The sequence below is a fragment of the Pseudomonas syringae pv. cilantro genome (assembly GCF_001293775.1).
GTDB lineage: Bacteria > Pseudomonadota > Gammaproteobacteria > Pseudomonadales > Pseudomonadaceae > Aquipseudomonas > Aquipseudomonas syringae_P.
Genome location: NZ_LGLN01000077.1, coordinates 5107 through 62777 on the forward strand (window position 1 = coordinate 5107; position 57671 = coordinate 62777).

Annotated in this window: 48 protein-coding genes and 1 pseudogene (1 of these 49 running past the window's edge); 21 read left to right on the top strand and 28 right to left on the bottom strand. The window is 58.8% G+C overall.

Going from position 1 to position 57671, the window contains the following annotated elements:
• Positions 1-2288: pseudogene (locus ABJ99_RS20700) on the top strand (RHS repeat domain-containing protein); the annotation flags it as partial.
• A 105-nt stretch (positions 2289-2393) separates the two neighbouring features.
• Here ABJ99_RS20700 and ABJ99_RS20705 read toward each other — a convergent pair.
• The 13 genes from ABJ99_RS20705 to yaaA all read right to left on the bottom strand — a co-directional run bounded on the left by ABJ99_RS20705 (position 2394) and on the right by yaaA (position 20416).
• Positions 2394-3845, bottom strand: coding sequence for a mannose-1-phosphate guanylyltransferase/mannose-6-phosphate isomerase (locus tag ABJ99_RS20705; protein WP_054087396.1), 1452 nt, complete (start codon positions 3843-3845; stop codon positions 2394-2396).
• Between the two features lie 119 nt (positions 3846-3964).
• Entirely contained in the window at positions 3965-4633 is a 669-nt protein-coding gene (locus ABJ99_RS20710; protein WP_054087397.1) for an alginate O-acetyltransferase AlgF, read from the bottom strand.
• Positions 4634-4645: 12 nt separating this feature from the next.
• On the bottom strand, positions 4646-5821 hold the full coding sequence (locus ABJ99_RS20715) for an alginate O-acetyltransferase (RefSeq protein WP_054087398.1): 1176 nt from the start codon (positions 5819-5821) through the stop codon (positions 4646-4648).
• Positions 5822-5831: 10 nt separating this feature from the next.
• The gene (locus ABJ99_RS20720) at positions 5832-7388 is read right to left on the bottom strand and encodes an MBOAT family O-acyltransferase (protein ID WP_054087399.1); all 1557 of its coding nucleotides are present in this window, start codon (positions 7386-7388) and stop codon (positions 5832-5834) included.
• Between the two features lie 189 nt (positions 7389-7577).
• Positions 7578-8714 carry a mannuronate-specific alginate lyase gene (locus ABJ99_RS20725; RefSeq protein ID WP_054087400.1) on the bottom strand — a complete coding sequence of 379 codons (1137 nt, stop codon included), beginning with the start codon at positions 8712-8714 and terminating at the stop codon, positions 7578-7580.
• 8 nt (positions 8715-8722) lie between these two features.
• Positions 8723-10162 carry an alginate O-acetyltransferase AlgX-related protein gene (locus ABJ99_RS20730; RefSeq protein ID WP_054087401.1) on the bottom strand — a complete coding sequence of 480 codons (1440 nt, stop codon included), beginning with the start codon at positions 10160-10162 and terminating at the stop codon, positions 8723-8725.
• 14 nt (positions 10163-10176) lie between these two features.
• The gene (gene algG, locus ABJ99_RS20735; RefSeq protein WP_054087402.1) at positions 10177-11784 is read right to left on the bottom strand and encodes a mannuronan 5-epimerase AlgG; all 1608 of its coding nucleotides are present in this window, start codon (positions 11782-11784) and stop codon (positions 10177-10179) included.
• Between the two features lie 26 nt (positions 11785-11810).
• On the bottom strand, positions 11811-13292 hold the full coding sequence (locus ABJ99_RS20740) for an alginate export family protein (protein WP_054087403.1): 1482 nt from the start codon (positions 13290-13292) through the stop codon (positions 11811-11813).
• Positions 13289-14701, bottom strand: a complete 1413-nt coding sequence (gene algK / locus ABJ99_RS20745; protein WP_054087404.1) for an alginate biosynthesis TPR repeat lipoprotein AlgK — start codon at positions 14699-14701, stop codon at positions 13289-13291. Before algK ends, ABJ99_RS20740 begins: the two co-directional genes overlap by 4 nt.
• 2 nt (positions 14702-14703) lie before the next feature.
• Entirely contained in the window at positions 14704-15876 is a 1173-nt protein-coding gene (locus ABJ99_RS20750; protein WP_054087405.1) for an alginate biosynthesis protein Alg44, read from the bottom strand.
• Between the two features lie 40 nt (positions 15877-15916).
• Entirely contained in the window at positions 15917-17398 is a 1482-nt protein-coding gene (alg8, locus tag ABJ99_RS20755) for a mannuronan synthase (RefSeq protein WP_054087406.1), read from the bottom strand.
• A gap of 100 nt (positions 17399-17498) precedes the next feature.
• Positions 17499-18815, bottom strand: coding sequence for a nucleotide sugar dehydrogenase (locus tag ABJ99_RS20760; RefSeq protein ID WP_007252968.1), 1317 nt, complete (start codon positions 18813-18815; stop codon positions 17499-17501).
• A gap of 821 nt (positions 18816-19636) precedes the next feature.
• On the bottom strand, positions 19637-20416 hold the full coding sequence (yaaA, locus tag ABJ99_RS20765) for a peroxide stress protein YaaA (RefSeq protein ID WP_054087407.1): 780 nt from the start codon (positions 20414-20416) through the stop codon (positions 19637-19639).
• 202 nt (positions 20417-20618) lie between these two features.
• Here yaaA and ABJ99_RS20770 point away from each other — a divergent pair, with 202 nt between their 5' ends.
• The 8 genes from ABJ99_RS20770 (at position 20619) to ABJ99_RS20805 (ending at position 26958) form a co-directional block, all read left to right on the top strand.
• A complete protein-coding gene (locus ABJ99_RS20770) occupies positions 20619-21797 on the top strand; it encodes a polysaccharide deacetylase family protein (protein WP_054087408.1) in 1179 nt (392 codons plus the stop codon).
• Between the two features lie 294 nt (positions 21798-22091).
• Positions 22092-23486, top strand: a complete 1395-nt coding sequence (locus tag ABJ99_RS20775) for a PhoH family protein (protein ID WP_007252971.1) — start codon at positions 22092-22094, stop codon at positions 23484-23486.
• 336 nt (positions 23487-23822) lie between these two features.
• Entirely contained in the window at positions 23823-24308 is a 486-nt protein-coding gene (gene moaC / locus ABJ99_RS20780; RefSeq protein WP_054087409.1) for a cyclic pyranopterin monophosphate synthase MoaC, read from the top strand.
• Complete coding sequence (gene moaD / locus ABJ99_RS20785; protein WP_054087410.1) at positions 24305-24550, top strand: molybdopterin converting factor subunit 1; 246 nt, start codon at positions 24305-24307, stop codon at positions 24548-24550. Before moaC ends, moaD begins: the two co-directional genes overlap by 4 nt.
• Positions 24551-24552: 2 nt before the next feature.
• The gene (moaE, locus tag ABJ99_RS20790) at positions 24553-24999 is read left to right on the top strand and encodes a molybdopterin synthase catalytic subunit MoaE (RefSeq protein ID WP_054087411.1); all 447 of its coding nucleotides are present in this window, start codon (positions 24553-24555) and stop codon (positions 24997-24999) included.
• A 247-nt stretch (positions 25000-25246) separates the two neighbouring features.
• Entirely contained in the window at positions 25247-25897 is a 651-nt protein-coding gene (locus tag ABJ99_RS20795) for a CsgG/HfaB family protein (protein ID WP_007252975.1), read from the top strand.
• Between the two features lie 27 nt (positions 25898-25924).
• Positions 25925-26302: a DUF4810 domain-containing protein gene (locus ABJ99_RS20800; protein ID WP_054087523.1), complete on the top strand. Its 378-nt coding sequence runs from the start codon at positions 25925-25927 to the stop codon at positions 26300-26302.
• A complete protein-coding gene (locus ABJ99_RS20805) occupies positions 26299-26958 on the top strand; it encodes a DUF799 domain-containing protein (RefSeq protein WP_007252977.1) in 660 nt (219 codons plus the stop codon). The genes ABJ99_RS20800 and ABJ99_RS20805 overlap by 4 nt, the downstream gene beginning before the upstream one ends.
• 80 nt (positions 26959-27038) lie before the next feature.
• Here ABJ99_RS20805 and rhlB read toward each other — a convergent pair whose 3' ends face one another.
• Both rhlB and ABJ99_RS20815 read right to left on the bottom strand, forming a co-directional pair.
• On the bottom strand, positions 27039-28499 hold the full coding sequence (rhlB, locus tag ABJ99_RS20810; protein ID WP_054087412.1) for an ATP-dependent RNA helicase RhlB: 1461 nt from the start codon (positions 28497-28499) through the stop codon (positions 27039-27041).
• 115 nt (positions 28500-28614) lie between these two features.
• Positions 28615-29274: an alpha/beta hydrolase gene (locus tag ABJ99_RS20815; RefSeq protein ID WP_054087413.1), complete on the bottom strand. Its 660-nt coding sequence runs from the start codon at positions 29272-29274 to the stop codon at positions 28615-28617.
• A 483-nt stretch (positions 29275-29757) separates the two neighbouring features.
• On the opposite strand from ABJ99_RS20815, the gene ABJ99_RS20820 reads away from it, so the two are divergent.
• The 8 genes from ABJ99_RS20820 (at position 29758) to ABJ99_RS20855 (ending at position 37215) form a co-directional block, all read left to right on the top strand.
• The gene (locus tag ABJ99_RS20820) at positions 29758-30786 is read left to right on the top strand and encodes an amino acid ABC transporter substrate-binding protein (RefSeq protein ID WP_054087414.1); all 1029 of its coding nucleotides are present in this window, start codon (positions 29758-29760) and stop codon (positions 30784-30786) included.
• Between the two features lie 70 nt (positions 30787-30856).
• Complete coding sequence (locus tag ABJ99_RS20825; RefSeq protein WP_054087415.1) at positions 30857-32038, top strand: amino acid ABC transporter permease; 1182 nt, start codon at positions 30857-30859, stop codon at positions 32036-32038.
• Between the two features lie 10 nt (positions 32039-32048).
• The gene (locus tag ABJ99_RS20830; protein WP_054087416.1) at positions 32049-33146 is read left to right on the top strand and encodes an amino acid ABC transporter permease; all 1098 of its coding nucleotides are present in this window, start codon (positions 32049-32051) and stop codon (positions 33144-33146) included.
• 10 nt (positions 33147-33156) lie between these two features.
• A complete protein-coding gene (locus ABJ99_RS20835) occupies positions 33157-33921 on the top strand; it encodes an amino acid ABC transporter ATP-binding protein (protein WP_005891362.1) in 765 nt (254 codons plus the stop codon).
• A gap of 168 nt (positions 33922-34089) precedes the next feature.
• Positions 34090-35319, top strand: coding sequence for a CynX/NimT family MFS transporter (locus tag ABJ99_RS20840; RefSeq protein WP_054087524.1), 1230 nt, complete (start codon positions 34090-34092; stop codon positions 35317-35319).
• Between the two features lie 73 nt (positions 35320-35392).
• Positions 35393-35884: a nuclear transport factor 2 family protein gene (locus ABJ99_RS20845; RefSeq protein WP_054087417.1), complete on the top strand. Its 492-nt coding sequence runs from the start codon at positions 35393-35395 to the stop codon at positions 35882-35884.
• Positions 35877-36218: a GIY-YIG nuclease family protein gene (locus ABJ99_RS20850; protein ID WP_054087418.1), complete on the top strand. Its 342-nt coding sequence runs from the start codon at positions 35877-35879 to the stop codon at positions 36216-36218. Before ABJ99_RS20845 ends, ABJ99_RS20850 begins: the two co-directional genes overlap by 8 nt.
• A gap of 64 nt (positions 36219-36282) precedes the next feature.
• Positions 36283-37215: a glutathione S-transferase family protein gene (locus ABJ99_RS20855; protein WP_054087419.1), complete on the top strand. Its 933-nt coding sequence runs from the start codon at positions 36283-36285 to the stop codon at positions 37213-37215.
• A gap of 100 nt (positions 37216-37315) precedes the next feature.
• On the opposite strand, the gene ABJ99_RS20860 is transcribed toward ABJ99_RS20855, so the two are convergent.
• Positions 37316-37666 (bottom strand): glutaredoxin family protein, encoded by a 351-nt coding sequence (locus ABJ99_RS20860; protein WP_054087420.1) that lies wholly within the window; start codon positions 37664-37666, stop codon positions 37316-37318.
• Positions 37667-37671: 5 nt separating this feature from the next.
• Positions 37672-38673: a nucleoid-associated protein YejK gene (yejK, locus tag ABJ99_RS20865; RefSeq protein WP_054087421.1), complete on the bottom strand. Its 1002-nt coding sequence runs from the start codon at positions 38671-38673 to the stop codon at positions 37672-37674.
• Positions 38674-39066: 393 nt separating this feature from the next.
• Between yejK and ABJ99_RS20870 the strand changes: the two genes are divergently transcribed.
• A complete protein-coding gene (locus ABJ99_RS20870) occupies positions 39067-39348 on the top strand; it encodes an HU family DNA-binding protein (RefSeq protein ID WP_054087422.1) in 282 nt (93 codons plus the stop codon).
• Positions 39349-39488: 140 nt separating this feature from the next.
• Here ABJ99_RS20870 and rlmF read toward each other — a convergent pair whose 3' ends face one another.
• Entirely contained in the window at positions 39489-40475 is a 987-nt protein-coding gene (gene rlmF, locus ABJ99_RS20875) for a 23S rRNA (adenine(1618)-N(6))-methyltransferase RlmF (RefSeq protein ID WP_054087525.1), read from the bottom strand.
• A 102-nt stretch (positions 40476-40577) separates the two neighbouring features.
• The gene (locus ABJ99_RS20880) at positions 40578-43424 is read right to left on the bottom strand and encodes a valine--tRNA ligase (RefSeq protein WP_054087423.1); all 2847 of its coding nucleotides are present in this window, start codon (positions 43422-43424) and stop codon (positions 40578-40580) included.
• Between the two features lie 180 nt (positions 43425-43604).
• Here ABJ99_RS20880 and ABJ99_RS20885 point away from each other — a divergent pair, with 180 nt between their 5' ends.
• The gene (locus tag ABJ99_RS20885; RefSeq protein ID WP_054087526.1) at positions 43605-44738 is read left to right on the top strand and encodes an RHS repeat-associated core domain-containing protein; all 1134 of its coding nucleotides are present in this window, start codon (positions 43605-43607) and stop codon (positions 44736-44738) included.
• Positions 44739-44780: 42 nt separating this feature from the next.
• On the opposite strand, the gene ABJ99_RS20890 is transcribed toward ABJ99_RS20885, so the two are convergent.
• From ABJ99_RS20890 to ABJ99_RS20900, 3 genes are read right to left on the bottom strand one after another with little or no spacing between them, the layout of a single operon-like run.
• Positions 44781-45209 (bottom strand): hypothetical protein, encoded by a 429-nt coding sequence (locus ABJ99_RS20890; protein WP_054087424.1) that lies wholly within the window; start codon positions 45207-45209, stop codon positions 44781-44783.
• 7 nt (positions 45210-45216) lie between these two features.
• Positions 45217-45645, bottom strand: a complete 429-nt coding sequence (locus ABJ99_RS20895; protein WP_054087425.1) for a DNA polymerase III subunit chi — start codon at positions 45643-45645, stop codon at positions 45217-45219.
• Positions 45646-45704: 59 nt separating this feature from the next.
• Complete coding sequence (locus tag ABJ99_RS20900) at positions 45705-47195, bottom strand: leucyl aminopeptidase (protein ID WP_054087426.1); 1491 nt, start codon at positions 47193-47195, stop codon at positions 45705-45707.
• Positions 47196-47512: 317 nt separating this feature from the next.
• On the opposite strand from ABJ99_RS20900, the gene lptF reads away from it, so the two are divergent.
• Both lptF and lptG read left to right on the top strand, forming a co-directional pair.
• On the top strand, positions 47513-48640 hold the full coding sequence (lptF, locus tag ABJ99_RS20905; RefSeq protein WP_054087427.1) for an LPS export ABC transporter permease LptF: 1128 nt from the start codon (positions 47513-47515) through the stop codon (positions 48638-48640).
• Positions 48627-49688: an LPS export ABC transporter permease LptG gene (lptG, locus tag ABJ99_RS20910; RefSeq protein WP_007252999.1), complete on the top strand. Its 1062-nt coding sequence runs from the start codon at positions 48627-48629 to the stop codon at positions 49686-49688. Before lptF ends, lptG begins: the two co-directional genes overlap by 14 nt.
• A gap of 151 nt (positions 49689-49839) precedes the next feature.
• On the opposite strand, the gene ABJ99_RS20915 is transcribed toward lptG, so the two are convergent.
• The 6 genes from ABJ99_RS20915 to ABJ99_RS20940 form a co-directional block, all read right to left on the bottom strand.
• Positions 49840-50052: a cold-shock protein gene (locus ABJ99_RS20915; RefSeq protein ID WP_054087428.1), complete on the bottom strand. Its 213-nt coding sequence runs from the start codon at positions 50050-50052 to the stop codon at positions 49840-49842.
• Positions 50053-50452: 400 nt separating this feature from the next.
• Positions 50453-51577 (bottom strand): glycine cleavage system aminomethyltransferase GcvT, encoded by a 1125-nt coding sequence (gene gcvT, locus ABJ99_RS20920; RefSeq protein WP_054087429.1) that lies wholly within the window; start codon positions 51575-51577, stop codon positions 50453-50455.
• 68 nt (positions 51578-51645) lie between these two features.
• Positions 51646-54510: an aminomethyl-transferring glycine dehydrogenase gene (gene gcvP, locus ABJ99_RS20925; RefSeq protein ID WP_054087430.1), complete on the bottom strand. Its 2865-nt coding sequence runs from the start codon at positions 54508-54510 to the stop codon at positions 51646-51648.
• Positions 54511-54520: 10 nt separating this feature from the next.
• Entirely contained in the window at positions 54521-54904 is a 384-nt protein-coding gene (gcvH, locus tag ABJ99_RS20930; protein ID WP_054087431.1) for a glycine cleavage system protein GcvH, read from the bottom strand.
• 302 nt (positions 54905-55206) lie between these two features.
• Complete coding sequence (locus tag ABJ99_RS20935) at positions 55207-57324, bottom strand: putative bifunctional diguanylate cyclase/phosphodiesterase (protein ID WP_054087432.1); 2118 nt, start codon at positions 57322-57324, stop codon at positions 55207-55209.
• 9 nt (positions 57325-57333) lie between these two features.
• On the bottom strand, positions 57334-57671 hold the 3' portion of the coding sequence (locus tag ABJ99_RS20940; protein ID WP_054087433.1) for a response regulator. It continues 52 nt past the right edge of the window; only the last 338 of its 390 coding nucleotides appear in the window; the start codon falls outside the window, past its right edge; the stop codon is at positions 57334-57336.

Sequence of the window (57671 nt, forward strand, 5' to 3'; positions counted from 1 at the left end):
TATGGCGGCCCTGATTCGACCGCGTATAACCAGTGCGGTCAGTTGATTCGTCATGACGATCCGGCAGGTACGCGGCTTGACGATGAGTTCGGTCTTTCCGGAAGTGTGATCAGTCAAACGCGGCGCTTTCTGCAAAACCTCGACGAGCCTGACTGGCCCGAGTCACTGACCGGGCGCGATGCCTTGCTGGAGCTTGGCGAAGGGGCGACTACTCGCTGGCGCTACAACTCCGTGAACGAAACTCTCCGGCAGACTGATGCGCAGGGCAATGTTCAGTTTCTGGATTACACCGTCGCTGGGCTGTTGAAAGGCAGTCGTTTGCAAATGAATGGTCAAGCCGAACAGGTTCTGGTCAGTGCCATTCAATACGATGCACAGGAGCGGGTGGTGTCGGAAACGGCGGGCAACGGTGTGATGAGCACTGCGCGGTATGACACTGAAGACGGCCGTTTGCTGGCGTTGAATGCCACGCGTAGTAATGGGCAGTTGTTGCAGGATTTGCGTTACGGCTATGACCCGGTCGGTAATGTGATCCGTGTCGATGATCGTGCTCTGCCAGCCATCTCCAAAGGTCAGCGCATCGACTCGATTTCGACCTATCAATACGACACGCTTTATCAACTGATCGAAGCCTCGGGCAGGGAATGGGCAGTCGTTAATCACGGCCCGGTGCTGCCTGGTTTCCAGAGTCCTGCCGATCCTTCGACGCTGGCTGATTACACGCAGACGTATCGCTACGATGCCGGCGGCAACCTGCAGCAGCTTACCCATACAGGCACGCAATCCCATTCGCGCACGCTGGTCACCGCACGTTGCAGCAACCGCAGTCTGCCGGTGATCAATGGCCACATACCTGACGAAGCAGAAATTGCTGCTGCCTTCGATGCCAACGGTAATCTGCTTGCGCTGCAAGCCGGACAAAACCTGAGCTGGGACCGACGCAACCAGTTGCAGCACGTGCGCCCCGTTATTCGTGAAAATGGCATGGACGACAGCGAACGCTACAGCTACGACGCCAGNTGCCCGGTCTTGAAATCCGAACCGATACTGCCACTGGCGAAACCCTGCACGTTGTTGTGGCCCAGGCCGGGCGCAATAACGTGCGCGTGCTGCATTGGGCGTCTGGCAAGCCCGACGCGCTTGAAAATGATCAGACTCGCTACACATTGAACGACCACCTGGGATCCGGCACGCTGGAACTGGATGGACAGGCGCAGCGTATCAGCCAGGAAAGTTATTACCCGTTCGGCGGCACGTCATGGTGGGCGGGGCGCAATGCGATTGAGGTGAGCTACAAGACCGTGCGTTATTCGGGCAAGGAACGGGATGCGACAGGGCTTTATTATTACGGTTTGCGGTATTACGCACCTTGGTTACAGCGTTGGATCAATCCGGACCCGGCGGGGGCGGTGGATGGGTTGAACGTGTATCTGTTTGTCCGTAATGATCCTTGCGGAGGTAGTGACGATGGTGGACTGGTTTATCGAGGAATGAATGATCGTATTGATCGACATTATGATAAGACGCACACGATCAAATACCGAGGGGTCTCAGATATGCGGCGGGCCGACGAGCATAAACTGGTGTACACATTAGATCTCGCGCTAGAGGAAAGCGTAGCCGTTATGACGCGTGAAGTAGAGAAGCTGAAGGCGGGTGATACTAATGATCTTTATGCCTTTCTCGGTATGAAAAAAAACGATCAAAAGGGCTCATCCAGTCGGCTCGTAAAAACAGTTATAAACGGCTATGAAAAGCTCATTAAGTCTGTTGCTCGTTATCAGGACGGGGGAGATTTGCGCGACCAGCTAGTCTCTGTTGAAGGGCATCCGGAAACGCCGAATACGACAGCATTTGTTATAAAGAGCGATCCCCATAGGCGTTTGTTTTTTACTGACCATGCGAGAACATTAAATGTGGTGTCCAGTGTGCAGACTCTCATTCATGAAGTGTCTCATTTGGAGCTTGATACGAATGACGATTTCTACTACTCGGGCTTTGACCTGAAGGCCACGTTTTCCCCCGATTTTGCAGGAGGTCTTTTAAACTTTAGTGTCAAAGAAGCCGTTCTGAAGAATGTGGACTTAAGAGCGAGCTATAAGCCGTGGCGTCATGGGTTCAAAAAATTTGAAACATGGTTGTCTCAGGTGGCTGACTTTTGGGGAGGCTTCGCCGTCGCTCAGATCAGCCCAAAGAGAAGCCTGGCATTGCATAAACTGTCAATTGATCGCTTTGAGGCGAGAGGGGCTGGCCGCCATGCCTCAAACCATCAGCGTAAAAGCACATGAACGAATATAAGCAACTCTCACAGCAAAAGCCCCCGGCAATAATGTGCGCATGACACTACGCAAAGAATTACCGGGGGCTGTCTCACTTGCAGCTAAAAGCGTCTGTCAGCGCGCAATCGTCTGCGTCTTCACACCCGCTTCCAGCGCATTCGAACGACCGTAGATATCTTCGAAACGCTCGATATCGTCTTCGCCCAGGTAGCTACCCGATTGCACTTCGATGATTTCCAACGGGATTTTTCCCGGGTTTTTCAGGCGATGCACCGAGGCGATCGGGATGTAGGTGGACTGGTTTTCCGTGAGCAGGAACACGTTCTCGTCGCAGGTCACTTGCGCAGTGCCGGATACCACGATCCAGTGCTCGGCGCGGTGGTGGTGCATCTGCAGCGACAGACTGGCGCCAGGCTTGACCGAAATGCGTTTGACCTGGAAGCGGCCACCCATGTCGACCGAATCGTAAGAGCCCCACGGACGATACACTTCGAGGTGGTTCTGGGTTTCGCTGCGGCCACGTTCGTTCAGGGTAGCGACCATCTGCTTGACGCCCTGAACCTTGTCTTTGTGGGCAATCATCATGGCGTCTTTGGTTTCGACGACGACGATGTTGTCCAGACCGATCACCGACACCAGTTTGCCGTTGCCATGGATCATGCAGTTGCGGCTGTCCTGGATAACGACGTCACCCTTGGTGACGTTGCCGTTGGCGTCCTTGGCGTTGACTTCCCACAGCGACGACCAGCAGCCGACATCGCTCCAGCCAGCCGACAGCGGTACGACGCAGGCGCGTTGGGTTTTTTCCATGACCGCGTAGTCGATGGAGTTGTCCGGGCAGCAGGCGAAGGTAGAGGCGTCGATTTCAAGCGCGTCGCCGTCCTGCACGCTGCGCTCGAGGGTCAGCAGGCAGGTGTCGTAGATGTCCGGATCGTGCTTTTTCAGTTCTTCCAGGAAGCGGCTGGCGCGGAACAGGAACATGCCGCTGTTCCAGTAATAACCACCGGCTTCGACGAATTCCTGGGCGCGTTTTTCGTCAGGCTTCTCGACGAATTGCGACACGCGGCTGACGCCTTCCGGCAGCAGGGCGTCGGCGGTCGATTTGATGTAGCCATAGCCGGTTTCCGGCTTGTTGGCAGGCACACCGAACAGCACCATTTCGCCGCGCTCGGCCGCAACGGTGGCCAGCGCCAGTGCGCGTTGCAGGGCTTTCTGATCTTCGATGACGTGGTCGGCAGGCAGCACCAGCATCAGACCGTCGTTGCCCTCATTGACCAGCTTCATGGCGGTCAGGGCGACGGCTGGCGCGGTGTTGCGACCGAACGGTTCCAGCAGAATGGACTGGGTTTGCAGGTTCAGCGCGGCAAGTTGCTCGTTGACGATGAAACGGTGGTCTTTGTTGCAGACCACGATAGGCTCCTGCATGCCTTCGAACAGCAGGCGCTGCAGAGTTTGCTGGAACAACGTGTGTTCGCCGGTCAGTGCCAGGAACTGTTTCGGGAATTGTTTACGCGAAAGCGGCCAGAGTCGTGAACCACTACCGCCTGACAAGATAACTGGAATCATTTTGTTTCTCCAATAGCATTCAATTTGGGCTGTACGAGGTGTCTGTCGTTTCTGTCTTGTTCTTGTTCCGCGCGGGTCGGTTCAACGCTGAGGCCCTGAACCGACCGGCATAATCCGTATTAGCGGGTTGCGACCGGTGGCTTGACCCACACTGGCGAGAGGCTGCTGCCACTGCCGGTGATGTAGAGCACGGCGGCTTCGCCACGCTCCAGCGCCACGGGTTTCACATCGGTGACTTTCTTGTCGCCGTCGTACAGCGCCAGGCTGACCTTGACCGGGTTGATTTCACGCTCGCCGGTGCCTTTTGCCGCTACAGCCTTGACCACGTCGGTCTTGCCGTCAGCGGTTTTCAGGGTCAGGGACTTGTCGCTCAGGTTCTGAACGCGAACCAGGGATTTCTGCTTGTTCTTGAACGGTGGTTCTTCAACCAGCTGCGGCTTGCCGCTGGCGTTGTTGACCAGGGTGTAATAGTGGTCGCCGGCCAGTTTCACCGGCATGCTCTGGCTGCCCAGCTTGGCGGTGTAGTCGCCCTGTGGCATGAAGCTGAACGCAGTGCTGCCCAGTGGCGCCACTTCGTTGAGGTTGGTGTTGCCGACGCTGGCGCTGATTTCGCTGCTGCTGGCGTTGTAGACGCGAACGAACGTCGAGCCTTTGGGCGCAGTCGGGCCGTACAGGGCGGAGTCACCGGCGAATGCTTGCAGGGACATCAGGCCCAGACCGGCAGCCAGTGCGCAGGTTTTGAACAGGCGTTTGGCGGTCGAGCGGTTAGCAGTAGTGTTAAAAGTCATGAGTCAGTCCTCTCAGTTTTGCGCCCGGTTGGGCGACTCGGATGGTTTGGCGTTGAGTGCCACGTTTTCTTGTGTGTCACGCGATTTCTTCAGCTCGGCGATCCACTTCGGATCGAACTCGCCAAGATCGTTGTGGGCCGGCAGGTAGCGTTCCGGGAATTCCCAGATCACCACTTGCGGCGGAGTGTTTTTGAACGCGTCGGTCTGCAGGTACTTGAGCATCGGCAGAATCGGGCCATGGCCGTCTTCGGCGTAGTTGACGACGTCACTGCGCAGCGCCTGTTTCAAAGCACCGACGAAGTTCCAGTTAGGGTTGGCGCTGTAGCTGGTGCCCACCAGGCCGACCGGGATGTCGCTGTCTGCGAACAAGGCGTCATCGCCTGCCGCAGCGCCTTCAACCGGGTCGGTGCTGCGTTTCTGCAACTCGTCCGGCTTGGGCAGCAGGTTGCTGAACAGTGGGTCGAGTGGCAGGAAGGTGGTCAGGTCACCCTTGTACGCTTCAGTGCCCTTGGCCTGGGTGACGAACTGCTCGGGTTCACCTTCCAGTGGCGTTTTCTGGGCAATCGCGGCGCTCAGTTGCTGCGCAGCCACTTCTGCACCCATCGGCGTCCAGTGCGTGTCGGTACGCAGGAACACCTGGCCCTGTTGCTTGGCGGCTTGCAGTGGCGCGAGCAGGTCCGGCGCGAAGATCCCGGCCTTGGCGACCTGCTCGTGGAACTGCTGATACAGGTCCACATGCAGGCTGGCTGGCTTGGTTTCACCGATATGCTCCGGGTACAGACGGGTTTTCGCCGGCACTATGGCCAGTACCAGCTTGGTGCCCTGTTTCTCCAGTGCGTCGCGAACACCCTGAATCAGCGCCAGGTTGTCGGCTTCGTTCTGTTCGCCATTGGCGATGGCGTCGAACTCTTCGTCGGTGTACAGCCACTGGTCTTTGCCCAGCACCACGCCTGGACGGCCTTCATTGAAGAGTTTGAAGTCCAGCGCCGCCCAGAGGTTGGTGCCCAGACGCTTGATCGGGAACTCATCGTCGTAATGAGTTTCCGCCGCCTTGGTCCACTTGCCGTTAAGCACGGTGGTCTCTGCCGACGTCGAGAAGGTGCTGAAGCTGCGCAGCGACCAGATCCCGAGGACCAGCAGAATGCCCAGAAAGATGGCGATGTAGAGGATTCGTAATGAACGTGTCATGTCAGGCTCCTCAGAACTGGAAGTAAAGGAACGGCGAGAAGCTTTGCGCCGAGAGTTTGAGAATCGACGCCACGAACAGCAGCAGAATCAGTGCGCGCATGGCGTAGCGTGGCCAATCGGCTTCCCAGTAGGCCGGTTGCACCTGGGCTTCGCTGCCCACGGTGTAGCCAGGCATATGCAGGCTGCCAGGCACATCGCCGGGAACCGCTTTGATGGTGCCGGGTTGAGCCGTCGCAGGACCGTCAGCCTTGGCGCTCTTGCCGGTGTCTTGTTCGCGGTTCTGGTAGAAGTCACGCAGACCGAAGAACGCCAGCGTGAGGTAGGCCACCACCAGGGTTGCCACTTGCAGACCGGTCAGGCTGGCACGGTTGAGTTCCGACAGCTGCCACTCGCCGAAGCTGAACATGGCGCCGTACATGCGACCGGCCACGTGCAGGTTTTCAGCGCGGAAAATGACCCAGCCGATGACCACCAGCAGGAAGGTCAGCGCCCAGCGGATCACGTTGAAGCTGTAAGGCTTGGTGTTGATGCCGACCGCTTTTTCGATCGCCAGCCACATGCCGTGCCATGCACCCCAGATGATGTAAGTGACGTTGGCACCGTGCCACAGACCACCGAGCAGCATGGTCAGGAACAGGTTGCGATAGGTCGCGAACTTGCCGCCACGGTTGCCGCCCAGAGTGATGTACAGGTAGTCACGCAGCCAGGTGGACAGGCTGATGTGCCAGCGCCGCCAGAACTCGGTGATCGACTGGCTGATGTAAGGCTGTTTGAAGTTTTCCATGAAGCGGAAACCCATCATCAAGCCCAGACCGATGGCCATGTCGCTGTAACCGGAGAAGTCGAAGTACAGTTGCGCGGTGTAGGCCAGCGCGCCGAGCCAGGCGTCGCCGGTGGTCGGGTTCTGCAGGGCGAAGCAGTGGTCCGCGACGATGGCCAGGGTGTCGGCAATGAACACTTTCTTGATGAAGCCCTGCATGAATCGCGTGGCACCTTCGGAGAACTTGTCCAGCGTGTGGGTCCGGTTGTTGAACTGGTCCGCCAGATCGCGGAAACGCAGCACCGGCCCGGCAATCAGGTGCGGGAAGATCGCCACGAACGCCGCGAAATCGATCAGGTTGCGGGTGGCCGGGGTGTCGCCGCGGTACACGTCGATGATGTAGCTGATGGACTCGAAGACATAAAACGAGATACCGATCGGCAACAGCACGTGCGTCAGGATGAACGGTTCCAGACCCATGGAGGTCATGGCCGCGTTGATGCTGTCCACGCCGAAGTTGGCGTACTTGAAGTAACCCAGAATACACAGGTCCACGATCACGCCAAGCAGCAGCCATTTCTGCGCCGGTTTGGTTCTTACACCGGCCGCGCCTACCTTGAGCCCGATCCAGTAGTTCCACACCGTCACGCCGATGAACAATGCCAGGAAGTCGACACGCCACCAGGCATAGAAGATATAGCTGGCAATCAGCAGCAGCAGATTGCGATAGCGTTGCCCGCTCAGGTAGTACAAGCCGAGGAAGATCGGCAAGAACAGGAACAGGAACACGTTGGATGAGAAAACCATCCTTATCTCTCCGTTGGTCCAACATACAAGGGCTCAAAGCCCCCCCAAACCCCCCGTTGAAAAGGGGGGTAAAACACGTCGCTTTACGGCTTGTCGGTGAAGCTGCTCAGGCGAGGTCCGGTCTGACGGGTGTGTCGCTTGGGCGTGTGCTTTCGCGGACAAGTCCGCTCCCACAGAGTCAGCAGCGAATCAGGAGCCGTCGTGGCCGCCCTTGTCGCCTTTTTCATGTGTCGGGTCGTAGACCTTGGTCAGGTCGCCGCCCAGGCGGAAAGTTTTGAACGGCTGCTTTTCATGCTTTTCTTCCAGCACATCCGGGCTGCAGGTGTAGAGCGAGCAGTACGGTTCGAGCCAGGCGAATTTCGGGTCCTTTTTCAGGTCCGTCATGTCCTGTTTTTCACCGTTGTGCTGAGCGAAAACCGATGGGTCTTTAACCCCCGCGAGGACGCGATCACCCAGACGCTTCAGAGCGCCGTTGTTTTCCTGACGCAAATCCACACCGTTGGCCTGGGCAAAGCTGGCGATCATGGCCAGTGGCGGCAGGGCGTAGTTGTGATAGGACAGGGCGCGTTGGCGGCGCTTCATCTCGTTGGGCAGGAAACCGTCCTTGTCCACCTGATTGGCGGCGACCTTGAATTCCTTGACGGCCCAATCGAACAGGTCCTGACGGTTGGTCACGACGGCAGTCGCCATCACCGACCAGGCAGCCCAGTACGAGTGGTTGTTGATTTTTTCCAGCGGCAGATTGCTCCAGTCGCTGACCACCTGATCGGCCAGTTTGCTGAACCAGGCTTCAATGATCTGCGTGTCCTGCTGACGATTGGCCAGCGGATGCGATTCGGAGAACTTCAGGCGCAAGTAGGCGGAAGACATGCTGCCCAGTGCCCACTTGCGCATGGATTTGCCGGTGTGGTTGAACTCGCGGGACTCCAGCGCATCGGCCTTGGCCCAGGTGGTCATCATGTTCAGCGCGCAATCGAGCTGTTCAGGACGACCGTCGCGCATGTACTGCATGACGATTTTGCTGACGCCACGCTCAAGGTCGGTGATGTCCTTGGTTGCGTCGCGAAACGCTTCTTCGGAGACCGCGTTGAGCGTCGCGCGGGCTTTGTCCGAACCTTCGTACTTGCTGCGGAACACCAGCTTGTCGGTGTAAGGCTTGGGAATGGCTTCACAAGTAAAGTTGTGATCGCCCGTCTTCATTTTTTCGATTGGAGCGTCATAGCCCTTTGGTGGAACCAGCGCGGCGGACGCGCCCGTAGCCCAGGCCATCGATGACAGGATTGCCAGCGACAGCAGGGTAGGGCGGATCAGTTTAGGAGTCTGCATAATTCACCTCATAGTCCGGCTTGAGCGTTGTTTTTCGCGACGCCCGGGAACACGTTGCGTTTGCATACTTTGGCTTCGACTTTCTGTGGTGCAGTGCCTGCTTCCGGTCCCTGGATTTCCAGTGCCAGCAGTTGCTGGTTGGCCCAGTCCTCGTCTTCGCGCAATTCGAAAGAGAAACGCCCATCGGTATCGGACGTTTCAGGCTTCTCGATTTTCAGATCCTCGTGGCGACCGTTCATGTACCAGAGCCTGGCCTGAAGGGTTTTCACCGACGTGTCGTCAAATTTGATATCGATCTGGTTGCTGCCATTACGGATGTCTTTGATGCCGTTTTTGCCGTTGACCAGTACTTCGTTGTTGCCTGGCTTGAGGGTCGTGCTGGCGCTCATGACGGCAGGTTTGCCTTCGCAGCCGTTGTCCAGCAGCGACATCATCTGGCGATAGATGGTTTCCTGGTCCAGGCGGTACAGCGGCGAGAACTCCCAGATCAGAATTTTCGGCGGACGCTTCTGGAAGTCTTCGCTGCCCAGGTACTGCAACATCGCACCTTCCAGACCGCCACCGGGGAACGCCACGTTCAGCACGTCGGCACTGAGGTCTTCCTGCAGGAAGCCGCCGAAGTTGTAGTTCTTGCCGCTGTGGCTGGTGCCGACCAGGGTGATTTCCGGGTTGCCGGAATCGCCGAACAGGTCGCCGTCGGCGGCCTCACCCTTGGGCTCGGTGCTGAACTGGTCCATGTATTGCACCGCATAACTGGTGCCGCACAATTGACCGGCCATGTTATGCAGGGTGCCGTTCTTGCCCATGCGCCCGGAAATGTGGCTTTCGAACTCACGCTTCGGAATGCTGGCGTAGGACGGAATTTTCTTCACGGTTTCGGCGACGATTTTCGCTGTGCGCTGCGCGCCGTATGGCGTCCAGTGCTGGTCACCGCGGAAGTAGAAATCATGCGCCTGCTGCTCGTTGGTCAACGGCGACAGATCAGGCACCCAGTAGCCCAGCTTGCTGAAGCGACCGAGCATGGCCTGATAGTTGGTCAGCGCCTTGTTGTAGTCGAACTTGTCGCGATCAGCCGGAAACAGTTTGTTGCGATCAACCAGACCACGGGTCGGCTGATAAACCACGACCAGCTCGACGCCCTTGCTCTTGAACGCATCGTGCAGTTCTTTCAGACGGCGGTAGCCGGCGGGCGTGGTGTCGAACTCGGTGCGCAAGTCCTCCTGAGTACGGAACAGCCAGTCACCCTGCGCTTGAATCAGCGTGGTGAAATTCTGCTGATAGCGCGAAACGTAGTTTTTTGCGTCGTGCGCGGCCGGGCACAGGCTGCAGCATGGCTCGGCCTTGAAGGTCGGCGCTTGCAAGTCGTCCGCGCGAGCTGCACCGGCGGCGGCCATCAGCGCGGCGGTGAGGCTGGACAGACTCAACAGCTTGATCAAATGTGCGTGCATAGCAATACCCTTCCTCATTCCCGCAGCTCGGTCTGGCTTTCGACGGGGTCGATCAATACGGCTTTCTTCTGGCGTACCAACAGGTCGAGGATTTCGTCCTGGCGATCACCGAGGACGCCGTTGAGGCTTATGCCCACTTCTTTGGTCGGCATCAGCATCGAGACGCGATACAGCTCGACGCTCAATGGCGAGTCGATGGACAGCGGGCCAGAGCCGTTGCCGGCCAGTTCGCCACCCACCATGATCAGCGACACCTGAGCGTCGAACGGGTCGAGCTCGATGTCGCGGTCGGTGTCGCCCAGGTCTTTGATGTGGCCGTAGACGCCCATCAGGCCATTGGCTGTGGCGATGTTTTCGTACAGCTTGATGTTCACACTGTTGCGCACGCGGATACCGTGACGGCGGTTGGCAATCACGCGGTTGCCCCACAGCAGGTTGTTGCCGCTTTCGTACAGGGTGATGCCGTCGGTGTGGTTCTGATAGATCTCGTTGTAAGCGACGATGTTGCCGACGCTGTTACGGTCCAGAACCACGCCGGACAATCTGTTGTTGTGGCTCTTGTTGCGGAAGATGAAGCTGTTGTCCACTTCCCGGGAAATAATGATCCCGTGCTTTTTCTTGGTCCCGTACACGTCGTTCTCGGCGATGATCAGACCGTGTGAACGGTCGTGCGGGTCAATGCCGTAAACGATGTTGTCGCGGTAGGTGTTGCCCTTGACCACGAAGTCGCGGGTCTCATAGCAGTAGAAGCCGTACCACAGGTCCGAGAACTCGGAGTCGATGATCCAGCCGGTAGGCTCGGGACGCTTGAGGATCTTCGCGGTGTTCGGCGTGTACTGGGAAATACTGATGCCGTACGACTTGCTCTTGTCGTAGCCCATGCTCGCCATTTTGGTGTTGGCGATCCAGGTTTCCGAGCCGCCCCAGGTCAGCAGGAACGGGCGAAATTCGTCGGGCTTGCGATAAGCCGCCAGACCGTTGCGGGCTTCACTCCAGGCGTTGACCTGAGTGTGAGTGATCAGCATCTTGCCTTCGCTGACGATGAACGAACCCTTCTCCTGAGACAGACGCAGTTCCTTGGTTCTGCTGTCGATCTCGAAGATCCCGGTCTCTTTGACGAGGATCGGCAAGCGCGCCACGTAGACACCCGGCGACACTTCATCGAGAAACTGCCTGGGCACTTTCTTCGCCAGGTCCTGCAGGCTCACGTAGCCATCGGAAATCATGATGGCCTGAGGGATGCCCCGCTGACGGGTTACCCATTCGGCCATCTTGTTATCGCCGCCGATGAATTCCTTGAGGCCGGTTTCTTCCATCATCCGCGCGACAGTGACCTTGCCGGGCTTGTTGCGCACGATTTTTTTCAGCGCGGCCTCGGCGGTATAACCGCTGAGGTCAGGCAGTACTGGTTTGGCCATCTCCAGCGGTGCAGTCGGCGGGCTGGTGATGGTGTAGGTCTTGGCCTGTTGCAGTCCCTTGACCAGCTTCGGGGCCTCGGACACGACAGGCGCGTTGGCCAGCGCGACGCCGCTGGCCATCAGCAGGGCGCTGGTCAGCACTGCGCTTTCGAGCAGGACCTGTGACCAGTTGCGATTGCGCCCGTTGCTAGCTTGACTGTTCATCTCTCGCACTCCTATGGCGGTTCGCATCAGAAGCGCCAGATGACGTCGACGACAGCGCGGTGCATGTAGCTGTCCACGTTGCTCTGATAGGCGTCGCCGGGCTTGAAGACACCTGCGCGCAAGCGCACCAGTGCCGAAGGTTCATCGAACGACTGACTGAGCGAAGCGGGCAGCAGGCCTTGCTTGAAGTACTTGGTCACGACCAGATCCATTTCCTGACCCAGGTCCTTGCTTCCGTCTTCCAGTGGCAGCGAGCTGAACGTACCGTCGCGGTTGTCATTGACCGCGTTGATGCCCGAACCGCCGATGCCGGTGTTGCCATCGACACGACGGAACCTGTGGTAGATCAGCGAGGCGTCATATTCCTCGTTCATCTGCCAGGAGGCGAACAGTGAGCCGGTTTCCACGTTGGCCATTTCGCCCTGGAAGGCTTCGCCGAAGCGATGAATGCGCGAACGCGTGCCGGTCCAGTTGGAGCGGTTACTTTCCAGACCGTTCTGGACGTAATCCTTGCTGGCGCGCGAGTAGGCCGCGCCGACCTGCCACTGCGGGTCAAGACGCAGGCGCAGGCCCAGGTCGGTGGCCCAGCCGTTCATGTCGCGGCTGTTCTTGGGACCGGCGATAAACTGGTTATTGCCGGGCGAGGTCACGCCGATCTCGTCGCGCGTGCCGTCCAGCCAGGTCAGGCTGCCCCAGTAATTGAGCTGATTCATGTTGCTGCGATAGTTGTAAGCGTCGCTGTCCGCCTGCAGGCCTACCCAGGTCAGGTCGCCATTGGAGGTCTTGTCCAGATCGTCGAGCACCTGGCCCTGCGACTTGAGTTTGCCGTCGTCGGCGCTGTGATGCGCGCGGATGCCGGCCCAGTGGCCCGGTGTCCACTGATAGCTGACCGAGCCGAACAGGTGCTTGCGATCTTCGTCGTCTGGCGCGAGTTCGGTCAGGTCGGTGCGGTATTCGCTGAAGCGCTGGGCAGCACCCAGTTCAGCCCGCAACAGGGAGGTATCGAACGACCAGTTGATAGCCTCGATATTGGTATCGTGCCATTGACCGTCATCGTTGCGCAGGCGCTGGCGACCGACTTTCAGGATCTCGCCGGGGTAGGGCGTGAAACCGCTGTAGCCGATCCAGAATTCACGCAGGGCCGCGTAGGTTTTGTCGGCTTCACGCTCGCTGGCGGTGCCGCGTGAGGTTTGCGTGCCGCTGCCGTCGGCGTTGTTCTGCTCCAGCGGGTCGGTCTGAATGATGTCGGTGGCGGTGACTACCTGGCCCATGGCATAACCGCTCCAGTCGCCGCGCTCGCCGTACACCCAGGGACGCACGTCCAGGCCTGCACCGTTGACGTCGCCGCCCGAACGGGTGCCCAGATCGCGATCATCCTCGGCCTGTGCCGTGGCTTTGATTTCGATACCGAAATTCTGTTGTTCGGTCAGCGCTGCCAGTGTCGGGCAGGCCCACAACAGGGTGAAGCCAAGGCCCATGCCGGCGGCCATCAGGGGATTCAACTTCATAGTGCTTCCTCACCGTCTTTTTCTTCTTGCAGGGCCTGCATTGCCATCGTGTTCTGAGTGGCGGTAGCGCCCCGGACTTTTTGCTCGCGGGCCAACAAATCTTTTGCAGTGGCGAGCTTTTCAGGCGGCAGTTGGGTATTGAGGGCCTCGGCAAGCTCGGTGGCTTGCGGGGTCTGGCTGGCCAGCGCCAATTGGGCGAAGACCCAGGCATTGACCGGATCAGGCTGGGTGCCCTTGCCCTGCGAGAACAGCTGCGCGAGAGCGAAGTCAGCGCTGTTCTGGCCACCACGGGCGGCGGTCAGCAATTCGTCCACGGCTTTTTGTGGGTAGACCTGACCCAGGTAACCCCGACGATAGATCTGCCCCAGGTAGTAATGGGCGGAGATTTCCGTCGCTGTGGCTTTTTTCAGATGTTCTTCAGCTTTGAATGCGTCAGGGGTGACCCACTTGCCTTCGTAATACAGGCGGCCAAGCAGCAGTTCGGCGCGGGGCTGATCCGCTGCACGGCCGTTATCGAGGTATTCCATCATCTTGTTGACGTCGCCCAGTTCGGGGAAGTCGTAAAGCAGTTTGGCCAGCGTGACCCACGAGATCGGGTAGCCAGGCGCGATGCCTTCCAGCAATTGCTGAGCGGTTTTTTCGTCCGGCGTGCCGATGGTGGCGTCGCCCAATACCCGCGCAACGCTGTCGACTCGCTGAGCGTTGACGCGACCTGCCGCGTGTTCGCTCTTGAGTTTTTCGATCAACGCCGCCTGTTGCTCGGCCTGACCGCGGGTCTGGTAGACAGTGGCCAGTTCCACGTAGCAAATGTCAGTCGCCGCCAGTGCCTGCTTGCAGATGCTTTCGACTTCATCCAGATGCTGCGCGTAGGTGCCTTGAGTGCGGTACAGCAGCACTTGCGCCAGACCGGCTTCCGGATAACCGGCAGCACGCCATTCGCTGATTTTCTGCTGCGCGTTCACGTCCGGAAACGTATGCGGGTATTGCAGATACAGCATGGCCAGCGGGATCAGCGTGCCGGACTCACCATTGGCGAAAGCCTTTTTCAGCAGGCCTTCGGCTTCGCGGTGCTCGGCTTCAGTGGCGTCTGGCTTGGCTGCGAGCAGGCGGCCCAGGCGCGACTGCGCGCGAGGCGAAGTCTGCGCCGCGGCCCGATAAGTAGCCTCGGCCTGTTTGAGCAGGGCCGGGTCGCGGGTGCTCACCTGAATGTCGGCCAGGCCGACCTGTGCATCGCTGTAGCCCAGGTCCGCCAGCTGCCGATAGTTCTGCTCCGCCAATGCAGTGTCACCGTTTTTCAGGGCTTCATTGGCAAGGCGTTGATCAGGCAGGCCGGCACATCCGCTCAGGCCGAGCGCGACGGCGAGGCTCAGTAGCGTGGGGGTCGACAGGCGTCGTAGTGGGCTGCTCATGGTTACAGACCCGCAGCCATGGCTTTGTCGAGCAGCCAGTTCACGGACGGACCGCGATCGCTGACGACTTCGACAGGGCGACCGGCCAGTGAGCTGCTCAGGGTTTCGTCAGGCTGGATCTGCACGCGGATGTCGGTGGACAGATCGGTGTTGCTCAGGTTGGTGCTGCTGATGATCTTGCCGGTACGAAGCTGGTCTTCCCCGGCGATCTGGAAGCTGACACGGGTGCCTGGCTTGACGTCGTTGAACTGGCGATAGGTGAAGCGTGCTTCAACGGTAGCCGGTGCGTTGCGCGGCACCAGTTGGAAGATCACCTGGCCCTTGGACGCGAACTGACCGTCGGCTACAAGCTGACGACCGACAACGCAATCGCACGGGCTGGTGAGGGTGCCGCTCATTTGCTTGCCATACAGCTCTTCGATCTTGGCTGGCTGCAAGTCTTCACCGGTCAGGCTGCCCTTGAGCATTTCCAGCATGCTGGTGTTGAAGGTTGCCAATGGCGCGCCTTTGGTGGCTTCGCCGTTCGGACCCACCAGGCTCTGCACGGTGCCTTCGCGGGGCATGGTGACGTCCATGCTCGGAATCGACACCAGGCCGGCAGATGCGTGGCTGACGAAGTACAGGCCGTAGACGGTCTTGAAGATGAAACCGAAAGCCGCCAGACCGACAATGAAGATGCCCAGGCTGAAGGTCACAGCACGCAGACGCCCCAGAGCGCTCATGCCGCTGTCCTTGCCCTTGACCTTGCGAGCCTTGGTGAAGTTGTCGCGCTGCAGTGTAGCGAGTACTTCACCCAGGGTGACGACTTCGCCGGACAGGTGCGAGGTGATCAAGTGGCGCAGGGTAGCGATGTCCTGAGGTTCCAGGTTCTGGAACTGGCAGCCGATCCGGTGTGTGGAGTTGTCGATCGAGCGCACTTGCAGATCGACGTCCATGGCCAGGCCAAGGTTGTCGATGATGAACTGCAGACGGCCTTTGACGATTTGACCTTCGCTGAATTTCTGCCCTGACGGCGCAACAAAACTCAGACCACCGGCCGACAGGTCTTCGATCCGTACCAGCGGCGCGTTGGGTTGATCATTCAGCAGGCGCAGCTTGGCGGGAATCTTGATCCGGGCGTGTTGGCGCTGGGCTTCGGATTCATGTACGACGTTCGCATTCACGGCTGTATTCATGGCTATTTTTCCTACTTAAGCAATTAATCCGTTGGCCCGGTCAAACCATCGTCAACAGCACGGCGACGAAGATGGTGCCAGCCGAGAAAGTCATGGTTCGGGACGACCACGTGTTGAACCAGCCCTGGAAGCTGGCCATGTCGCGACTGAGTTTTGTGTCCTGGCGCGTCCAGGACTGGCGGTCCAGGCGGAAGAAGACGTAAATCTTCATCAGGGCGCCGACGATCTGGTTGTAATAGAGAATGATCGGGTAGGCAGGCCCGATCCTGTGTCCCGAGAGGGACAGCAGCAGGGTGAGGATCAGGCGAGTCATGCCGATCCACAGCAAGTACATCAGCAGGAACGCGCCGCCATATTTGAAGCTCGCGATGAGGGCGACGGTCAGGCCGAGGATGGAGGTCCACATCGACACTCGCTGGTCGAACAGCACGATGCTGGTGAAAATCCCCAGACGACGAACGCCCAGGCCCAGTGCGCGCGAGTTCTGACGCAGGTTGTTGCCGTACCAGCGATACATCAGCTTGCGGCTGGCTTTCAGGAAGCTCTTCTCGGGCGGGTGCTCTACGGTGTTGATCGCCGCATCCGGTACGTAGAACGTGTCGTAACCCAGACGCATCAGGCTGAACCAGCTGGACTTGTCGTCGCCGGTCAGAAACCTGAACGTGCCCAGGCGCCAGTGGTTCAGCGAATCGCTTTCCACGTCGGCGATGAACTCGGGGTCGGTTACCACGGTGGCGCGGAACACTGACATTCGTCCGGTCATGGTCAACACGCGCTTGGACAGGGCCATGGAGCACATGTTGATGTGACGCTGGGCGAAACGCAGTTTGTGCCATTCGCTCATGATGTAGCCGCCACGCACTTCGCAGAACTCGTTGGTGGTCAGGCCGCCAACGTTGTCGAACAGCTGGAACCAGGGCACGGTCTTGGCGACCACACCTTCGTTGAGCACGGTGTCACCATCGATGACCGCAACCACTGCACGGCTGTCGGGCAAGTGACGCGAAATAGCGCGGAAGCCATACGCCAGGCCATCGCGTTTGCCGGTGCCCGGAATACGTACGAAGTCGAGCTTGACGCGTTCCGGCGGGTTGAACTTGGCCCACATGCTCTTGACCAGCAGCTCATCGGACATTTCCACCAGCGAGCAGACGATGGTCGTCGGCAGGCCGCAATCGATCGCTTCGCGGATCACCGAGTTGTACACCTGGGCGGTGGTCAGTGCGTCGATGCGGAAGCTGGTCACCATCAGAAACACATGGGACGGATCTGCCGCGCTGCCCAGCTTGCGTACCTTGCGGCGCAAGTGCGGGTAGACGATGTACAGAAAAATCATCCCGCGCACAAAGTGCGTGATTCCCATCGAGTAGCGCCAGATACCCACAGCGCCAATCAGGAATATGAAGTTCTTCGACTGTGAGTCGAAGATACTGGTGGGCAATGCAGTCGCAAGGCCCATTAATAAACTCAGATAGAACAGCCAACCGGCGGCCTGAAGCAGGCCGTGCTTGAGCCTCTGCATAATCGTATCCCTAAGTCAGTTGCAAGCCTCAAGCCCCAGGCTGCAAGCAGTTGGCTTGAGCTTGTGGCCTGGAGCTTGGCGCTTGTGGCTTGCGGCTGATTTACCAGCAGATACCTTCGGCACGACCGTCTTCGGTGGTGGCATTGGCCATGAAGCCCACCAGGTCGATAACGCGCTTGCCTTCAGGGGTCTTGTTGGCGAGGGCGCGGAAACGCTCGTCGCGGTTACCCAGAATGATGATGTCGGAGTCGTTGATGACCTGGTCGAAGTCCGAATTCAGCAGCGACGAAACGTGCGGAATCTTCGATTCGATGTAGTCCTTGTTGGCGCCGTGAACGCGTGCATATTCAACGTTGCTGTCGAAGATGCTCAGGTCGAAACCTTTACCGATCAGCATTTCGGCCAGCTCTACCAGCGGGCTTTCACGCAGATCGTCAGTACCGGCCTTGAAGCTCAGACCCAGCAGTGCAACTTTGCGGGTGTCGTAGCTGGCAACCATGTCGAACGCGTTCTGAACCTGCGACGTGTTGCTGCGCATCAGGGAGTTGAGCAGAGGTGCTTCAACGTCCAGACTGCTGGCGCGATAGGTCAGGGCGCGAACGTCTTTCGGCAGGCAAGAGCCGCCAAACGCGAAGCCAGGGCGCATGTAGTACTGGGACAGGTTGAGCGCCTTGTCCTGGCAGACAACGTCCATCACTTCACGACCATCGACGCCGACTGCCTTGGCAATGTTGCCGATTTCGTTGGCGAAGGTCACTTTGGTGGCGTGCCACACGTTGCAGGTGTACTTGATCATTTCAGCGACAGCGATGTCCTTGCGGATGATCGGCGCATCGAGTTCTTCGTACAGCGATTGCAGAACGTCGCCCGACGCTTTATCGAACTCGCCGATGACCGTCATCGGTGGCAGGTCGTAGTCTTTGATCGCGGTGCTTTCACGCAGGAATTCAGGGTTTACCGCAACGCCGAAATCAACACCGGCTTTCTTGCCGGAGCAGTCTTCCAGGATGGGAATAACCACATTGGCCACAGTGCCCGGCAGAACAGTACTGCGAACAACGATCGTGTGGCGAGTGTCTTTATCGCGCAGGACATAACCGATTTCACGGCACACGGATTCAATGTAATCCAGTTCCAGGTCGCCGTTTTTCTTGCTGGGCGTACCGACACAGATCATCGACAGGTCAGTGGCGCGAATGGCCTCGGCGAAGTCGGTAGTGCCACGCAATTTGCCGGTAGCAAGGCCTTTTTGCAGCAGTTCTTCCAAGCCAGGTTCAACGATAGGCGACTTGCCGTTATTGATCAGGTCGATCTTGGTGCTGGAGATATCCACACCCACTACGTCGTGACCGCGTGCAGAAAGGCAACCGGCACACACGGCACCGACATAACCCAAACCAAATATGCTGATACGCATCGTATTCTCCTCGATTTTCACGCCATAAAGTGGCTGGATATTAATTTTGGCCAGCAGATGTCACGCGTCAGCAGTAACGGCTGATTAAGCCGACTAACTAACGCAGGCATATTTAATGAGTGAGTGCCCAAATAAAGAGGCGAACTCAAATGACACTAAGTGCAAGCGGCAGGTGACCTGTCCAGCGGGCAGGGCCCTGCTCTCCTTGGATGCAGTAAACCACTCCTGTCTGACGATCGATGGCGGACCTCGGTCGGAAAGCCACTGTTTAGAGCGGCGGCTGCCCTTGTCGAATCCTGCGCATCAAACCTCTCGGCATATCGCCCGTCTACCAACATCAACTAGTGATGTGATCGTGTTTCTGGTCACTGACACTGGCTCCTGGGGACCAGGCTTCCTTGTCAGTACTTCGCCAGTACTTCCCGTACGTCCAGCCAACCTGTAAGTGATCGCTTACACGTTAGCCCGGAATTGTTACGGGATGTAGGAGCGCATGAAATCATATTTAGTTCCGGGCCACTCGTCCTGATTTGCAGGTTTTGATGTGTCAAGGCTGTGACAAAGGACTGGGCGGAAGTGCATGACTTCTGATGAAGGCCTTATGAAACGGGGGTTACGTAAGGATTAATATGAAAGTGCTACTGCGCCAGGCAACCAAAAGGCCACTACTAAAAAAAATTGATTATTTTTCGAGGAAAAAATCGGCGGGAGCGAGAGGGCTTTATTTTGACGTTTCTCTGGCGTCATGATGTTGTCGTTAGTGACTATTAAGCGCGCGTTCAGGGTGTGTAACAGCGAGCTGTTACACAATTTTGACGCTCTTAGTGGTCGGCGGTATCGCGCAGAAACACCAACTTGTCAGGTGTCGACTGTTCGCTGTTATAACGATAGCCGTGCACGTCGAACTCTCTGAGTGCTGCTGGCGTATTGATACGCTCTTCTATAACAAAGCGACTCATCATGCCGCGCGCCTTCTTGGCATAGAAGCTGATGATCTTATACTGGCCGTTCTTCAGGTCCTTGAACTCGGTATCGATGATTCGTGCCTTGAGCGCTGAACGCTTGACCGCCGAGAAGTACTCGGTGGACGCCAGGTTCAGCAGCAGGTCATCGCCCTGTTCGGCGAGGGCTTCGTTCAGCCATTCACTGATCCGCGTGCCCCAGAACGCATAAAGGTCCTTGCCGCGAGCATTGGCCAGTCGAGTCCCCATCTCCAGCCGATAAGGCTGCATCAGGTCCAGTGGGCGCAACAGGCCATACAGGCCGGAGAGCATCCGCAAGTGACCCTGGGCGTAGTCGAGTTGCGCTTCAGTCAGCGTTTCGGCCTGCAGGCCAGTGTATACGTCGCCCTTGAAGGCCAGTAATGCCTGCTTGGCGTTGTCGAGCGTGAAAGCCGGGTCCCAGCTACCAAAGCGCGCCGCGTTCAGCCCGGAAAGTTTGTCTGACAGGTGCATCAGTTCACCGATCTGCGCCGGGGTCAGCGCTCGCAACTGCTCGATGAGTTCCTGCGAGTGGTCCAGGTACTGCGGTTGAGTGAAGCGGCCGGTTGTGGGCGGTGTTTCGAAATCGAGGGTTTTCGCTGGGGAAATCACCATCAGCATGAAGTCGTCTCCTTTGAACGTCACAGGATTCTAGGGGGTGAGGGCGCTTGACTCCAGCAATGCTGGCAATAGAGGCTGCGGTACAGAGAGCGGCGCACTTAAAGCGGCCGTTGTATGCGCGTCGGCATAAGAAGGCATGGCTATTTCAGCTATAGTGGCGCGCCGGTCATCGCGTTGAAGGCTGATCAAGAGGGCATCGGGTTTGCGTATTGTTTTAGCAGTGTGTGCGAGTCTGTTCTGGTTTCAGGCTCAGGCGGCAGCGCCAGCCGTTGCCACCATCGACCGCAGCGTGTGGCCCGAGCGTCTGGAGACGCCTGCGTTGTTCGACGTCGCTTCGCGTGCCGAGATTCTCTCGTTTGCCCACGAGCTTTACCTCAGCGAAAAACTCGACGAAGAAGGTTTGAAGCAGCGCCTGGGCCTGCGATTCGTCAACGTGTCTTCGCTGAATGTGGTCCGTCATCGCCTGTGGCTGCGCTTGCTGGAAAACTATCAGGCGGCACAGAAGAGCTGTGCAGAGGATGCCAACTTTTGTGTGCTGGTCGAAGACATGGATCAGCTGCGTCAGCGTGCCGAGGAATATCAGGTGGCGAACGACTCGTTCTATGCCGCCTGGGCCGCGCCGGGGGCGACGTTTCATCAGCGCTACCTGAACGAGCTGCTGTTCATGGCGGCGCTGTTCCCGCAGACCAGCAGCGAGATCGAGCGTTACAACTCCGATGAAATGAGCGGCGATGAAATGCCTGATCGCACGTTCATGCTCAATTTCGAAAGCGGTCCGAGCCCGGCGGACGGCGGGACCGACTGGCTGGCCGATTTCATGCGTCAGCAGAAGATGAACGCCACGTTCTTTGTATTGGGCAAGGGTCTGCAAGAGCGTCTGGACGCGACGTCGGCGGTCAGCCTGCAATCGCTCTATCGCCAGCAGTGCGTGGGTATTCAGGGTTGGGAATACCGTTCGCACAGTCAGTGGCTGGACTGGCAGGATTCGGTGCAACGCAGTGCCACCCTGGTGCAGCACGTTCTGCCGGATAACTTCGTGCCATTGTTTCGCCCGCCCTACGGCCACCGACGAGCCGACAGTGGCGACTTCTTCCGCGCCCAGCACTTGCGCGTGTCGTTGTGGAATATCGACGCTCAGGATGGCAGCGGCCGGCTCACGGCCGAGCAAGTCGGTGACCGGGTACTGACGCTGATGCTGCTGTGGCGCAAAGGGACGGTGGTGTTCCATGACGTGGCCAACAAGGCGCAGTCTGCACTGCCGTTGCTGCTGGCCAATACCGCGCAAAGCGAGTTGGTCTGGGATGACTGCCGGAATATCTCTGAAGCGCCCGTGGAACAAGGGCTGGGGAGCAGCGAAGAGGCTGCGCCTGACGGGGAATGAAGGCTGATTCGGCGCGGGCGGACTTCCGACTTTAAACGTGCCGGGTACGTCCGCCAAGTCCTATTCGTCATCCTGTGAAATAAACTTCAAAAAAGTGTCAAAGAGCTTTTTTCTGTCATCCCTTTTGCTGTATTACGAGTACAGACCGCCGAAACCTGCAACACAGGTGGCGTCTTCCAAGACCCACCTTGAGCGACATTTCTACCCTGCCTCAAGGGAAGAATCCGGCGGCCTTTTTGTGGCGCAGTACTGTCGTGGTTCTGCGTCACCTGGCTTCTAAAAAGGTGAGCGAGTATGGATGATCACGGACGCAGCCCTTCCACTAACCAGCCAATCCTTTACGTGCTCGATACCAACGTATTGATCCATGATCCAAACGCTTTGTTGAATTTCGAAGAACATCACGTCGCCATCCCCATGACGGTTCTGGAGGAACTGGACAAACTCAAGGCCGGTAAACACTCGGTGGCCGCCGAATGCCGTCAGGCCATTCGCCTGATCGACAAGACCCTCGGAGAAGCTAACCCGGAAGAAGTCGAAAAGGGTGTGCCCATTGATCGCGGCACCGGCGTGTTCAAGGGGTTTCTGTCCATTCTGATGAGCAAGCGTGAGGAACCCAACAGCCTGTTGCCCGAGCACCTCAACGACAACATCATCATCAACCAATTGATCGACCTGCACGCGCGCAACAAGGACTTGAGCGTCGTGCTGGTGACCAAAGACATCAACATGCGCCTCAAGGCGCGTGCCTGCGGCATTGCTGCCGAGGATTACAGCACTGACCAGTTGGTGGACGACGTTTCACTGCTGTCGCGTGGCTATCACGACATGACCGGCTCGTTCTGGGACCGCGTCAACAAGGTCGATACCCGTCAGGAGCGTGGTCGTACCTGGCACCGGGTACAACTCAATGAAATGCTCCCGGCCGTTCATATCAACGAGTTCATTGTCGACGAACAGGGTTTCGTGGGCTGGATCAAGGGCGTCAAGAACGACGAGTTGCTGATTCTCGACATGCATCAGGAGCCATTGCTGCACCAGGAAGCCTGGGGCCTGAAGCCGCGTGACATCTATCAGGGGCTGGCGCTGTTTGCGTTGCTCGACCCGGACATCCATCTGGTCAACCTGTCGGGTGCTGCCGGTTCGGGTAAAACCATCCTTGCCCTGGCGGCGGCCATTGAGCAGACCATGGTCACCAAGCGCTATCGCCGCATCATCGCGACCCGCAGCGTTCAGGGGCTGGATCAGGAAATCGGCTTCCTGCCCGGCACCGAGGCAGAAAAGATGGAGCCCTGGCTCGGCGCGATCACCGATAACCTCGAAGCCTTGCACATGGATGACGAAAACACCCATGGCAGCGTCGATTACATCCTCAGCAAAGTGCCCTTGCAGTTCAAATCGCTTAATTACATTCGAGGTCGCAGCTTCCAGCAAAGCCTGATTCTGATCGATGAATGCCAGAACCTGACCCCGCACCAGATGAAAACTATCATCACCCGTGCCGGTGCGGGTTCAAAAGTGGTCTGCCTGGGCAACCTGGCGCAGATCGACACCCCTTACCTGTCAGCCACCAGTTCTGGCCTGACTTACCTGACGGAGCGCTTCAAAGACTTCCCGAACGGCGTGCATATCACCTTGCAGGGTGTACCACGCTCGATACTGGCCGAATACGCGGAGAGTCATTTGTAGAGCGGCAGTTTTAAGCGGTAGCTGCAAGTGGGGGAACCCCGGTCTACGGGAGCCCCTCGCTTGCATGCGCCACGCTCATTGGCATACACAAACTCTGCTTCTGCCCGAAGGCCGCGAACTTATTCGCGAATAGGTCTGTACATTCACAAATACTTTATTGCCCGAGACATAGCCTTCGCGAACAAGCGAAGCGTCGCCCGGTTCGCTCCCACGCCCTTCGGGCAGAAGCCAGGTTTCTGCGCACTTCAAACCTATGTATAACGCCGGGCAGTTGCAGCTTGTAGCTTGTAACCGCCACTCCCTCTACACTTCTTGCTTCTGCCAAGGAGTAACGTTGTGCTCACTCATCTCGATTCCCAGGGTCGCGCCAATATGGTCGACGTCACCGATAAAGCCGTGACGTCCCGTGAGGCTGTGGCTGAGGCGTTGGTGCGCATGTTGCCCGCCACGCTGCAAATGATCGTCAGCGGTGGTCATCCCAAGGGCGATGTATTTGCGGTGGCGCGTATCGCCGGCATTCAGGCTGCCAAGAAAACCAGCGATCTGATTCCGCTGTGCCATCCGCTGATGCTGACCAGCATCAAAGTCCACCTCGCCGCCGAAGGCGATGATGCGGTGCGCATTACCGCGAGCTGCAAGCTGGCCGGGCAAACCGGTGTGGAGATGGAAGCGCTGACCGCCGCGAGTATTGCGGCACTGACTATTTACGACATGTGCAAGGCGGTGGATCGCGGTATGGTCATCGAGTCGGTTCGCCTGCTGGAAAAACTGGGCGGCAAGAGCGGCCATTTCATCGCCGACCCGGCGCAGGCAGCGCCATGAAGATTCAGGTGCAGTACTTTGCCCGTTATCGCGAAACGTTGGGTCTGGACAGCGAGTCTGTCGAAGGTGAATTCGCTATGTTGGATGCGCTGCGTCAGCATCTCTTGCAACGCGGCGGGGGCTGGCAGGTCCTGGCTGAGCAAAACCTGATGTGCGCACGCAATCAGGAACTGTGCAAGCTGACCGAGCTGTTGTCTGACGGCGATGAAGTCGCGTTTTTTCCGCCCGTGACCGGAGGCTGATCATGGCTATTCGCGTGCAGGCGGCAGCCTTCGATCCCGGCACTGAAGTCAACGCGCTGCATGCTGCCAATCTGGGCATTGGCGCAGTGGTCAGTTTTGTCGGCTACGTGCGTGACTTCAACGAAGGTCGCGAGGTGTCCGGCATGTTTCTCGAGCATTATCCGGGCATGACCGAAAAGGCCTTGGCAAAGATCGTCGAAGAGGCCGGGCAGCGCTGGCCGTTACTGAAGGTCGACGTCATTCATCGGACAGGCGCGCTGGAGCCGGGTGAGCCCATCGTGTTTGTCGGCGTTGCCAGCGCGCACCGGCAGGCCGCATTCGAAGCCTGTGACTTTGTCATGGACTACCTCAAGACCCGTGCGCCGTTCTGGAAGAAAGAAAACACCCCGCAAGGCCCGCAATGGGTTGAAGGTCGCGCAAGCGACCAAGCGGCAGCGGGGCGCTGGTAGTCGAACCTGCCAGTTGCCTGAACGTGTGACCTTGCGCTCATCCGCTCTTCTAACTGTATCTAATTAGTACAGTCGGATGGCTTCCGGCTATTATGCCGGCCACGGAAAGACGTCTGGCGCTGGCTTTGGCCCACTCTATTCAATAATTGTCCAAACGTGATTGCCCTTGCGGCTGCCACGTTGCGGGCAGGTTTTTTATCGCTCGGAGCAGAATGTGAAAAAACTTCAGCAGTTTTTGGTTTCAGGGATGACGACAGCGGCGTTAGTGCTGGTGGCTGGTTGTGCAACGGAAAGCTCGCGGGCGCTGCCTGTGACAAAGGTTGAAAGTGCCGGTGTTGCCTATGCCGGCAAGCGTTACCCGGTTGCCGTGGGCAAATTCGATAACCGCTCCAGTTATATGCGCGGGATCTTTTCCGACGGTGTCGATCGGCTCGGCGGTCAGGCCAAGACCATCCTGATCACTCACATGCAACAGACCAACCGGTTCAATGTGCTGGATCGCGACAACATGGAGGAGATCAAGCAAGAAGCCACGATCAAATCCACTGCTCAGCGTTTGAAAGGCGCGGACTATGTGGTGACTGGCGATGTGACCGAGTTTGGTCGCAAGGAAGTCGGCGATCAGCAACTGTTCGGTCTGCTGGGCCGCGGCAAATCGCAGATTGCTTATGCGAAAGTCGCACTGAACATCGTCAATATCAGCACTTCGGAAGTGGTGTATTCGACGCAGGGTGCGGGCGAATACGAGCTGTCCAACCGTGAAGTCATCGGCTTTGGCGGCACTGCCAGCTACGACTCGACACTTAACGGCAAGGTACTCGACCTGGCCATGCGCGAAGCCGTCAACAACATGGTGCGTGCGCTCGACAGCGGTGCCTGGAAACCGACGGCCAACTGATCTTTCAAAAGGGAATTTGTGGTGTTCATGAACAGCAGTAATGTTTCATTGCGCAGTGTCGCCCTGTTTTTAGTCGCAGGTGCCTTCGTGACAGGTTGTGCCGAACAACCGAAAACCTTGTACCAGTGGGGCAGTTACCAGCCTGAGGTGTACGAGTATTTCAAAGGCGAGGGCGAGTCCAAGGAGGCGCAGGTCGAAAAGCTCGAAGAAGACCTGCAGAAGATCCGTGCCGCCAACGCAACGCCACCACCGGGCTATCACGCCCAGTTGGGCATGTTGTACGGCAGCCTGGGCAAGGATGACCAGATGGTGCAAGAGTTGCGCACGGAAAAGACACTGTTTCCCGAGTCGGCCACGTACATGGACTTCTTGCTCAAGAACGCCCATGCAGGAGTCGCCAAATGAACCTGGGTCATCTGAAAATCGCGGTCAGCCTGTTTGCCGTTGCCCTGCTGTCGGGTTGCGTGACACCGCCGACGGTGGACTACTCGGCCTTCAAGGAAAGCAAACCGCGTTCGATTCTGGTGCTGCCGCCGGTCAACGAATCGCCTGACGTCAAGGCGACGTACAGCACCTTTTCGCAGGTCACCTATCCGCTGGCCGAGTCGGGCTACTACGTGCTGCCGGTGGCGCTGGTCGACGAGACGTTTCGCAATAACGGCCTGACCAACGCCAACGACATTCAGGCCACATCGCCCGCCAAGCTGCGCGAGATCTTCGGCGCCGATGCTGCGATGTACATCACGGTCAAGCAATACGGCACCAGTTACGTAGTCATCAGCAGCCAGACCGTCGTGACGGTCACCGCAAAGCTGGTTGATCTGCGTACCGGTACTGCGTTGTGGACCGGTACAGCGTCGGCTTCCAGTGAAGAGGGCGGCAACAATAGCGGTGGTGGTCTGGTGGGCATGCTGATTACCGCAGCGGTCAAGCAGATCATCAACAGTTCGACCGATGCCGGTCATCCCATTGCCGGGATCGCCAGCAACCGTCTGCTCTCTGCGGGGCGGCCTGCCGGCATGCTTTACGGTCCGCGCTCGCCGAAGTACGGCACTGACTGACCGTCACGCTGCTGACGTCTGACACAGGCACAAAAAAAGCGCAGCCTGCAAAGGCTGCGCTTTTTTGTTTACCGAAGCTGTCAGCTGGTTTGCCGCACCACGGGCCTCAGCAAATGAGTCGGTGGTGTCTCGCAGCTGATCTTGCGGCCCAGCTTCTCTTCGATGGCAGGCAACTGGTACGAGTCGTCTTCACCGGCAAAGCTGATCGAGACGCCGTCAGCCCCGGCACGGCCGGTACGCCCGATGCGGTGCACGTAATCGTCCGGCACTTCCGGCAGGGTGAAATTGATCACGTGGCTGATGCCGTCGATGTGAATTCCGCGACCGGCCACGTCGGTGGCGACCAGCACGCGAATCTTGCCTTCGCGAAAGCCTTCCAGCGTCTTGATGCGCTTATGCTGAGGCACATCGCCTGACAGCTGCGCCGCATTGACGCCATCGCGCACCAGGCGCTCTTCGATACGGCGGACTTCGTCTTTGCGGTTGGCGAAGACCATGACCCGTTCCCAGCCGTTGTCGGTGACCAGGTTGTAGAGCAATTTGTACTTGTCGGCACCGGCCACGGCATAGATATGCTGTTCGACGTTATCGCTGGCCACGTTCAGTGACTCGATTTCGACGATGGAGGGGTCGGTTGTCCATTGTTTGGCGAGGTTCATCACGTCTTCGGTGAAGGTCGCGGAGAACAGCAACGTCTGGCGTTCGCCCTTGTGCGGGGTCTGGCGAATGATCTGCCGTACCTGTGGGATGAAGCCCATGTCGAGCATGCGGTCGGCTTCGTCGAGCACCATCACCTCGACCATGTCCAGATGCACTTCGCCGCGCTGATTGAAGTCCAGCAGGCGGCCTGGCGTGGCGACCAGAATGTCGCAGTGGCGCGCTTCAAGCTGCTTGAGCTGCTTGTCGAAGTCCATGCCGCCGACGAACGTCATGACGTTCAGGTCGGTGTACTTGGTCAGGTCGGCGGCGTCCTTGGCGATCTGCACCACCAGCTCACGGGTGGGCGCGATGATCAAGGCACGCGGTTCACCCATGTAGCGCTCGGCCGGTGGCGGTGTCTGGGTCAACTGCTCGATGATCGAGATCAGGAACGCCGCCGTCTTGCCAGTGCCTGTCTGTGCGCGGCCGATTGCATCCTTGCCCTTGAGGGTGAAACCCAGTACACCCGCCTGAATGGGCGTGCAATACGGAAACCCCAGGTCCTGAATGGCATGCATCAGTTCGGGCGCCAGGTTGAAATCGTGAAAGCGGGTCTTGCCTTCCTGCGGCTCGACGACGAAATCTTCGAGTTTCCATTCCGGCGCAGGCGGCATGGTCACACGTTCCCGGCGCGGGCGTTCGGCCCTTGGCTTGTCGGTACGCGGCGTGCGTGTCCTGGCGGGTTCGTTGACAATGTCCAGAGCCTGAGCCTGGACAGCATGATCCTGTGAGTCGCCTTCGACAGGCGCGGGGGAGGCAGGGAGGGAGGCTGTCGGTATAGGCGCGCGTTGCTCTGCCTCGCTCTTACCGAACATCTTTTTTAGTGCTTTGAGCACGGTCATCTCGTCAATTGGTTAAGGAGTGTACGCCGGGCAGTGTAAAGCAAGAACCGTGCTCGGCGTAGTGCCATCCATGGCGAGCTACAGAAGAGGTCTGTTTCAGGGCTTTGCGGCGCTGTCAACGAAGCTTTTCAGCGAGCCAGACGCCAATGTCGTGGATTTCCTGCGGTAACACTTGGTGCTCCATTGGGTACTCCTGCCATTCAACGGTTACACCCTGAGTCTTGAGGCGCTCGTAAACAGCCCGACCCATCGGATAGGGAACCACGCCGTCATGTTTGCCGTGCAGACAAAGGGCCGGAATGCGCTGCTGGCTGGCGGAAAGGGTCATCTCATCGCTGAATGTCGGTGCATAAGTAGAGAGCGCGAGTACGCCACCGAGCGGACCCTGCCAGCGTTTATAGGCCGTATGGAGCACGACCGCACCGCCCTGGGAAAAGCCCGCCAGAAAGATTCGCGCCGGATCGATGCCGCTGTCGCGCTGTTGCTCGATCAGGTCCAGCACCTGCTGCGCCGAGGCTTCCATCTGATCGTGATCGATGGCGCGGGCCTCGCTGCTCATGGCCTTTATGTCATACCAGCTTGGCATTTCGTAGCCGCCATTGACGGTCACGGCGCGAGTCGGTGCCTGTGGCAGGACGAAACGGGTGCTGTGCAACGACGCTTGCAGCGCTTCGGCAACCGGCAGGAAATCGTAGCGGTCGGCGCCCAGGCCGTGCAGCCAGATAACGCAGGCGTCGACGGAAGTTGAAGGTTCGATGATCAAAGGCTCGCTCATGACTGCTCCATTTGTGTGCGCTGGCGCTTTTTTGGCGCATTAATAAGGTGCGCGGGTCGATTAAAAGTGAACGAAGATGTCGCAAGATTACAATTTTTTGTCTTGACCTGTCGTTAATTCGACATAGCTGGCGTACTGGTACGGGCTTTGCTACAGCAGGACTGGAGTCCAGGCGCGCTCATCGTTCGGTAACACTGCAAGACGCATACTTGTAGCGATCGAAAAGCGGCCCGGGAGTTCCTGCGTCAGGATTCGCGGCACGGTTCGACCCGTACTTCTCTGGTTCGGGAAATCATGAAGCTTCAGTCCACGGGGCCGATTCTGAATGAAGAAAAGCAGTGGCAGGTAGATCCTGTCAGCGACTCGATATTCAGGCTCGGTACCGCATGACCCAAAAATAAGCCAGCACGGGTCACAAGCGCCTCACAAAGGTGCGATGCGACTGAGGCTTCCACACAACAAAGAGCAAAATGGAGTTTTTGAATGAAGATGTTGAAATCCACCCTTGCTGTTGTCACGGCGCTAGCCGCATTCGGTGTGACCGGGGCTGCCAACGCAGGCGCTACCCTTGATGCTATCCAGAAGAAAGGCTTTGTGCAGTGCGGCGTCAGCGATGGCCTGCCAGGTTTTTCCGTTCCGGACTCCACCGGCAAGATCACCGGTATCGACGCTGACGTCTGCCGCGCAGTAGCCGCCGCAGTATTCGGCGACGCCACCAAGGTCAAGTTCAGTCAGTTGAACGCCAAAGAGCGTTTCACTGCCCTGCAATCGGGCGAGATCGACATCCTTTCGCGTAACACCACCTGGACAAGCTCCCGCGATGCGGGCATGGGCCTGGTCTTCACCGGCGTGACGTACTACGACGGCATCGGCTTTCTGGTGAACAAGAAGCTGGGCGTCAACAGTGCCAAAGAGCTGGACGGTGCAACCATCTGCATCCAGGCTGGTACCACCACCGAGCTGAACGTCTCCGACTACTTCCGCTCAAACGGCCTGAAATACACGCCGATCACCTTCGACACCTCCGACGAAAGCGCCAAGTCGCTGGAAGGCGGTCGTTGCGACGTGCTGACGTCCGACCAGTCGCAGCTCTACGCACAGCGCAGCAAGCTGGCCATGCCGGACGATTACGTCGTTCTGCCGGAAGTTATCTCCAAAGAGCCGCTGGGCCCTGTCGTGCGTAAAGGCGACGAAGAGTGGTTCTCGATCGTGCGCTGGACCCTGTTCGCCATGCTCAACGCCGAGGAAGCCAAAATCACTTCCAAGAACGTCGAAGCAGAAGCCAAGGCGACCAAGAACCCTGACGTTGCCCGCATGCTGGGTGCCGACGGTACCTACGGCAAGGACTTGAGACTGCCGAAAGACTGGGTCGTGCAGATCGTCAAGCAAGTCGGTAACTACGGCGAAGTGTTCGAACGCAACCTGGGCGAAGGCACCCCGCTGAAAATCAAGCGTGGCCAGAACGCTCTGTGGAATGCCGGCGGCATCCAGTACGCACCACCTATTCGTTGATTGACCCGGCGCCCGACAGGCTTCCCAGCCTGTCGGGCGTTGTTCTGTTGGATTTTTCCTGGGGCATTTCATGGAAAAGCAAATCGTCGCACCCAAGCAAAAGCTCTCTCTGAGCGATCCGAAAGTGCGCGCGTGGTTATTTCAGATCATCACTGTCGTGGCGGTGATCGCGTTTGGCTGGTTCATTTTCGACAACACCCAGACCAACCTGCAACACCGTGGTATCACCTCGGGTTTCGGTTTTCTTGAGAACAGTGCCGGTTTCGGTATTGCTCAGCACCTGATCGACTACAGCGAATCGGACACTTATGCTCGCGTGTTCGTCATCGGTTTGCTGAACACCTTGCTGGTGTCGGTTATCGGTATTGTCCTGGCGACCTTGCTGGGCTTTGTCATTGGTGTCGCTCGCCTGTCTCCGAACTGGATGATCAGCAAGCTGGCCACCGTTTATGTCGAGGTCTTCCGCAACATTCCGCCACTGCTGCAAATCCTGTTCTGGTACACCGCCGTATTCCTCACGCTGCCCGGTCCGCGTCAGGCTCATGGCTATCTGGACATGTTCTTCGTCAGCAGTCGCGGGCTCAACATGCCCCGCGCCCTGCCTGCCGAAGGTGCCTGGGCGTTCCTGATCAGCATCGTAATCGCGGTGATCGCGATCGTGATGATGGTGCGCTGGGCCAACAAGCGTTTTGAAGCTACCGGCCAGCCGTTCCACAAGTTCTGGGTCGGTCTGGCGTTGCTGCTGGTTATTCCCGGCCTGAGCGTGCTGATCTTCGGCAGCCCGGTGCGTTGGGAACTGCCGCAGCTCAAGGGCTTCAACTTCACTGGCGGCTGGGTGCTGATCCCCGAGTTGATCTCCCTGACGCTGGCGCTGACCATCTACACGGCCGCGTTCATCGCCGAAATCGTGCGCTCCGGCATCAAGTCGGTCAGCCACGGCCAGACCGAAGCCGCCCGGTCGCTGGGTCTGCGTCCCGGGCCGACGCTGCGCAAGGTCATCATCCCGCAGGCGCTGCGAGTGATCATCCCGCCGTTGACCAGTCAGTTCCTGAACCTGGCGAAAAACTCGTCGCTGGCAGCAGCCATCGGTTATCCGGAAATGGTTTCCCTGTTCGCCGGTACGGTGCTCAACCAGACCGGACAGGCCATTGAAGTCATTGCCATCACCATGAGCGTGTACCTGGCGATCAGTATCAGCATTTCCATGCTGATGAACTGGTACAACAAGCGCATTGCGCTGATCGAGCGGTGAGGAAACGCGCATGACAACCCATACTTTCAAACCTGATATGCCACCACCGGGCAAAGTGTTCGGCCCGGTCGCGTGGATGCGGCAGAACCTGTTCTCCAGCTGGATCAACACCCTGCTGACCCTGTTCTCGTTGTATCTGATCTACCTGATCGTTCCGCCTATTCTCAGTTGGGCCCTGCTGGACGCCAACTGGATCGGCACGACCAAGGCAGACTGCACCAAGGCGGGCGCCTGCTGGGTGTTCATCGAGCAGCGCTTCGGCCAGTTCATGTACGGCTACTTTCCCAATGAACTGCGCTGGAGGGTCGATCTGACCGCAATTCTGGCGATTGTCGGCGCTGCGCCGCTGTTCATTTCGAAGTTTCCGCGCAAGGCTGTGTACGGCATCTGCTTCCTGGTGATCTACCCGATTGTCGCGTTCTACCTGCTGCATGGCGGCGCGTTTGGTCTGACCAACGTACCGACCAGCCAGTGGGGCGGTCTGATGCTGACCCTGGTGATTGCCACCGTGGGTATCGTCGGTGCCTTGCCGTTGGGTATTCTGCTGGCGCTCGGTCGTCGTTCCAACATGCCCGCCGTGCGTGTGGTGTGCGTGACGTTCATCGAGTTCTGGCGCGGCGTGCCGTTGATCACTGTGCTGTTCATGTCTTCGGTCATGCTGCCGCTGTTCATGCCGGAAGGGATGAACTTCGACAAGCTACTGCGGGCGCTGATCGGCGTCATCCTGTTCCAGTCGGCGTACATTGCCGAAGTGGTGCGCGGTGGTATGCAGGCCATCCCTAAAGGTCAGTACGAAGCGGCCTCGGCGATGGGCCTGGGCTACTGGCGCAGCATGGGGCTGGTGATTCTGCCGCAGGCGTTGAAGATGGTCATTCCCGGCATCGTCAACACCTTTATTGCCTTGTTCAAAGACACCAGTCTGGTGATCATTATCGGCCTGTTCGACTTGCTCAACAGCGTCAAGCAAGCCACCGCCGACCCGGCCTGGCTGGGTATGGCCACCGAAGGCTACGTCTTCGCGGCCCTGGTGTTCTGGATCTTCTGTTTCGGTATGTCCCGCTATTCCATGCATTTGGAACGTAAGCTGGACACAGGCCACAAGCGTTAGGAGTTTTGTGATGAGTGAAGCTATCAATAAGCCCCTGGGCGCTGAAGGCATGATCCGCATGGAGGGCGTTCATAAATGGTACGGCCAGTTCCATGTACTCAAGGACATCAACCTGAATGTGCGTCAGGGCGAGCGTATCGTGCTGTGCGGCCCGTCGGGTTCGGGCAAGTCGACCACCATCCGCTGCCTCAACCGTCTGGAAGAGCATCAGCAGGGCCGCATCATCGTGGATGGCACCGAACTGACTTCCGACCTGAAGCAGATCGAAACCATCCGCCGTGAAGTCGGCATGGTGTTTCAGCACTTCAATCTGTTCCCGCACCTGACCATCCTGCAGAACTGCACGCTGGCACCGATGTGGGTCCGCAAGATGCCGAAGAAGAAGGCTGAAGAAATCGCCATGCACTACCTGGAGCGCGTGCGTATTCCGGAGCAGGCCCACAAGTTTCCGGGTCAGCTTTCCGGTGGTCAGCAGCAGCGTGTGGCGATTGCCCGCGCCTTGTGCATGAAGCCGAAAATCATGCTGTTCGATGAACCGACTTCGGCGCTCGATCCGGAAATGGTCAAGGAAGTACTCGACACCATGGTCGGCCTGGCGGAAGAGGGCATGACCATGCTCTGCGTGACCCACGAGATGGGCTTTGCCCGTACCGTGGCGAACCGGGTGATCTTCATGGACAAGGGCGAAATCGTCGAACAGGCTGCGCCTAACGACTTCTTCGATAATCCGCAGAGCGACCGTACCAAGCTGTTCCTCAGCCAGATCATTCACTGAGTCGGTAGCTGCTGCACAGAAGACCGGGTCCTGCGCCCGGTTTTTTTATGGCCGCTTTTTGCCGTCCTTCCTGTATGCAATTTCAGCTGAACCTTGTATTCAAGATGATTCTCCAACAGGATACCGCCCCCCTGAAACGGGTCGACATACCTGATGACCGAGAAACCGATGACTGCCAAGGCCCCACTCAGCCCCCAACCGACTGCTGCTCAACCCAATCCTGTTCTGCAAAGCCCCTGGCTTTTGCTGCTGGGCCTGGTGCTGGTCGCGCTCAATCTGCGTCCCGCATTGTCCAGCATTGCGCCGCTGCTCAACGATGTGTCGAAAAGCCTTGGCATGTCGGCTGCCGAAGCCGGTCTGCTGACCACCTTGCCGGTATTGTGTCTGGGTCTGTTCGCGCCACTGGCACCGATTCTGGCTCGCCGTTTCGGCAGCGAACGTGTGGTGCTGATGGTGTTGCTGACGCTGGCGGCAGGCCTGGCGCTGCGCAGCCTGTTTGGCGAAGTCGGGCTGTTTGGCGGCAGCCTGCTGGCGGGCGCGAGCATTGGCGTGATCGGCGTATTGCTGCCGGGCATCGTCAAACGCGACTTTCCGCAAAAGGCCGGTGCCATGACCGGTGTCTACACCATGGCATTGTGTCTGGGGGCTGCCATTGCCGCCGGGTCGACGGTACCGCTGAGTCATTACTTCGATGGAAGCTGGCAGATTGGCCTGGGGTTCTGGCTGATTCCGGCACTGATCGCGGCGCTGTTCTGGTTCCCGCAGACGCGTACAGTGCATGGCACGCATCGCGACGTCTATCGCGTGCGCGGCCTGCTGCGTGATCCGCTGGCCTGGCAGGTGACGCTGTACATGGGCCTGCAATCGTCGCTGTCGTATATCGTTTTTGGCTGGTTGCCATCAATCCTCATTGGTCGCGGCATGACGCCGACCGAGGCCGGTCTGTTGCTGTCCGGTTCGATCATCGCGCAGGTCGTCAGCTCATTGGCCGTGCCGTATCTGGCCACACGCGGCAAGGATCAGCGCTTGGCGATCATGCTGGTCATGTCGCTGACACTGATCGGCCTGTTCGGCTGCCTTTATGCACCACTGGGAGGGCTGTGGGGCTGGGCGATTCTGCTGGGGATCGGGCAGGGCGGCACCTTCAGCCTGGCGCTGGCCCTGATCGTGCTGCGCTCGCGGGATTCCCACGTGGCAGCCAACCTGTCGAGCATGGCGCAGGGTTTCGGTTACACCATTGCCTCGACCGGTCCGTTTGCGGTCGGCGTGGTCCACGACATGACCGGCAGCTGGAACGCGATTGGCTGGATCTTCGCTGTACTGGGCTTGGGCGCGATGATCGCCGGCCTGTGTGCGGGGCGGGCACTGCATGTGCAAGTGAGCAGCGAGAAGGTCTGAGGCCATCAAACCCTCGCCATTTTCTGCTGCGCCGCTTATCGTGCACGCATCTTTCGCCAAGGGATTTGCACGCATGGGCTACGAAGAACAAAGTCAGGCCAACAGTGCGCTGATCACCCGCTTCTATGAGGCATTCGCGCAGCTGGATGCCGAGGCGATGATCGCCTGTTACACCGACGACGTGGTGTTCAGCGATCCTGCATTTGGTGAACTGCGCGGGCCTCAGGTGGGCGACATGTGGCGAATGCTGACATCGAAGGCGAAGAACTTTTCGGTGGTCTTCGATCAGGTGCGCGCCGATGATCGGACGGGCAGCGCGCACTGGGTGGCGACTTATCTGTTCAGTCAGACCGGGCGCACGGTGGAGAACGACATTCAGGCCCGCTTCGTGTTTCGCGATGGCAAGATCTGCGAGCACCGCGATCAGTTCGATATGTGGCGCTGGTCGCGACAGGCGCTGGGTGCAAAAGGCCTGTTGCTTGGCTGGACACCGCTGGTGCGCAACGCCGTTCGTGCGCAGGCGCTCAAAGGTCTGAACGCCTTTACCGAGAACCGCCGTGCCTGACGTGCAAGTCTCAGTCGCAGCCCCTGCTGTGGAATCGGCCGTTGGCAAGCCTTGGTACGTTTATCTGGTGCGCGCCGCCAACGGCTCGTTGTACTGCGGCATCAGTGATGATCCGCAGCGACGATTTGCCGCGCATCAGAGCGGCAAGGGCGCGCGCTTTTTCTGTTCCAGCCCGGCGATGGCGCTGGTTTACATCGAACAGTGGCCCAGCAAGGGAGAAGCGTTGCGTCACGAGCGACTGATCAAAAAGCTGAGGAAAAGCGCCAAGGAAGCGCTGGCAGCCAGTTATGCCACATCGCCGATTCATCAGCGTGATGCCGCATCATCCGGTTGAGCCTGTGGGCGGGCAGGGTGCAGGAGGTTAAGCTGTCAGCTTCTCATGTGCGCAGAGGCTGAACATGTCCGAACTGATTCTTCACCATTACCCCACGTCGCTGTTTGCCGAAAAAGCCCGGCTGATGCTGGGTTTCAAAGGCCTCGCATGGCGTTCGGTGACCATCCCTTCGATCATGCCCAAGCCTGACCTGACAGCATTGACCGGTGGCTATCGCAGAACACCCGTGTTGCAGGCCGGTGCGGATATCTACTGTGACACGGCCCTGATGGCGCGGCGACTCGAGCAGGAAAAAGCCTCGCCGGCGTTCTTCCCGCAAGGTCAGGAGTTTGCAGTGGCCGGCCTGGCGGCGTGGGCCGACTCGGTGTTGTTCCTGCATGCCGTGAGCCTGGTGTTTCAGCCTGAATCAATGGTTGTGCGTTTCGCCAAAGTGCCGCCAGACGCCGCCAAGGCATTTATCGCCGACCGTTCGACGCTGTTCAACGGTGGCACGGCGTCCCGCCCGCCTGTCGAGCAGGTCAAGCATCAATGGCCGACACTCATGTCACGGCTGGAATTGCAGCTGTCGCATGGCGGCGAATTCCTGTTTGGCGCGCCTTCCATCGCCGACTTCTCGGTCGCCCACACGCTGTGGTTTCTCAAGCAAACGCCGGTGACTGCGTCCTTTGTCGATGATTATCCAAGTGTTCGCGCCTGGCTGGATCGCGTACTGGGCTTTGGCCACGGCACCTTCAGCGACCTGAGTTCGGCCGATGCCATTGAAATCGCCAGCAACGCCACGCCTGCGCCGCTGCCCGATGAAACCCTGGTTGACCCGAACGGTTTCAAGGCAGGCGATAGCGTCGCTATTGCGGCGGTCGACTATGGCGTCGAAGCGGTTGAAGGCGAGCTGGTGTTTACCGGGCGCGAAGAGCTGATCCTGCGTCGCGAGGACGATCGCGCCGGTGTGGTACATGTGCACTTTCCGCGACTGGGGTTTCGGGTGGAGAAACGCTGAAGTTACAGGGCTCAGCTGGAAAGTTCGCTGCACCCTGTGGGCGTGAGCTTGCTCGTGAAAGCACCTTGTCTGGCTTCGGCAAACGGCAGGCCAAGAGCCCTTACTTCAAAGCCGCCAATATCTCATCCGGGGCGAAACCCCGGATCAGGGTGCCGTTGACGTCGATCATCGGGATGCCTCTGCCTCCCAGCGCTTCATAGGCCTTGCGGCCTTCCTCGGATTTTTCGATGTCGAATTCCTGATACGCAATCCCTTTGCTGTCCAGAAAACGCCGGGTCTGTTTGCAGTAGCCGCACCAGTCGGTGGCGTACAGCACAACGTTTGCCTGGCTGTAACGCTGCGCGACCTCCGCTGGCGGAGGATTGACGAAGTTCTCGATCCGGCCCCAGTTCTGATAAACGACCACCACCAGCATGATCAGGGCAAACTTCTTGAGGGTGCGTATCAGCATACGGATTACCGGCGCTTCAACTGATCGGTCAGTTGAGTGGGCAGCCCCTTGATGATCAAGGTGCCTGCGGTTTCGTCGTACTCGATCTTGTCGCCCAGCAGGTGAGCTTCGAAGCTGATCGACAGGCCTTCCGCGCGGCCCGTAAAGCGGCGGAACTGGTTGAGGGTGCGTTTATCCGCCGGAATCTCGGGTGACAGGCCGTAGTCCTTGTTGCGGATGTGATCGTAGAACGCCCGTGGACGCTCTTCGTCGATCAGCACGGACAGCTCTTCAAGGCCCATCGGCTCGCCCATCTTGCTCTGGCTGCTGGCGTAGTCGACCAGCGTCTTGGTCTTTTCGCGCGCCGACTCTTCCGGCAGGTCTTCGCTTTCGACGAAATCGCTGAAGGCCTTCAGCAGGGTGCGGGTTTCGCCCGGACCGTCCACGCCTTCCTGGCAGCCGATGAAGTCGCGGAAGTATTCGGAGACCTTCTTGCCGTTCTTGCCTTTGATGAACGAGATGTACTGTTTGGACTGCTTGTTGTTCTGCCACTCGGAAATATTGATGCGCGCGGCAAGGTGCAACTGGCCCAGATCAAGGTGCCGGGACGGGGTCACGTCCAGCTCGGCATTCACGGCCACGCCTTCACTGTGGTGCAGCAGGGCGATGGCCAGGTAGTCGGTCATGCCTTGCTGGTAATGGGCGAACAGCACGTGGCCACCGACTGACAGATTGGACTCCTCCATGAGCTTTTGCAGGTGTTCGACTGCCACCCTCGAGAACGCGGTGAAGTCGCTGCCGCCGTCGATATATTCCTTCAGCCAGCCGCTGAAAGGGTGCGCGCCGGACTCGGGATGGAACAGGCCCCATGCCTTGCCCTGTTTGGCGTTATAACTTTCATTGAGGTCCGCCAGCATGTTCTCGATGGCCTGGGACTCGGCGAGTTCGGAGTCGCGGGCATGGAGAACAGCGGGCGTACCGTCAGGTTTTTTCTCGATCAGGTGGACGATGCAATGGCGGATCGGCATGGGCTTCTCGGCTGAAAAAAGTGAAGAGCGTGCAGCTCGTTGCAATGCGCCCAGTGTAACGCACGCATGTGCCTGCGGGCCTTGATGCAGCTGGTTTTCACGATTGAATGGCACTGGCTGAGCATTTTTTGTGCAATTGCCATCAAAACCTGACCAAAAGGATAGGTAGAAGCGGATATTTGCCCGGCTCTGTGCTAGTTTTGCGCGGTCTTGCGCACTTAGCGCGTCAAGCATGCAGATTGTGCACACGTAGGCCGAACCATTACCCGGTTTCAGTATCTACACTTTCGCGATTAATCGTGACTGTTAGCGGGTGGCAAGGTTCTTTGCCTGGCTACCGGCCGATGTTGCGCTCTGCAATCCAAATGAATTTGATCTGGAAGGAACACCACCATGGCTCTGACGAAAGACCAATTGGTTGCCGGTATTGCAGAAGCTATCGATGCGCCAAAAACCACCGCGCGTAAGGCTCTTGAGCAATTGGGACAGATCGTTGCCGACCAACTCGAAAGCGGTGCAGAAATCACTCTACCGGGCATCGGCAAACTGAAAGTTGCAGAGCGTCCAGCACGCACTGGCCGCAACCCTTCGACTGGTGCCGCCATCGAAATCGCTGCCAAGAAAGTTATCAAGTTCGTCCCGGCCAAAGTGCTGAACGACTCGATCAACAAGTAAGCATCCGCTTGCTGTAGAAAGCCGTGCACCGGATAACCGGGCGCGGCTTTTTTGTGGGCGGTTGATTAGGCAATTCTTCAGGGCGGACGCAGAGCGTCGCACGACAGTCGGGATGGGCTTGGGCACGAGAGTCCACTCGGTCAGCCCGTTATGCGCTGTGCCTTTTCAAGGAAGGTCCAGGCCACGAAGCGGCTCTGTTTCTGACCTTGGCCCATCTCCACGACTTTCACTTCAAGCGCGCCGGCTTTTTTCAGGGCGCTCTGGATCGGCGGCAGATTGCTCGCCTTGGATACCAGCGTACTGAACCACACCACCTGGCCAGGTAATTTGGCGCTTTCCTGGATCAGTTGCGTCACGAAACCGATTTCGCCGCCTTCGCACCACAATTCCTGAGACTGCCCGCCAAAGTTGAGCACCGGCAGCTTGCGCTTGGGATCAGCCTTGCCCAGTGCGCGCCATTTGCGCTGACTGCCGCGTTGCGCTTCGTCCAGCGAAGCATGGAAGGGCGGGTTGCAGAGGCTCACGTGGAAGCGTTCGCTGCTGTCGAGGAGCCCGAGCAGGATCTGTTTGCGATTGCCCTGCAGGCGCACGCTGACGGCCTTTTGCAAACCGTTCGCTTTGACGATGGTGGTCGCTGCCGCGATGGCTGTGCTGTCGATGTCCGAACCCACGAACTGCCAGCCATAATCGCTGTGCCCCAACAGCGGGTAGATGCAGTTGGCGCCGGTGCCGATATCCAGAGCCCTGACCGATGGCCCGCGCGGGATCACGCCCTCGTTGTCCTCAGCGAGCAAGTCGGCGAGAAAGTGCAGATAGTCTGCACGCCCCGGAATGGGCGGGCACAGATAATCGGCCGGAATGTCCCAGTGCGCGATGCCATAGAACGCCCTGAGCAATGCGCGGTTGAACACCCGCACCGCCTGTGGGTTGGCGAAGTCGATGCTTTCCTTGCCGTAGGGATTGAGAATCACGAATGCGGCCAGTTCAGGACTGGATTTGATCAGCTTCGGAAAATCGTAGTGCCCCTGATGACGATTGCGCGGGTGCAAGGTGGCTTTCTCACGCGGCGCTGCTGGCTTTGCCGGGCGTTGAGGCTTCTTGCGCGGAGGTTTCGGGGTATCGGTCATGGATTCGATTTCGGCTGCGAGTAGGTCAATACAGGACATTGGGATGACAAAGGCCAGATAACAAAAAGCCAGCCCACGTATGGGCTGGCTTCTCTGACCACCTTACAGGCTGGCGATGCGCGCGTGTTGCTCGGCCAGCTTGCCCAGCGCCTGTTCGGCCTCGGTCAGCTTGGCGCGCTCCTTGGCGATGACTTCAGGCGGTGCCTTGTCGACGAAGGCTGCGTTGGACAGCTTGCCGCCGACGCGTTGCACTTCGCCTTGCAGGCGCTGGATTTCTTTGTCGAGGCGCGCCAGTTCCGCGCCCTTGTCGATCAGCCCGGCCATCGGCACCAGCACTTCCATGTCGCCCACCAGTGCGGTGGCAGACAGTGGCGCTTCGGCGCCATCGGTGAGCACGGTCATGGATTCAAGCTTGGCCAGCTTCTTGAGCAGGTAATCGTTTTCGCTCAGACGACGCTGGTCTTCGGCACTGACGTTCTTGAGGAACAATTGCAGCGGCTTGCCCGGACCGATGTTCATTTCGCCGCGGATATTACGCACAGCGAGCATCAGACCCTTTAACCATTCGATGTCGTCTTCGGCAGCCTGATCGATGCGTGCTTCGTTGGTCACGGGCCAAGGTTGCAGCATGATGGTCTTGCCTTCCACACCGGCCAGCGGCGCAAGGCGCTGCCAGATTTCTTCGGTGATGAACGGCATGAACGGATGCGCCAGACGCAACGCTACTTCCAGGACACGAACCAGCGTGCGACGTGTGCCGCGCTGACGTTCGACTGGTGCGGTTTCGTCCCACAGCACCGGCTTGGACAGCTCCAGATACCAGTCGCAATACTGGTTCCAGATGAACTCGTACAAGGCCTGCGCGGCGAGGTCGAAACGGAACTGATCCAGTTGACGGGTCACTTCGGCTTCGGTGCGTTGCAGTTGCGAGATGATCCAGCGATCAGCCAGCGACAGCTCGACCGGTTCGCCGTTCTGCCCGCAGTCTTCGCCCTTGTCCAGCACGTAGCGCGCGGCGTTCCAGATCTTGTTGCAGAAGTTGCGGTAGCCTTCGACGCGACCCATGTCGAACTTGATGTCGCGACCGGTGGACGCCAGCGAGCAGAAGGTAAAGCGCAGGGCGTCGGTGCCATAGCTGGCGATGCCTTCGGCGAATTCCTGACGGGTCTGCTTCTCGATCTTCTTCGCCAGTTGCGGTTGCATCAGGCCACTGGTGCGTTTCTGCACCAGCGTTTCGAGGTCGATACCGTCAACGATGTCCAGCGGGTCCAGAACGTTGCCCTTGGACTTGGACATCTTCTGGCCCTGGCCATCACGCACCAGGCCGTGGACATAAACGGTCTTGAAAGGCACTTGCGGCGTACCGTCTTCGTTCTTCACCAAATGCAAGGTGAGCATGATCATCCGGGCAACCCAGAAGAAGATGATGTCAAAACCGGTGACCAGCACGTCGGTGGAGTGGAAAGTTTCCAGCGCCTTGGTCTTTTCCGGCCAGCCGAGCGTGGAGAAGGTCCACAGCCCCGAGCTGAACCAGGTGTCGAGTACGTCATTGTCCTGTTGCAGCGCGACGTCCGGGCCAAGGTTGTTTTTGGCGCGAACTTCGGCTTCGTCGCGGCCTACATAGACCTTGCCTGACTCGTCGTACCAGGCCGGGATGCGATGGCCCCACCAGAGCTGGCGGCTGATGCACCAGTCCTGGATGTCGCGCATCCACGAGAAGTACATGTTTTCGTACTGCTTGGGCACGAACGCGATACGGCCGTCTTCTACCGCAGCAATCGCCGGTTCGGCCAGCGGTTTGGTGGACACGTACCACTGATCGGTCAACCACGGCTCGATGATGGTGCCGGAGCGGTCGCCCTTCGGCACTTTCAGGGCGTGATCGTCAACGCTGACCAGCAGCCCGGCGGCGTCGAACGCAGCAACGATCTGCTTGCGTGCTTCGAAACGGTCGAGACCGGCGTAGGCGGCAGGCAGGCTGCCGTCGACGCTTTCATTCAGTGTGCCATCGAGGTTGAACACCTGAGCAGCAGGCAGAACGCTGGCATTCTTGTCGAAAATGTTCAGCAGCGGCAAGTTATGGCGCTTGCCGACTTCGTAGTCGTTGAAATCGTGCGCCGGGGTGATTTTCACGCAGCCGGTGCCGAATTCAGGGTCACAGTAATCATCGGCAATGATTGGAATGCGGCGGCCGACCAGCGGCAGTTCGACGAACTTGCCGATCAGCGCCTTGTAGCGCTCGTCCTGCGGGTTCACGGCAACCGCCGCATCACCGAGCATGGTTTCCGGGCGGGTGGTGGCAACGATCAGGTAATCCAGGCCTTCGGCGGTTTTTGCGCCATCAGCCAGCGGGTAGCGCAGGTTCCACAGGTGGCCTTTCTCGTCGTGGTTTTCGACTTCGAGATCGGAAATCGCGGTGTGCAGCTTGGTGTCCCAGTTGACCAGCCGCTTGCCGCGGTAGATCAGGCCGTCCTCATGCAGGCGCACGAAGGCTTCTTTCACGGCTTCTGACAGGCCGTCGTCCATGGTGAAGCGCTCACGGCTCCAGTCGACCGACGAACCCAGTCGGCGGATCTGACGGCTGATATTGCCACCGGACTCGGCTTTCCACTCCCAGATCTTGTCGAGAAACTTCTCGCGGCCCAGCTCATGACGGCTCACGCCTTGCGCTTCGAGACGCCGCTCCACCAGCATCTGCGTGGCAATACCGGCGTGGTCGGTGCCCGGCTGCCACAGCGTGTTGCGACCCTGCATGCGACGAAAACGGATCAGGGCGTCCATGATCGCGTTGTTGAAACCGTGACCCATGTGCAGGCTGCCGGTGACATTCGGCGGCGGGATCATGATGGTGTACGAGTCACCCGCGCCTTGCGGAGCGAAGTAGTTCTCGGACTCCCAGGTCTGATACCAGGAAGTTTCGATGGCGTGCGGCTGGTAAGTCTTGTCCATGCGCGGCGGGAACCTGTGGCCTTGATTCGGAAACCGGCAAGTATAGACCTGTGGGCAAGCGACAAGCCACAGGAGTAGCTGTGAGCTTTAAGCTGCAAGCTGGCAGTTCTGTCAGTAGGCGGCGTGTGGGCCATGGGGCATGATCGATATTCAGACTTTACTTGCAGGGCGGACGCCGCCATGGACGACACGCCTGAAGCCAGACGCGCACTGTGTCGATATCGCTATGACGCGCTTGATCGTATTGCCGTCGTCGATCCCGAGGCGCAGGAGGCGGTTTCGCGGTTCTATCAAAAAAACCGTTTGACCGTCGAGATACAGGGCGCTGTGCGTCGTCGTTTGCTTCACGGCGAAGACCGTTTGCTGGCGGAATATAAAACTGAAGGCTCCAGTGTCAGGGCGGACCTGCTGGGCACCGACATGCAAGGCAGTGTGCTGGAGGCTGTGAGCGGGCAAGAGCGCCAGTCGTTGGCTTACAGTCCCTATGGTCATCGCGCGCAGGGCGGCCCCTTTTCCGGTTTCAACGGTGAGCGCGCGGACCCTGTGACCGGACATTATCTGTTGGGTAAGGGCTATCGTGCTTTCAACCCGGTACTGATGCGGTTCAATAGTCCGGACAGCCTGAGCCCATTCGGGCGGGGAGGCTTGAATGCGTATGCGTATTGTCAGGGGGATCCGGTTAATCGGAGTGATCCGGGTGGGCATATTTCATCTCCCTTTCTTGCACGCATGAGGATGCACTTCAAGCCACGTAGCTCGGTTACCATTGAGAATCTGCCGGACGAAATGATTGGAAAGATACTTGAACGCCTGTCTTTCACAGACGTAAACGAACTGGGCAAAGCGTCCACCAGATTGAACAGCGCAATCGCCATGCAGGCCGCTTGGCATTTGAAAAAGCGTTGGGCAGGCGGAAATAATCCAAGCGCATTGTCACGCCTTAACGATGTTGTGAAAAACGATCCAAGCCATTCGTTCAGCGCGTTCAGGAATGACCACTTCAAAACAGGGTTCGAAGAAGCAGTGAACAACGTCGACCAAATAATGAGTAATCAAATCCAGGCGGCCAAGCGTGCGGAGCAATCATTCTTTGAAGAATTCACGGGTATATCAAATGCGAGCCATTACGAATTTGGAGAGCAATTAGCTATTAAACGTCAGGAGCACGCACGTTCTCCCGACATCCTGCGAGAAATTAATAGGGATGCGGGTAAACGCACGAGGTTGACGGGGGCCAAGTTCACCAGCATTGGTCGTAAGGCAGATATGATGCGATTGGTAGCCGAGATCCGCACCGCATTGAACTCTCCCTGACAGAATTTCTGCGCGCGTGTGTTCCGGATTCCTGACCACCCCTCACTTCTGCTGCTGCGCCAATAACCGCTCCAGCCTGGCCTCCAGCCGCCGCTTGATTTCAGTCTCGATATGCGGGGCAAAGTCATCAATCACGTCCTGCATGATCAATTGCGCAGCGGCGCGCAGTTCGTTGTCCAGATGCAACAGGGCATCGGGATTAGGCAGCGCTGGTTGGGCTTGCTGAACCTGCTCGACGGAGGCATGAGGCTCATCGGGCGTCAGAGTCGGGATATCGTCTTCGTCGAAGTCCTGTTGATGCGTGTTGTCTGGCCGGTTGCCGACCACATCGAACAACAACGGAATCTGCCCTTCGCGTTGAACCGTATCGTTTAGCAGAGCAGGGTGGTTGGCGTCATCGCCGAGCAATTGGCGGATCGATTCGAGGTCGTCCAGCAAATGCGCGGATCCAGCTTTGTTTGAAGTGTCCATCGGGTCCTCAAAGACGCTGCAGTCGGTGATCTTGCGGAGGATAGCCCTGTTCGCGGTAGGAGCGGAAACTCTCGCGTGCGGCAAGGCGTATGGCCGGGTCTTCGACAACCACTTCCGCCACGCGGGCGAATCGGCTGAAAAAGGCCGGAATGCTCAGGTCGAGGTTGACCAGCAGGTCGTCGTGCGCCCCCGGATCTGCGCCAAGGCCCAGCACCACCGGGGCATCGTGATCGCTCTCGGCGTCGCCATGGGGCAGAAACACTTCGCCCTTGAAGCGCCAGAGGCGGGCGTCGAGGTCTTCGCGCTGCGCTGCATCGCTGCAGTGCAGGTAAACCCTGTGGCCGAGCCGCCAGGCTTTTTCCGTCAGTTTGCAGGCAAAGTCCAGGCGAGCTGCAGGGTCGGCACTGGGCAGGATGTAAAAATCGACTTGAGTCATGTGGGGTCCGTAACCGGTGGCGTATCGAGGGTGAGCCCGATACGCCAGGGTTGCTTTACTTAAACGCCCGCGCGGTCGAGCAGGTACTGGGTCAGCAACGGAACCGGACGCCCGGTGGCGCCTTTGTCCTTGCCGCCGCTCAGCCATGCGGTGCCAGCGATGTCCAGGTGAGCCCACTCGTAGGCTTTGGTGAAGCGCGACAGGAAGCAGGCTGCGGTGATGGTGCCGCCTTTCGGACCGCCGATGTTGGCGATGTCGGCGAACGGGCTGTCCAGTTGCTCCTGATACTCATCGAACAACGGCAACTGCCAGGCACGGTCATCCGCTTGCTTGCCCGCGTCGAGCAACTGATTGATCAGCGCGTCGTTGTTGCCCAGCAGGCCGGAGGTATGACCGCCCAAGGCAACGACGCAGGCGCCGGTCAGGGTGGCGATATCGATAACGGCCTGTGGCTTGAAACGCTCGGCGTAGGTCAGCGCGTCGCACAGCACCAGACGGCCTTCGGCGTCAGTGTTGAGGATTTCGACGGTCTGGCCGCTCATGGTCGTGACGATGTCGCCAGGGCGCGTGGCGGTGCCGCTCGGCATGTTTTCGGCGCAGGCCAGAATGCACACCAGGTTGATCGGCAGTTTCAACTCCAGCACGGCGCGCAGGGTGCCGAACACGCTGGCAGCACCACACATGTCGAATTTCATTTCGTCCATGCCGGCAGCCGGCTTGATGCTGATGCCGCCGGTGTCGAAGGTGATGCCTTTGCCGACCAGTACGTACGGCTTGTCGCCTTTCTTCGCGCCCTGATAATTCATCACGATCAGGCGCGGTGGCTGGGCGCTGCCCTGTGCCACAGCGAGGAAAGAGCCCATGCCCAGTTCAGCGAGTTTCTTCTCGTCGTGAATCTCTACTTTCAGATTCTTGTGTGCCTTGCCCAGCGCCTTGGCTTCTTCGCCCAGGTAGGTCGGGTGGCAGATGTTCGGTGGCAGATTGCCCAGATCGCGGGTCAGCGCCATGCCGGTGGCGATTGCTTGCGCGTGAGCAGAAGCGCGCTCGACGTCGGCCACGCTGAGCTTGTCGGTCAGCAGGGTGATTTTCTTCAGCGGGCGCGCTTCGGCCTTCTGGGTCTTGAAGCGGTCGAAGACGTATTCGCCATCGGCCAGTGCCTCGACCAGCAGGCGAGCCTTGCCGTAGGTATCGCGGTTCTTCACGGACAGGTCATCCAGAACAATCGCTGCATCGCTGCCGCCCAGACCCTTCAGGCACGTGAGAACGCCGCCGACGAGCTTCTTCAATTGACGATCCGACAGCTCGCCATCCTTGCCGGTGCCGACCAGCAGAACGCGCTCGGCCTTGATATTGGGCAGGTTGGTCAGCAGCAGGCTCTGGCCCGACTTGCCCGCCAGGTCGCCACGTTTCAGAACGGCGGAAAGCGCGCCGCCGCTCAGGGTGTCGACCACTTGGGCAGCGCCGGCCAGCACGCGGCTTTCACTGACGGTGACCACCAGCGTTGCGATTTTCAAGGTTTCTGGGCTTACGCTTTTAACAACCAATTCCATGTGGGGTCCCCGAATAGGCGATGAGAGTCGCAATATGAATAATGTGCGCGGCAGGGCCTGTGTGTTTTCAAGGGCGATGGCCGCGATAAGCCTTGCAGTTTGACCCCGCTGCACGACTGCTGACAACCCCGTAAAGCCGTCTGCTTGACCGGTATGTGCGATCTATCCCCGGTGTGCAGTGACAGAAACGCACAATCACAGGATAATGCCGCATATTTTTTATGCCCACGCCTTTTGCAGGCGTGAATTTCCGGTTGCCGTGGCTCACAATTTTCCCTGTTTGGCTGCCTGAGCCTGACAACTCTGGAGTGTCTGGTTTGATTGTCTTTCGTTATCTGTCTCGAGAAGTACTGCTTACCCTGAGCGCAGTCAGCGCCGTGCTGCTGGTGTTCATCATGAGCGGACGGTTCATCAAGTACCTGGCGCAGGCCGCTTCCGGTGCGCTTGATCCAAGCGTGCTGTTCATGATCATGGGCTTCCGCCTGCCGGGGTTTCTGCAGGTGATTCTGCCACTGGGGCTGTTTCTCGGCATTCTGATGGCATACGGGCGTCTCTATCTGGAAAGTGAAATGACCGTGCTGGCCGCGACCGGCATGAGCCAGCAGCGTTTGCTCGCCATCACCATGGGCCCTGCGGCGCTGGTCGGGCTGGTGGTCGCCTGGCTGAGTTTCAGCCTCGCTCCACAGGGGGCTGCGCAGTTTTCGCAGTTGATCAACCAGCAGGATGCGATGACCGAGTTCGACACGCTGGTGCCGGGTCGCTTCCAGGCGTTGCGTGACGGTACGCGCATCACCTACACCAAGGAGCTTTCCGATGATCGTTCGCAACTGACCGGCGTGTTCATTTCCGAAAAGCGCATGTCCAGCGACAAGAGCAAGGACAACGGTATTACCGTGCTGGTGGCCGAGAAGGGGCATCAGGAGGTTCAGCCCAATGGCAGCCGCTTCCTGATTCTGGAAAACGGCTATCGCTATGACGGTAATCCGGGGGCTGCCGACTACCGCGTGATCAAGTACGACACTTACGGTGCGGCATTGCCCAAGCCGGAAATCAGTGAAGAGGTCACCGACCGCGAAGCCATCCCGACCAGCGAGCTGTTTGGTAATCGTACCGCGCGTTCTGTTGCCGAGTTGCAATGGCGTATCTCACTGCCGCTGTCGGTGTTCATCGTGACCCTGATGGCCATTCCGCTGTCGCGCGTCAACCCGCGCCAGGGCCGCTACCTGAAGCTGCTGCCGGCGATCCTGTTGTACATGTCGTACCTGGCCATTCTGATCTCGGTGCGCAGTTCGCTGGAGAAAGGCAAGCTGCCGCTCAGTCTGGGCATGTGGTGGGTGCACGCCATCTACCTGGCCATCGGCCTGGTGCTGTTCTACTGGGAGCCTATACGGTTGAAAATGGCGAGTCGTCGTAGCGTCACGGAGGTGACTCGTGGTCAAGCTTGATCGTTACATCGGTAAAAGCGTGCTGCTGGCGATCCTGGCGGTGCTGGGGATCATTCTGGGGCTGGTTTCGTTGTTCGCGTTCATCGATGAGATGGGCGATATCAGCGACACCTATACGCTGCCGGATGCGCTCAGCTACGTCATGATGACCGCGCCGCGCCGCGTCTACGACACCTTGCCGATGGCTGCCCTGATCGGCTGTCTGATCGGTCTCGGTTCGCTGGCCAGCAGCAGCGAGCTGACCATCATGCGCGCCGCCGGTGTGTCCATCGGGCGAATCGTCTGGGCGGTCATGAAGCCGATGCTGCTGCTGATGATCGCCGGCGTGCTGGTCGGTGAATATGTCGCGCCTTACGCCGAGAACAAGGCTCAGGCGGCACGTTCGCTGGCGCAGGGGCTGGGTGATGCGCAAAGCGCCAAACACGGTCTGTGGCATCGTCAGGGCGAGGAGTTCATCCACATCAACACGGTGCAGCCTAACGGGCTGATGCTGGGTGTCACGCGTTATCGCTTCGACGACCAGCGCCACATGCTAACCTCCAGTTTTGCCAAGGAAGCCCACTTCAAGACCGATTACTGGGAATTGAAGGACGTGACCACCACGCATTTCAATGACGGCCGTACCGAAGTTATCAATACTCCGGACGAGCGCTGGGATGTATCGCTCAGCCCGCAACTGCTCAGCACCGTAATCATGCCGCCCGAGTCGCTGTCGATCAGTGGTCTCTGGAGCTATGCGCACTATCTGGCCGATCAGGGCTTGAGCAACGGCCGTTACTGGCTGGCGTTCTGGACCAAAGTATTGCAACCGGCCGTGACCGTGGCACTGGTGTTGATGGCTATTTCCTTCATCTTTGGTCCGCTGCGTTCCGTAACGCTGGGGCAGCGGGTGTTCACAGGGGTTGTGGTCGGTTTCACGTTCCGCATCATTCAGGACCTGCTGGGCCCGTCGAGCCTGCTGTTCGGCTTCCCGCCGCTGCTGGCTGTGCTGTTGCCTGCCGGGGTGTGTGCGCTGGCAGGTGTGCTGCTACTGCGCCGCGCGGGGTAACGCGTCGCAACGTTAATGAAACGCCGACCTCGTGTCGGCTTTTTCATGTGCGAGGGTTCGCACCGCACGACGCAGAAGTTCGCTGTTTACCCGATCACAGATGCACAAAAGCCTCTGGCATCACTGCCAGAGGCTTTTGTGCAGGCGTTGCTTAGCCTTCTGTCTGAACTTCGTCAGCCTGCAGGCCTTTCTGGCCCTGTACCGAAACGAAGGTAACTTTCTGGCCTTCTTTCAGGCTCTTGAAGCCGCTACCCTGAATCGCGCGGAAGTGTACAAACAGATCCGCCCCGCTCTCAGGAGTGATAAAACCAAAACCTTTTTCGTCGTTGAACCACTTGACGGTACCGCTCTGACGTTCAGCCATTTTCTTATTTCCTTTGACGCTTGAATTAATGACAGCCTCTTTACAGGAAAGAGCACTGGGGCTGGTTGCAGGAAGTAAGAAACGTAGAGCGGGTGTAGCAACCTAGAGCTACTGCCCAGGCCCAGATTCAGCGACCCATGCAAACACAGTTCAGAAACTCTACGCCAACTCTCATTACAAAAACAAGCCCCTGTGTTTCCCTGTTCAGTACCCTGTTTACGGGGCTTCAACGAGGGCGCACGGGTGTTCACTGATTAAGTGCAGGCGCAGGCGCTATATAATATTTTGCACTTTATAGGTGCGTTTTTGACATAACGCGTTCACTGTTCCCGAGGGGTTGAAGTCTTCGGGAACAGCAGTATGGGTGCGAAATCTGTTGTTGTTTTTTTGACGCCTTTATTTAACCGCGGAAGTAACGCTGTGCAACGAAAGGCATTTTAGTTACACGCATCGGGACTTTCTTGCCACGCACCATGGCCCAGACCGGGGTATCCAGCGCCGCATACTGGCTGTCCAGATAACCCATTGCCAATGGACCGCCCAGGCTAGGGCCAAAGCCGCCGCTGCACACGGTGCCGATGACCGAATCCTGCTCATCGACGATCTGCGTGCCTTCCCGCACCGGAGTGCGTTCCTGTGGCAAAAGGCCGACGCGCTTCTTGTCCACGCCGTTTTGCTGTTGAGCGAAGATCTGTTCGGCACCCGGAAAGCCGCCTGCGCGCGCGCCGTCAGCGCGGCGCACTTTAGAGATCGCCCACAGCAGGCTGGCTTGAATCGGTGACGTTTCGGTATCCATGTCATGCCCGTAAAGGCACAGGCCTGCTTCCAGACGCAGCGAGTCACGCGCGCCAAGGCCGATAGGGTCGACTTCCGGCTCTTCCAGCAGGCGACGCGCCAAGGCTTCTGCCTGCTCGGCCGGGACCGAGATTTCATAGCCGTCTTCACCGGTGTAGCCCGAGCGACTGACGTAGCACTGAACGCCCAGCAGCGCGACACTGGCGAATTGCATGAAAGTCATGCTCGCCACCTCGGGGGCGAGGCGTGCCAGCACCGTTACGGCCTGCGGACCTTGCAGCGCCAGCAGGGCGCGTTCTTCGAACAGCGGTTCGATCGTGCATTGACCGGCCAGGTGCTGGCGAAGGTGGGCGAGATCCTGTTCCTTGCAGGCGGCGTTGACCACCAGCATCAATTGCTCGTTACCAAGGTTGGCGACCATGAGATCGTCGAGGATGCCGCCGGACTCATTGGTGAACATCGCGTAGCGCTGCATACCGACCGGCAGATCGATGATGTCGACGGGCACCAGGGTTTCCAGCGCCTTGGCGGCACCGGCACCGCCGAGGCGGATCTGCCCCATGTGCGAGACATCGAACAGCCCCGCCTGAGCGCGGGTGTGCAGGTGTTCCTTCATCACGCCGGCCGGATATTGCACAGGCATGTCGTAGCCGGCGAAAGGCACCATCTTCGCGCCCAGTTCGCGGTGAAGGGCGTTCAAAGGGGTGATCAGCAGCTTCTCTGTGGACATTTTTGATTCCTCGTAAGGCAAGCCATACGCCTGCGCCCTGACCAACGGCGCAGGCCGGCAGCAGGCGATCAGACTTCCTGATAGCTCTCGATGGACGGGCAGGCGCAGACCAGATTGCGGTCGCCGAATACGTTGTCGACGCGGCCGACCGGAGGCCAGTATTTGTTTTCGATCAACGAATCGACCGGGTACACCGCCTGTTCGCGGCTGTAAGGGTGACTCCACTGGCCGACGATTTCCGCAGCGGTGTGCGGTGCGTTTTTCAGTGGGTTGTCGTCCTTGTCCAGCGTGCCTTCTTCAACTGCACGGATTTCTTCGCGGATCTTGATCATGGCATCGCAGAAGCGGTCCAGCTCTTCTCTGGATTCACTTTCGGTCGGCTCGATCATCAGGGTCCCGGCCACCGGGAACGACATGGTCGGTGCGTGGAAGCCAAAGTCGATCAGGCGCTTGGCCACGTCATCGACGCTGATGCCGCTGCTGTCCTTGATCGGACGCAGGTCAAGGATGCACTCATGGGCAACCAGACCGTTGGCGCCGGTGTACAGCACCGGGTAATGCTCTTCCAGGCGCCGTGAGATGTAGTTGGCATTGAGGATCGCCAGTTGCGAGGCGCGCTTGAGGCCTTCGCCACCCATCATGCGGATGTACATCCAGGTGATCGGCAGGATGCTGGCGCTGCCGAATGGCGCTGCGCAAACCGCGCCTTCCTTGCGCTCCATGCGTGCGTGACCCGGCATGAAGGGCGCGAGGTGCGCTTTGACGCCAATCGGGCCAACGCCCGGGCCACCGCCGCCGTGCGGAATGCAGAAGGTCTTGTGCAGGTTGAGGTGCGAGACGTCGCCGCCGAACTTGCCCGGCGCGCACAAGCCGACCATCGCGTTCATGTTGGCGCCATCGATGTAAACCTGGCCGCCATGGTCATGAACGATGCCGCAGATTTCGCGAATGCCTTCTTCGAACACGCCGTGGGTCGACGGATAGGTGATCATCAGCGCCGCAAGCTGGTCGCGGTGCTGAGTGGCCTTGGCGCGCAGGTCTTCGATGTCGACGTTACCGCGCGCATCGCAGGCGGTCACCACGACGCGCATGCCAGCCATGTTGGCGGTCGCCGGGTTGGTGCCGTGCGCCGATGACGGGATCAGGCAGATGTCACGGTGCTGATCGCCACGGCTCTGATGATAAGCGCGGATCGCCAGCAGGCCAGCGTATTCACCCTGGGAGCCCGCGTTCGGTTGCAGCGAAATCGCGTCATAGCCGGTCGCCGCGCAGAGCATGGTCTCCAGTTCGTCGGTCAGTTGCTGGTAACCAGCGCTCTGCTCGGCAGGGGCGAAGGGGTGCAGATTGCCGAACTCGGCCCAGGTCACCGGGATCATTTCGCTGGCGGCGTTGAGCTTCATGGTGCACGAGCCCAGCGGGATCATGGTGCGGTCCAGTGCCAGGTCCTTGTCGGCCAGTTTGCGCAGGTAACGCATCAGCTCGGTTTCAGAGTGATAGCGGTTGAACACCGGATGGCTGAGGATGGCCGATTGGCGCAGCAGGGCAGCGGGCAGGCGCGACTGAACGCTGTCCGCCAGCGCGGCGAAATCCGGAATGCTCTGACCATCGCTGGCAAAGATTTCCCACAGCGTTTCGACCGCCGACTGTGATGTGGTCTCGTCGAGTGACAGGCCCAGACGCTGCTCGTCGATCTCGCGCAGGTTGATGTGATGCGCGCGTGCGGCGGCGTGCAATGCGGCGGTCTGGCTGCCGGTGACCAGCGTCAGGGTGTCGAAAAAGAACGCTTGTTCGGTTTTCAGGCCCAGCTGGTTCAAGCCTTCGGCCAGGGTGGCGGTCAGGTGGTGCACGCGGTTGGCGATCTGCGTCAGGCCGCGCGGGCCGTGATACACCGCGTACATGCTGGCGATATTGGCCAGCATTACCTGTGCGGTGCAAATGTTGCTGGTGGCCTTTTCACGACGAATATGCTGCTCGCGGGTTTGCATGGCCAAGCGCAGGGCCTGCTTGCCGTGGCGATCCACCGACACGCCGACCAGACGGCCCGGCATGTCACGCTTGAACGCGTCGCGGGTCGAGAAATAGGCCGCATGCGGGCCGCCGAAGCCTAACGGTACACCGAAGCGCTGCGCACTGCCGATGGCCACGTCTGCGCCGAACTCGCCGGGCGGGGTCAGCAGGGTCAGGGCCAGCAGGTCGGCCGCCACTGCTACCAGCGCGTTGGCAGCGTGGAAGCGCTCGACCAGTTCGCGGTAATCGAACACATCGCCATTGCTGGCCGGGTATTGCAGCAGCGCACCGAAGTACTCGCTGACATCGCTCAGTTCGGTCTCATCGGCAACCACGACCGTGATCCCCAGCGGTTCGGCACGGGTGCGCAATACATCGAGGGTCTGCGGGTGGCAGTGGCTGGAGGCGAAGAACTGCTGACTGCCTTTGTTCTTGCTCAGGCGCTTGCAGAACGTCATCGCTTCCGCCGCTGCGGTGGCTTCGTCCAGCAGCGAGGCGTTGGCAATCGGCAGGCCGGTCAGGTCGCTGATCAGGGTCTGGAAATTGAGCAGCGACTCCAGACGGCCTTGGGAAATTTCCGGTTGATACGGGGTATAAGCGGTGTACCAGGCCGGATTTTCCAGCAGGTTGCGCAGGATTGGCGCCGGTGTATGGGTGTTGTAGTAGCCCTGGCCGATGTAGGTTTTGAACAGCTGGTTCTTGCTGGCGATGGCTTTGATGGACGCCAGCGCATCGGCTTCGCTCTGTCCGGCAGGCAGATCGAGCACGCTGGTGCCCTTGATGCTTTCCGGGATCACGCTTTCGCTCAATGCTTCGATCGAGTCAAAACCCAGCGTTTGCAACATGGCCAGCTCGTCGTCGGCGCGCGGGCCGATGTGACGGGCGATGAATTCGTTGGCGGTGCTCAGTTGAATACGGTCAGTCATGGCGTGCTCCTCAGGCTTCGGCGTTGGCTTTGATCAGGCGGTCGTAGGCGTCCTGATCCAGCAGGCCGTGGATCGCGTCGGCTTTTTGCGGGATGAAGCGAAAGAACCAGCCAGCGCCAAGGGCGTCTTCATTAACCAGCTCCGGCGTGGCGTCGAGCGCGGTGTTGACCTCGACCACTTCACCGTCCAGCGGCATGTTGATGCTGCTGGCGGCTTTGACAGATTCCACCACCGATACCTCGGCGTGTTGAGTGTAGGCCTGCAATTCCGGGAGCTGCACAAAGACCACGTCACCGAGCGATTCCTGCGCGTAGGGGGTAATGCCAACTGTCACGCTGCCGTCGGTTTCGGCTCGCAGCCATTCGTGGTCAACGGTGAATCGCAAATCGCTCATACAGGCTCCTCAAAGAACAGGCCTCGCGTCAGGCGCGAGCATATGAGAAGACACTTAGCAATTTCACGGCCATGTTTTATTTGTTCAATAAAATCAACTAGTTAGGTTGTTTTGGGGACGCCGATCGAATGTGTGCTGTAGCGAAATCGCTACAGTCAGTGGGCGCCTGGAAATGGCTGAACGATCAAGGCCTTGAAACGAAGGGCGGTACACGGTGTGTAGCGAAATCATTCCGGTGGAATGATTTCATGACGGGTGGACGACGCCCTTGGTCTTCAGCGCCGCCGTGCAAGATTAAACTGTTAGCCGACCTGCTTTTCGGAAGCGCGCAAAAAACTTTCCAGCTCTGCAAGTGGCAACGGTTTGCTGATCAAATAGCCTTGAATCTGATCGCAATGGCTCTCACGCAGGAACGCCAGTTGCTCAGGCGTCTCCACGCCTTCGGCGATCACTTTAAGGCCCAGGCTGTGGGCCAGTTCAATGATTGCCCGGGCGATGGCGGCATCCTGCGGATTGCTGGTCACCTCGCGAACGAAAGCGATGTCGATCTTGAGCTTGTGGATCGGGAAGCGGCGCAGGTACGCGAGGCTTGAATAGCCGGTGCCGAAGTCGTCGATTGAAATACTCACGCCTGCTGACTTGAGCGTTTCCAGTGTCGCGATGGTGTGCGAGGTGTTTTCCATCAGCGAGCTTTCGGTCAGTTCGACTTCCAGCCAGCGCGGTTCGACCCGATGCTTGGTCAGGGCCTGACGGATGTCGGCGACCAGACTGCTGTTGGAAATCTGCTGGCCAGACACGTTGACCGCGACTTGAAACAGTCCCAGCCCTGAGCGCTGCCAGCGGGCAATCTGCGCGCAGACGCTGTCGACCACCCAGTTACCGACCTCACCGATCAGGCCGAGGCTTTCCAGTACCGGCACGAACACCGCAGGCGAAACACCTGGCTGGCCGGGACGCGGCCAGCGCAGCAATGCTTCCAGCCCGCAGATCCGGTTATCGTCCAGGTTGAGCTTGGGCTGATAGACAATCTCGAACGCCCGTTTCTCTACCGCGTCGCGCAAGGCGGTTTCCAGCTCCAGGCGCGCCGAAACGTCGGCGTTCATTTGTGCGGTATAGAACCGATAGCTGTCGATGCCGAATTTCTTCGCGTTGTTCATGGCGGTGTAGGCGTGCCTGATCAGCTCGCGCGCGTCTTCGCCATCTTCCGGATAAAGGGCAATGCCGATGCTGGCGGTCATGACGATGCTTTGGCCTTCGACATGAAAAGGCACCCGCAACGCTTTGCGGATACGTTCCAGGGTCTTGCGCGTGTCGGCCTGGCCGTCGCGGATCATCAGAATCAGGGCAAATTCGTCGCCGTCCACGCGTCCGAGCGTGTCGCTGGCGTTGAGGCACTCCGAGAGTCGATGGCTGACTTCCAGCAAAACCTGATCGCCCAGGACGTGGCCCCAGGTTTCGTTGATATTCTTGAAGCCATCCAGGTTGACTGTCAGCGCCGCCAGCTTCCAGCGACTGATGGCCGCCTGAGTGAGGCCCATTTGCAGACTGGTGAAAAACAGGTCACGGTTCGGCAGCCCGGTCAGGGTGTCGTAGTGGGCCATAGTCAGCAGGCGTTGATCGCTTTCCTTGCGTCGGGTGATGTCGCGCACGATGCCGACGATGACCCAGTCTTCGCCGGTGCGATACGCCTGGCGATGGATTTCCACTTCGACATCATTGCCGCTTTTGTCGCGAATCTGGGTCTCGAGCGGTTCACTGGGGCCTTTGCCGGCGATGATCTGGTCATACACGACCTCCAGGTTTTCCATGGAGGTCTCGCCCAGCTCGGCCGGCGTCTTGTGCGACAGTTCCTCAGCGGTGTAACCCAGCAACTGACAGGCCCTGCGGTTGAATTCGATGAGGCTCATGGTGTTGCGATTAATCAGGAAGATCGCGTCTTCCGAGGCGTCCATCACGGTGCGGAAGCGCTCCAGATCGATGGTGCGCTGTTGCAGCTGCTCTTCGAGAATCATGCTGTGGCTTTTCAGGTAGTCGCCAAATGATTTGAGCCGTAACAGATTGCGCACCCGCAGCCACAGCTCAGAGCTGTCCACGGGTTTGTTGAGATATTCCTCGGCACCGGCTTCAAGCCCGGACAGGCGCGCGCTTTGCTGGTCGAGTGCGGAAAGCATGATGATCGGGATGTTGGCGGTGCTTTTATTGGCTTTCAGCTGGCTGGCCACTTCATAGCCGTCCATGCCGGGCATCATGATATCCAGCAGGATCAGGTCCGGCGCGTGGAGTTCGACCATCTCCAGCGCGACTTCCCCCGACTCTGCTGTCAGCGTCTGATAGTTCTGATTCTGCAACAGAACCTCCAGCAGGTCCCGGACATGGACATCGTCATCGACAATCAGGATCGTTGCGGCGCTCTTGGTCATGACATGTGCTCAGGTAAGGGGCTGTTGAGCCGGGCTTTTGTCGAGGAGGGAATCGATAACCCGGTACAACTCCTGGTAGCGCAGGGGCTTGATGATGTAGGCATTGCAGCCTGCCAGGCGGATTTTCTCTTCGTCTTCTTTCATCGCCATTGCAGTCAGTGCGACCACAGGAATCGCTGCGGTGCTGGCGTCTTTCTTCAGCAGTGAGGTGGCTTTCAGGCCATCCATTTCCGGCAACTGAATGTCCATCAGGATCAGGTCAGGCTGATGCTCGCGCGCCAGTTTCAGGCCGGTTTCGGCGTCCGTTGCGCAGAGCACGGCGTGCCCGGCGCTGGTCAGTAACAGTT

Coding starts and splice junctions, on each gene's coding strand:
- ABJ99_RS20705 (WP_054087396.1), bottom strand. CDS start 3,845: ATGATTCCAGTTATCTTGTCAGGCGGTAGTGGTTCACGACTCTGGCCG.
- ABJ99_RS20710 (WP_054087397.1), bottom strand. CDS start 4,633: ATGACTTTTAACACTACTGCTAACCGCTCGACCGCCAAACGCCTGTTC.
- ABJ99_RS20715 (WP_054087398.1), bottom strand. CDS start 5,821: ATGACACGTTCATTACGAATCCTCTACATCGCCATCTTTCTGGGCATT.
- ABJ99_RS20720 (WP_054087399.1), bottom strand. CDS start 7,388: ATGGTTTTCTCATCCAACGTGTTCCTGTTCCTGTTCTTGCCGATCTTC.
- ABJ99_RS20725 (WP_054087400.1), bottom strand. CDS start 8,714: ATGCAGACTCCTAAACTGATCCGCCCTACCCTGCTGTCGCTGGCAATC.
- ABJ99_RS20730 (WP_054087401.1), bottom strand. CDS start 10,162: ATGCACGCACATTTGATCAAGCTGTTGAGTCTGTCCAGCCTCACCGCC.
- algG (WP_054087402.1), bottom strand. CDS start 11,784: ATGAACAGTCAAGCTAGCAACGGGCGCAATCGCAACTGGTCACAGGTC.
- ABJ99_RS20740 (WP_054087403.1), bottom strand. CDS start 13,292: ATGAAGTTGAATCCCCTGATGGCCGCCGGCATGGGCCTTGGCTTCACC.
- algK (WP_054087404.1), bottom strand. CDS start 14,701: ATGAGCAGCCCACTACGACGCCTGTCGACCCCCACGCTACTGAGCCTC.
- ABJ99_RS20750 (WP_054087405.1), bottom strand. CDS start 15,876: ATGAATACAGCCGTGAATGCGAACGTCGTACATGAATCCGAAGCCCAG.
- alg8 (WP_054087406.1), bottom strand. CDS start 17,398: ATGCAGAGGCTCAAGCACGGCCTGCTTCAGGCCGCCGGTTGGCTGTTC.
- ABJ99_RS20760 (WP_007252968.1), bottom strand. CDS start 18,815: ATGCGTATCAGCATATTTGGTTTGGGTTATGTCGGTGCCGTGTGTGCC.
- yaaA (WP_054087407.1), bottom strand. CDS start 20,416: ATGCTGATGGTGATTTCCCCAGCGAAAACCCTCGATTTCGAAACACCG.
- ABJ99_RS20775 (WP_007252971.1), top strand. CDS start 22,092: ATGGATGATCACGGACGCAGCCCTTCCACTAACCAGCCAATCCTTTAC.
- moaD (WP_054087410.1), top strand. CDS start 24,305: ATGAAGATTCAGGTGCAGTACTTTGCCCGTTATCGCGAAACGTTGGGT.
- moaE (WP_054087411.1), top strand. CDS start 24,553: ATGGCTATTCGCGTGCAGGCGGCAGCCTTCGATCCCGGCACTGAAGTC.
- ABJ99_RS20795 (WP_007252975.1), top strand. CDS start 25,247: ATGACGACAGCGGCGTTAGTGCTGGTGGCTGGTTGTGCAACGGAAAGC.
- ABJ99_RS20800 (WP_054087523.1), top strand. CDS start 25,925: ATGAACAGCAGTAATGTTTCATTGCGCAGTGTCGCCCTGTTTTTAGTC.
- ABJ99_RS20805 (WP_007252977.1), top strand. CDS start 26,299: ATGAACCTGGGTCATCTGAAAATCGCGGTCAGCCTGTTTGCCGTTGCC.
- rhlB (WP_054087412.1), bottom strand. CDS start 28,499: ATGACCGTGCTCAAAGCACTAAAAAAGATGTTCGGTAAGAGCGAGGCA.
- ABJ99_RS20815 (WP_054087413.1), bottom strand. CDS start 29,274: ATGAGCGAGCCTTTGATCATCGAACCTTCAACTTCCGTCGACGCCTGC.
- ABJ99_RS20820 (WP_054087414.1), top strand. CDS start 29,758: ATGAAGATGTTGAAATCCACCCTTGCTGTTGTCACGGCGCTAGCCGCA.
- ABJ99_RS20825 (WP_054087415.1), top strand. CDS start 30,857: ATGGAAAAGCAAATCGTCGCACCCAAGCAAAAGCTCTCTCTGAGCGAT.
- ABJ99_RS20830 (WP_054087416.1), top strand. CDS start 32,049: ATGACAACCCATACTTTCAAACCTGATATGCCACCACCGGGCAAAGTG.
- ABJ99_RS20835 (WP_005891362.1), top strand. CDS start 33,157: ATGAGTGAAGCTATCAATAAGCCCCTGGGCGCTGAAGGCATGATCCGC.
- ABJ99_RS20840 (WP_054087524.1), top strand. CDS start 34,090: ATGACTGCCAAGGCCCCACTCAGCCCCCAACCGACTGCTGCTCAACCC.
- ABJ99_RS20845 (WP_054087417.1), top strand. CDS start 35,393: ATGGGCTACGAAGAACAAAGTCAGGCCAACAGTGCGCTGATCACCCGC.
- ABJ99_RS20855 (WP_054087419.1), top strand. CDS start 36,283: ATGTCCGAACTGATTCTTCACCATTACCCCACGTCGCTGTTTGCCGAA.
- ABJ99_RS20860 (WP_054087420.1), bottom strand. CDS start 37,666: ATGCTGATACGCACCCTCAAGAAGTTTGCCCTGATCATGCTGGTGGTG.
- yejK (WP_054087421.1), bottom strand. CDS start 38,673: ATGCCGATCCGCCATTGCATCGTCCACCTGATCGAGAAAAAACCTGAC.
- ABJ99_RS20870 (WP_054087422.1), top strand. CDS start 39,067: ATGGCTCTGACGAAAGACCAATTGGTTGCCGGTATTGCAGAAGCTATC.
- rlmF (WP_054087525.1), bottom strand. CDS start 40,475: ATGACCGATACCCCGAAACCTCCGCGCAAGAAGCCTCAACGCCCGGCA.
- ABJ99_RS20880 (WP_054087423.1), bottom strand. CDS start 43,424: ATGGACAAGACTTACCAGCCGCACGCCATCGAAACTTCCTGGTATCAG.
- ABJ99_RS20885 (WP_054087526.1), top strand. CDS start 43,605: ATGGACGACACGCCTGAAGCCAGACGCGCACTGTGTCGATATCGCTAT.
- ABJ99_RS20890 (WP_054087424.1), bottom strand. CDS start 45,209: ATGGACACTTCAAACAAAGCTGGATCCGCGCATTTGCTGGACGACCTC.
- ABJ99_RS20895 (WP_054087425.1), bottom strand. CDS start 45,645: ATGACTCAAGTCGATTTTTACATCCTGCCCAGTGCCGACCCTGCAGCT.
- ABJ99_RS20900 (WP_054087426.1), bottom strand. CDS start 47,195: ATGGAATTGGTTGTTAAAAGCGTAAGCCCAGAAACCTTGAAAATCGCA.
- ABJ99_RS20915 (WP_054087428.1), bottom strand. CDS start 50,052: ATGGCTGAACGTCAGAGCGGTACCGTCAAGTGGTTCAACGACGAAAAA.
- gcvT (WP_054087429.1), bottom strand. CDS start 51,577: ATGTCCACAGAGAAGCTGCTGATCACCCCTTTGAACGCCCTTCACCGC.
- gcvP (WP_054087430.1), bottom strand. CDS start 54,510: ATGACTGACCGTATTCAACTGAGCACCGCCAACGAATTCATCGCCCGT.
- gcvH (WP_054087431.1), bottom strand. CDS start 54,904: ATGAGCGATTTGCGATTCACCGTTGACCACGAATGGCTGCGAGCCGAA.
- ABJ99_RS20935 (WP_054087432.1), bottom strand. CDS start 57,324: ATGACCAAGAGCGCCGCAACGATCCTGATTGTCGATGACGATGTCCAT.